The sequence below is a fragment of the Egicoccus sp. AB-alg6-2 genome (genome assembly GCF_041821025.1).
Classification (GTDB): domain Bacteria; phylum Actinomycetota; class Nitriliruptoria; order Nitriliruptorales; family Nitriliruptoraceae; genus Egicoccus.
In genome coordinates this window covers 57,672-115,065 of sequence record NZ_JBGUAY010000003.1, presented here as the reverse complement: position 1 = coordinate 115,065, position 57,394 = coordinate 57,672, and the positions used below count along the sequence as shown (strand labels likewise).

The 57,394-nt window shown below is 71.7% G+C and carries 57 protein-coding genes (2 of these 57 only partly in view); 51 read left to right on the top strand and 6 right to left on the bottom strand.

What is annotated here, in order from left to right; translation table 11 throughout:
* The 5 genes from ACERMF_RS05415 to thpD all read left to right on the top strand — a co-directional run.
* Positions 1-528: the 3' end of a D-alanine--D-alanine ligase family protein gene (locus tag ACERMF_RS05415; protein WP_373668012.1), read on the top strand. 546 nt of this gene lie to the left of the window's left edge; the window shows 528 of its 1,074 coding nt (coding positions 547-1,074); the start codon falls outside the window, past its left edge; it ends in the stop codon at positions 526-528.
* Positions 529-795: 267 nt separating this feature from the next.
* Positions 796-1,296, top strand: a complete 501-nt coding sequence (gene ectA, locus ACERMF_RS05410; RefSeq protein ID WP_373668011.1) for a diaminobutyrate acetyltransferase — start codon at positions 796-798, stop codon at positions 1,294-1,296.
* 110 nt (positions 1,297-1,406) lie between these two features.
* Positions 1,407-2,693, top strand: a complete 1,287-nt coding sequence (ectB, locus tag ACERMF_RS05405; RefSeq protein WP_373668010.1) for a diaminobutyrate--2-oxoglutarate transaminase — start codon at positions 1,407-1,409, stop codon at positions 2,691-2,693.
* A 15-nt stretch (positions 2,694-2,708) separates the two neighbouring features.
* A complete protein-coding gene (locus tag ACERMF_RS05400; protein WP_373668009.1) occupies positions 2,709-3,155 on the top strand; it encodes an ectoine synthase in 447 nt (148 codons plus the stop codon).
* On the top strand, positions 3,148-4,080 hold the full coding sequence (thpD, locus tag ACERMF_RS05395; RefSeq protein WP_373668008.1) for an ectoine hydroxylase: 933 nt from the start codon (positions 3,148-3,150) through the stop codon (positions 4,078-4,080). The genes ACERMF_RS05400 and thpD overlap by 8 nt, the downstream gene beginning before the upstream one ends.
* Here the strand turns inward: thpD and ACERMF_RS05390 are convergent.
* Complete coding sequence (locus ACERMF_RS05390; RefSeq protein ID WP_373668375.1) at positions 4,070-4,306, bottom strand: Lrp/AsnC ligand binding domain-containing protein; 237 nt, start codon at positions 4,304-4,306, stop codon at positions 4,070-4,072. The genes thpD and ACERMF_RS05390 overlap by 11 nt on opposite strands.
* Before the next feature lie 169 nt (positions 4,307-4,475).
* Entirely contained in the window at positions 4,476-4,682 is a 207-nt protein-coding gene (gene rpmB, locus ACERMF_RS05385) for a 50S ribosomal protein L28 (RefSeq protein ID WP_373668007.1), read from the bottom strand.
* 250 nt (positions 4,683-4,932) lie between these two features.
* Between rpmB and ACERMF_RS05380 the strand changes: the two genes are divergently transcribed.
* The 16 genes from ACERMF_RS05380 to ftsY all read left to right on the top strand — a co-directional run bounded on the left by ACERMF_RS05380 (position 4,933) and on the right by ftsY (position 25,777).
* Positions 4,933-6,537 (top strand): DAK2 domain-containing protein, encoded by a 1,605-nt coding sequence (locus tag ACERMF_RS05380; protein WP_373668006.1) that lies wholly within the window; start codon positions 4,933-4,935, stop codon positions 6,535-6,537.
* Positions 6,534-8,777 (top strand): ATP-dependent DNA helicase RecG, encoded by a 2,244-nt coding sequence (gene recG, locus ACERMF_RS05375; protein WP_373668005.1) that lies wholly within the window; start codon positions 6,534-6,536, stop codon positions 8,775-8,777. Before ACERMF_RS05380 ends, recG begins: the two co-directional genes overlap by 4 nt.
* A gap of 102 nt (positions 8,778-8,879) precedes the next feature.
* Entirely contained in the window at positions 8,880-10,856 is a 1,977-nt protein-coding gene (locus ACERMF_RS05370; RefSeq protein ID WP_373668004.1) for an acetoacetate--CoA ligase, read from the top strand.
* 353 nt (positions 10,857-11,209) lie between these two features.
* Positions 11,210-12,190, top strand: a complete 981-nt coding sequence (locus ACERMF_RS05365) for a transglycosylase family protein (RefSeq protein ID WP_373668003.1) — start codon at positions 11,210-11,212, stop codon at positions 12,188-12,190.
* Positions 12,191-12,315: 125 nt separating this feature from the next.
* A complete protein-coding gene (locus ACERMF_RS05360) occupies positions 12,316-14,457 on the top strand; it encodes a S9 family peptidase (RefSeq protein WP_373668002.1) in 2,142 nt (713 codons plus the stop codon).
* Positions 14,454-15,029, top strand: coding sequence for a 16S rRNA (guanine(966)-N(2))-methyltransferase RsmD (rsmD, locus tag ACERMF_RS05355; protein ID WP_373668374.1), 576 nt, complete (start codon positions 14,454-14,456; stop codon positions 15,027-15,029). The genes ACERMF_RS05360 and rsmD overlap by 4 nt, the downstream gene beginning before the upstream one ends.
* Positions 15,026-15,502 carry a pantetheine-phosphate adenylyltransferase gene (gene coaD / locus ACERMF_RS05350; RefSeq protein ID WP_373668001.1) on the top strand — a complete coding sequence of 159 codons (477 nt, stop codon included), beginning with the start codon at positions 15,026-15,028 and terminating at the stop codon, positions 15,500-15,502. The genes rsmD and coaD overlap by 4 nt, the downstream gene beginning before the upstream one ends.
* A 118-nt stretch (positions 15,503-15,620) precedes the next feature.
* Positions 15,621-16,136 (top strand): hypothetical protein, encoded by a 516-nt coding sequence (locus tag ACERMF_RS05345; protein ID WP_373668000.1) that lies wholly within the window; start codon positions 15,621-15,623, stop codon positions 16,134-16,136.
* 211 nt (positions 16,137-16,347) lie between these two features.
* On the top strand, positions 16,348-17,565 hold the full coding sequence (locus tag ACERMF_RS05340; protein ID WP_373667999.1) for an IS110 family transposase: 1,218 nt from the start codon (positions 16,348-16,350) through the stop codon (positions 17,563-17,565).
* A 224-nt stretch (positions 17,566-17,789) separates the two neighbouring features.
* On the top strand, positions 17,790-18,323 hold the full coding sequence (locus ACERMF_RS05335; RefSeq protein WP_373667998.1) for a DUF177 domain-containing protein: 534 nt from the start codon (positions 17,790-17,792) through the stop codon (positions 18,321-18,323).
* Between the two features lie 102 nt (positions 18,324-18,425).
* On the top strand, positions 18,426-18,605 hold the full coding sequence (gene rpmF, locus ACERMF_RS05330) for a 50S ribosomal protein L32 (protein ID WP_373667997.1): 180 nt from the start codon (positions 18,426-18,428) through the stop codon (positions 18,603-18,605).
* Positions 18,606-18,618: 13 nt separating this feature from the next.
* Positions 18,619-19,350 carry a ribonuclease III gene (rnc, locus tag ACERMF_RS05325; protein ID WP_373667996.1) on the top strand — a complete coding sequence of 244 codons (732 nt, stop codon included), beginning with the start codon at positions 18,619-18,621 and terminating at the stop codon, positions 19,348-19,350.
* Between the two features lie 66 nt (positions 19,351-19,416).
* On the top strand, positions 19,417-20,262 hold the full coding sequence (locus ACERMF_RS05320) for an Fpg/Nei family DNA glycosylase (RefSeq protein ID WP_373667995.1): 846 nt from the start codon (positions 19,417-19,419) through the stop codon (positions 20,260-20,262).
* A 262-nt stretch (positions 20,263-20,524) separates the two neighbouring features.
* Positions 20,525-20,719 carry a hypothetical protein gene (locus ACERMF_RS05315; protein WP_373667994.1) on the top strand — a complete coding sequence of 65 codons (195 nt, stop codon included), beginning with the start codon at positions 20,525-20,527 and terminating at the stop codon, positions 20,717-20,719.
* A 192-nt stretch (positions 20,720-20,911) separates the two neighbouring features.
* On the top strand, positions 20,912-24,553 hold the full coding sequence (gene smc, locus ACERMF_RS05310; RefSeq protein ID WP_373667993.1) for a chromosome segregation protein SMC: 3,642 nt from the start codon (positions 20,912-20,914) through the stop codon (positions 24,551-24,553).
* 66 nt (positions 24,554-24,619) lie between these two features.
* On the top strand, positions 24,620-25,777 hold the full coding sequence (gene ftsY, locus ACERMF_RS05305; RefSeq protein ID WP_373667992.1) for a signal recognition particle-docking protein FtsY: 1,158 nt from the start codon (positions 24,620-24,622) through the stop codon (positions 25,775-25,777).
* 114 nt (positions 25,778-25,891) lie between these two features.
* Here the strand turns inward: ftsY and ACERMF_RS05300 are convergent, their stop codons facing one another.
* The gene (locus tag ACERMF_RS05300; RefSeq protein ID WP_373667991.1) at positions 25,892-26,653 is read right to left on the bottom strand and encodes a hypothetical protein; all 762 of its coding nucleotides are present in this window, start codon (positions 26,651-26,653) and stop codon (positions 25,892-25,894) included.
* 141 nt (positions 26,654-26,794) lie between these two features.
* On the opposite strand from ACERMF_RS05300, the gene ACERMF_RS05295 reads away from it, so the two are divergent.
* Genes ACERMF_RS05295 through ACERMF_RS05285 form a run of 3 tightly spaced genes read left to right on the top strand, consistent with a single transcriptional unit; the run spans position 26,795 to position 29,822 of the window.
* Positions 26,795-28,555, top strand: coding sequence for a carbon starvation protein A (locus tag ACERMF_RS05295; RefSeq protein ID WP_373667990.1), 1,761 nt, complete (start codon positions 26,795-26,797; stop codon positions 28,553-28,555).
* On the top strand, positions 28,552-28,884 hold the full coding sequence (locus ACERMF_RS05290; RefSeq protein ID WP_373667989.1) for a cory-CC-star protein: 333 nt from the start codon (positions 28,552-28,554) through the stop codon (positions 28,882-28,884). Before ACERMF_RS05295 ends, ACERMF_RS05290 begins: the two co-directional genes overlap by 4 nt.
* On the top strand, positions 28,881-29,822 hold the full coding sequence (locus ACERMF_RS05285; RefSeq protein ID WP_373667988.1) for an ArsA family ATPase: 942 nt from the start codon (positions 28,881-28,883) through the stop codon (positions 29,820-29,822). The genes ACERMF_RS05290 and ACERMF_RS05285 overlap by 4 nt, the downstream gene beginning before the upstream one ends.
* On the opposite strand, the gene ACERMF_RS05280 is transcribed toward ACERMF_RS05285, so the two are convergent.
* Entirely contained in the window at positions 29,812-30,666 is an 855-nt protein-coding gene (locus tag ACERMF_RS05280) for a phytanoyl-CoA dioxygenase family protein (RefSeq protein ID WP_373667987.1), read from the bottom strand. The two genes, ACERMF_RS05285 and ACERMF_RS05280, sit on opposite strands and share 11 nt — an antisense overlap.
* A 100-nt stretch (positions 30,667-30,766) precedes the next feature.
* Here ACERMF_RS05280 and ffh point away from each other — a divergent pair, with 100 nt between their 5' ends.
* Positions 30,767-32,230, top strand: a complete 1,464-nt coding sequence (gene ffh / locus ACERMF_RS05275) for a signal recognition particle protein (RefSeq protein WP_373667986.1) — start codon at positions 30,767-30,769, stop codon at positions 32,228-32,230.
* Between the two features lie 6 nt (positions 32,231-32,236).
* Here the strand turns inward: ffh and ACERMF_RS05270 are convergent, their stop codons facing one another.
* Entirely contained in the window at positions 32,237-32,377 is a 141-nt protein-coding gene (locus ACERMF_RS05270) for a hypothetical protein (RefSeq protein WP_373667985.1), read from the bottom strand.
* Positions 32,378-32,638: 261 nt separating this feature from the next.
* Between ACERMF_RS05270 and rpsP the strand changes: the two genes are divergently transcribed.
* The 6 genes from rpsP (at position 32,639) to lepB (ending at position 36,164) form a co-directional block, all read left to right on the top strand.
* Positions 32,639-33,052, top strand: a complete 414-nt coding sequence (gene rpsP / locus ACERMF_RS05265) for a 30S ribosomal protein S16 (protein ID WP_373667983.1) — start codon at positions 32,639-32,641, stop codon at positions 33,050-33,052.
* Positions 33,049-33,285, top strand: a complete 237-nt coding sequence (locus tag ACERMF_RS05260) for a KH domain-containing protein (RefSeq protein WP_325234847.1) — start codon at positions 33,049-33,051, stop codon at positions 33,283-33,285. Before rpsP ends, ACERMF_RS05260 begins: the two co-directional genes overlap by 4 nt.
* Before the next feature lie 2 nt (positions 33,286-33,287).
* Entirely contained in the window at positions 33,288-33,830 is a 543-nt protein-coding gene (rimM, locus tag ACERMF_RS05255; protein WP_373667982.1) for a ribosome maturation factor RimM, read from the top strand.
* Positions 33,831-33,841: 11 nt separating this feature from the next.
* Positions 33,842-34,615 (top strand): tRNA (guanosine(37)-N1)-methyltransferase TrmD, encoded by a 774-nt coding sequence (gene trmD / locus ACERMF_RS05250; RefSeq protein ID WP_373668373.1) that lies wholly within the window; start codon positions 33,842-33,844, stop codon positions 34,613-34,615.
* A gap of 210 nt (positions 34,616-34,825) precedes the next feature.
* Positions 34,826-35,176 carry a 50S ribosomal protein L19 gene (gene rplS, locus ACERMF_RS05245; protein ID WP_373667981.1) on the top strand — a complete coding sequence of 117 codons (351 nt, stop codon included), beginning with the start codon at positions 34,826-34,828 and terminating at the stop codon, positions 35,174-35,176.
* Positions 35,177-35,351: 175 nt separating this feature from the next.
* Complete coding sequence (lepB, locus tag ACERMF_RS05240; RefSeq protein WP_373667980.1) at positions 35,352-36,164, top strand: signal peptidase I; 813 nt, start codon at positions 35,352-35,354, stop codon at positions 36,162-36,164.
* Here lepB and ACERMF_RS05235 read toward each other — a convergent pair.
* Entirely contained in the window at positions 36,161-36,853 is a 693-nt protein-coding gene (locus tag ACERMF_RS05235) for a ribonuclease HII (RefSeq protein ID WP_373667978.1), read from the bottom strand. The two genes, lepB and ACERMF_RS05235, sit on opposite strands and share 4 nt — an antisense overlap.
* Before the next feature lie 159 nt (positions 36,854-37,012).
* Here ACERMF_RS05235 and ACERMF_RS05230 point away from each other — a divergent pair, with 159 nt between their 5' ends.
* The 20 genes from ACERMF_RS05230 to ACERMF_RS05135 form a co-directional block, all read left to right on the top strand.
* Positions 37,013-37,321, top strand: a complete 309-nt coding sequence (locus ACERMF_RS05230) for a DUF2469 family protein (protein ID WP_373667977.1) — start codon at positions 37,013-37,015, stop codon at positions 37,319-37,321.
* A 206-nt stretch (positions 37,322-37,527) separates the two neighbouring features.
* Entirely contained in the window at positions 37,528-37,950 is a 423-nt protein-coding gene (locus ACERMF_RS05225) for a YraN family protein (RefSeq protein ID WP_373667976.1), read from the top strand.
* Positions 37,947-39,473, top strand: coding sequence for a YifB family Mg chelatase-like AAA ATPase (locus ACERMF_RS05220; protein WP_373667975.1), 1,527 nt, complete (start codon positions 37,947-37,949; stop codon positions 39,471-39,473). Before ACERMF_RS05225 ends, ACERMF_RS05220 begins: the two co-directional genes overlap by 4 nt.
* Positions 39,470-40,639: a DNA-processing protein DprA gene (locus tag ACERMF_RS05215; protein ID WP_373667974.1), complete on the top strand. Its 1,170-nt coding sequence runs from the start codon at positions 39,470-39,472 to the stop codon at positions 40,637-40,639. The genes ACERMF_RS05220 and ACERMF_RS05215 overlap by 4 nt, the downstream gene beginning before the upstream one ends.
* 141 nt (positions 40,640-40,780) lie before the next feature.
* Positions 40,781-41,959, top strand: coding sequence for an S-layer homology domain-containing protein (locus tag ACERMF_RS05210; protein ID WP_373667973.1), 1,179 nt, complete (start codon positions 40,781-40,783; stop codon positions 41,957-41,959).
* 165 nt (positions 41,960-42,124) lie between these two features.
* Positions 42,125-43,021, top strand: coding sequence for a site-specific tyrosine recombinase XerD (locus ACERMF_RS05205; RefSeq protein WP_373668372.1), 897 nt, complete (start codon positions 42,125-42,127; stop codon positions 43,019-43,021).
* The gene (gene whiG / locus ACERMF_RS05200; RefSeq protein ID WP_373667972.1) at positions 42,966-43,835 is read left to right on the top strand and encodes an RNA polymerase sigma factor WhiG; all 870 of its coding nucleotides are present in this window, start codon (positions 42,966-42,968) and stop codon (positions 43,833-43,835) included. The genes ACERMF_RS05205 and whiG overlap by 56 nt, the downstream gene beginning before the upstream one ends.
* A 98-nt stretch (positions 43,836-43,933) precedes the next feature.
* Entirely contained in the window at positions 43,934-45,487 is a 1,554-nt protein-coding gene (locus tag ACERMF_RS05195) for an alpha/beta fold hydrolase (RefSeq protein WP_373667971.1), read from the top strand.
* A 241-nt stretch (positions 45,488-45,728) separates the two neighbouring features.
* Positions 45,729-46,658: a 30S ribosomal protein S2 gene (gene rpsB, locus ACERMF_RS05190; protein ID WP_373667970.1), complete on the top strand. Its 930-nt coding sequence runs from the start codon at positions 45,729-45,731 to the stop codon at positions 46,656-46,658.
* A gap of 116 nt (positions 46,659-46,774) precedes the next feature.
* Complete coding sequence (locus ACERMF_RS05185) at positions 46,775-47,386, top strand: translation elongation factor Ts (RefSeq protein ID WP_373667969.1); 612 nt, start codon at positions 46,775-46,777, stop codon at positions 47,384-47,386.
* 411 nt (positions 47,387-47,797) lie between these two features.
* The gene (pyrH, locus tag ACERMF_RS05180) at positions 47,798-48,541 is read left to right on the top strand and encodes a UMP kinase (RefSeq protein WP_373667968.1); all 744 of its coding nucleotides are present in this window, start codon (positions 47,798-47,800) and stop codon (positions 48,539-48,541) included.
* Positions 48,542-48,625: 84 nt separating this feature from the next.
* Positions 48,626-49,186 carry a ribosome recycling factor gene (frr, locus tag ACERMF_RS05175; protein ID WP_373667967.1) on the top strand — a complete coding sequence of 187 codons (561 nt, stop codon included), beginning with the start codon at positions 48,626-48,628 and terminating at the stop codon, positions 49,184-49,186.
* Between the two features lie 4 nt (positions 49,187-49,190).
* Positions 49,191-50,084 carry a phosphatidate cytidylyltransferase gene (locus ACERMF_RS05170; protein ID WP_373667966.1) on the top strand — a complete coding sequence of 298 codons (894 nt, stop codon included), beginning with the start codon at positions 49,191-49,193 and terminating at the stop codon, positions 50,082-50,084.
* 237 nt (positions 50,085-50,321) lie between these two features.
* Positions 50,322-51,488 carry a 23S rRNA (adenine(2503)-C(2))-methyltransferase RlmN gene (gene rlmN, locus ACERMF_RS05165; RefSeq protein ID WP_373667965.1) on the top strand — a complete coding sequence of 389 codons (1,167 nt, stop codon included), beginning with the start codon at positions 50,322-50,324 and terminating at the stop codon, positions 51,486-51,488.
* Positions 51,485-52,702 carry a 1-deoxy-D-xylulose-5-phosphate reductoisomerase gene (gene dxr / locus ACERMF_RS05160; protein ID WP_373667964.1) on the top strand — a complete coding sequence of 406 codons (1,218 nt, stop codon included), beginning with the start codon at positions 51,485-51,487 and terminating at the stop codon, positions 52,700-52,702. Before rlmN ends, dxr begins: the two co-directional genes overlap by 4 nt.
* Positions 52,699-54,168 carry an RIP metalloprotease gene (locus tag ACERMF_RS05155; protein WP_373667963.1) on the top strand — a complete coding sequence of 490 codons (1,470 nt, stop codon included), beginning with the start codon at positions 52,699-52,701 and terminating at the stop codon, positions 54,166-54,168. The genes dxr and ACERMF_RS05155 overlap by 4 nt, the downstream gene beginning before the upstream one ends.
* Positions 54,169-54,266: 98 nt before the next feature.
* Positions 54,267-55,442, top strand: coding sequence for a flavodoxin-dependent (E)-4-hydroxy-3-methylbut-2-enyl-diphosphate synthase (gene ispG / locus ACERMF_RS05150; protein ID WP_373667962.1), 1,176 nt, complete (start codon positions 54,267-54,269; stop codon positions 55,440-55,442).
* Positions 55,443-55,613: 171 nt separating this feature from the next.
* Positions 55,614-56,084, top strand: coding sequence for a ribosome maturation factor RimP (gene rimP, locus ACERMF_RS05145; RefSeq protein ID WP_373667961.1), 471 nt, complete (start codon positions 55,614-55,616; stop codon positions 56,082-56,084).
* Between the two features lie 31 nt (positions 56,085-56,115).
* Positions 56,116-57,291: a transcription termination factor NusA gene (gene nusA, locus ACERMF_RS05140; RefSeq protein WP_373667960.1), complete on the top strand. Its 1,176-nt coding sequence runs from the start codon at positions 56,116-56,118 to the stop codon at positions 57,289-57,291.
* A protein-coding gene (locus ACERMF_RS05135; RefSeq protein ID WP_373667959.1) for a YlxR family protein crosses the window boundary here: on the top strand, positions 57,242-57,394 show its beginning. Its footprint extends 369 nt past the window's final position; the window shows 153 of its 522 coding nt (coding positions 1-153); its start codon is at positions 57,242-57,244; its stop codon lies off the right edge, out of view. Before nusA ends, ACERMF_RS05135 begins: the two co-directional genes overlap by 50 nt.

Here is a 57,394-nt window from a genome sequence, read left to right as displayed (position 1 = left end):
TATCCCTGGTTCGTCAAGCCGGCACGCCAGGGGTCCTCGATCGGCATCGGGCGCGTCGGGGAGCGCCACGAGCTCGGCGCCGCGCTCGTCGAGGCGTACGGCTACGACGACGTGGCGATCGTCGAGCAGGGCTTCGCCGCCCCCCGCGAGCTCGAGGTGGGCGTTCTCGGCAACGAGGACATCGCGGTGACGGCACCGGGCGAGATCCGGCCGTCCCACGACTTCTACGACTTCGAGGCGAAGTACCTCGTCGAGTCCGAACTGGTCGTGCCGGCCGAGGTCGCCGACGACGTCGCCGAGCGCATCGACCACCTCGCGCGCGAGGCGTACCGGGCGATCGGGTGTCGGGGCATGGCGCGGGTCGACTTCTTCCTCACCGAGGACGCGCAACTGCTCGTCAACGAGATCAACACCATCCCCGGCTTCACGCCGAACTCGATGTTCCCACGCCTGTGGGACGCCGAGGGTGTCCGCTACCCGGAACTGGTCGACCGCCTTCTCGACCTCGCGTTGGCCACCGACGCGTGACGAAGCGAACGCTACGCCCGCGCGAATAGTGGAGCCAGCGGGCAGATGCAAGCGCCGTGCCCGTCCGCGAGGTGGGGTCCTGGAGCTTGCGGGCCCCGGGGGGTACCCGCGTACGGTGGCCGCGTACCGAGGCGCCGGGCCTCCGCCCGCGACCGGTGCGACTGGCGAGAACACCTGGAGGTGAGTCCACGCTGGCGGGGTCAGCCCGACGGCCCCGGCCGGGACACGCGTGCGAAGCACGGCGTCGCGGTCAGACCAGCGGTTGTCATGGTCGACCTGATCACGTTCCGCGCTCCCGCAGCCGACGACGCTGCGGACCTGTGGCGATTGGCGCGTGACAGCGGTTCGCTGGACCTGAACTCCCCGTACGCCTACCTGCTGTGGTGCACCGACTTCGCCGACTCGACGGTCGTCGCGAGCGCGGGCACCGAGCCGATCGGGTTCGTCGGTGGTCACCGGCCGCCCAACGATCCCGACTGCGCGTTCGTCTGGCAGGTCGCGGTCGCGCCCAGCCAACGCGGGAGCGGCCTCGGCCGCCGCCTGCTGCTGGCCTTCCTGGCCCGGCCCGGCAACCGCGGCGCCACCTGGTTGACCGCCACGGTCACCCCCTCCAACGCCGCCTCGCTCGCCCTCTTCCGTGGCACCGCGCGCCACCTCGGCGTCCGCTGCGAGGAGCGCGAACGCTTCCCCGCCGAGGTGTTTCCCGCCGAGGTGGGCGCGCACGAGCCCGAGATCGCCCTCCGCATCGGGCCGCTGCCGCCGGACTGAGCGGCGCGTCGTCGTCGTCCGCCGGTCCGCCGGTGGTCGTGACGCGTGCAGGCACGAGCCGGGCGCCGACCACCGACTGCCCTCGACCACACCGACACCCAAGGAACCCCGTGAACGCGATCATCGATCAGCACGAGTCACAGGTCCGCTCCTACTGCCGCAACTGGCCCGCGACCTTCGAACGGGCCCGCGGTTCGCAGGTGTGGGACGTCGACGGGCGCCGCTACCTCGACTTCTTCTCCGGCGCCGGCGCCCTCAACTACGGCCACAACGATCCCGCCATGCAGCAGGCGGTCGTCGACTACCTGCTCGGCGACCACGTCGTCCATTCGCTGGACACCTACACGCCGGCGAAGGAACGGTTTCTCGCGCGCTTCAACGAGGTGGTCCTCGCGCCTCGCGGCATGGGCGACTGGAAGGTGCAGTTCCCGGGCCCGACGGGGACCAACGCCGTCGAAGCGGCCATGAAGCTGGCGCGCAAGGTGACCGGCCGTGACCGCGTCATCGGGTTCACCAACGCCTTCCACGGCATGACCGTCGGCTCGCTGGCGGTCTCGGGGAACGCGGGCAAGCGCGGCGGCGCCGGCATCATGCTGGGTGCCGGCACCAACCTGCCCTACGACGGCTACTTCGGCGCCGACGTCGACACCGTCGGCTACCTCGACTCGCTGCTGCGCGACAGCGGTAGCGGCCTCGACCTGCCGGCCGCCGTGATCGTCGAGACCGTCCAGGCCGAGGGTGGCCTCAACACGGCCTCCATGCAGTGGTTGCAGGACCTCGAGAAGGTCTGCCGCCGTCACGACGTGCTGCTGATCGTGGACGACATCCAGGCCGGCTGCGGCCGGACCGGCACGTTCTTCAGCTTCGAGCCGGCCGGCATCCAGCCCGACATCGTGACGCTGTCCAAGTCGCTGTCCGGCTTCGGGCTGCCACTGGCACTGACGATCTTCCGCGCCGAACTCGACGTGTGGGACCCGGGCGAACACAACGGCACCTTCCGTGGCCACAACCCGGCCTTCGTCACCGCGACCGAGGCCCTGCGGTTCTGGGAGGACGACCGGCTCGCCCGCGACGTCGAACGCAAGGCCGGCGTCATCGCGCAGACCCTGGACCGGCTCGCCGCGGCCCATCCGGTCCTGCAGGCGGAACGCCGGGGACGTGGCATGGTCCAGGGCCTCGCGTGCGCCGAGGGATTCGCCGCCGACATCTGTGCCGCGGCGTTCGCGCTCGGGCTGATCGTCGAGACCTCCGGTCCGCGCGACGAGGTCGTGAAGTTGCTGCCGGCGCTGACCATCAGCGACGAGGAGCTCGACGAGGGCCTCGAGTTGTTGGTCCGTGCCGTGGTCGATGCGGTCCCCGCCACCGCGGCCGTCCCGCTGGCCCCCCAGCCCGCCTGAACCGAAAGGCTTCCCATGATCGTCCGCAGCCTCGGTGACCTGGTCGGCACCGACCGCGACGTCACCGCCGAGACCTGGTCCAGTCGCCGCTTCCTGCTCGCGCAGGACGGCCTGGGCTACTCGCTCAACGACACCGTTCTGCACGCCGGCACCACGACCGAGATGCACTACCGCCACCACCGGGAATCCGTCTACTGCATCGCGGGCACCGGATCGCTGACCAATCTCGAGACGGGGGAGGAGCATGCGATCGCGCCCGGGACGCTCTACGTGCTGGACGGCCACGAGCGGCACTCGCTGCACGCCGAGACGGACCTGCGCATGGTGTGCGTGTTCACGCCGGCGCTGACCGGCCGCGAGGTGCACGGACCGGACGGCGCCTACCCGCCCGCGGAGGCGGTCGAGACCGCCCCGCCGACGTACGAAACCGACGACCAGACCAGGGGGGTCGTTCATGGCTAGGACCGAGACAACCCGCGACCGGACCGACGCACTGCGCGTGGATCACTACCCGACCCGGGTCAGCGACACGCCCCAACTGCTGGAGCGCTCCGAGCCCACCACCCGTGGCGGGGTCGACGACGGCCCGTTGGACCAGGCGGCGCTGGACGCCTTCGAGCAGAACGGTTACCTGGTTCTGCCGGAGGTGTTCTCCGCGGACGAGATCGCCGGATTCCGGGGCCGCCTCGACGAGCTCGCGGCCGACCCGGCCGTCCGCGCCGACGAACGCACCATCACCGAGCTCGAATCCGACCAGGTCCGCTCGATCTTCGAGGTCCACGCGTCCGATGCGCTGTTCGGGCGCCTGTCGGCCGACCCCCGGGTCGCCGACGTGGCGCGTCAGTTGCTCGGTTCGGAGGTCTACATCCACCAGAGCCGCGTGAACGTCAAACCGGGCTTCGTCGGCAAGGGCTTCTGGTGGCACTCCGACTTCGAGACCTGGCACGCCGAGGACGGCATGCCACGCATGCGGTGCCTGTCGGCGTCGGTCACCTTGACCGACAACTACCCGCACAACGGCCCGTTGATGGTCGTCCCCGGCTCCCACCGGACGTTCGTCACGACCGTCGGTGCCACGCCCGAGGACCACTACAAGGCGTCGCTGAAGAAGCAGGAGGTCGGCACACCCGACCACGACAGCCTGCACGAGCTCATCGTCGGCCAGGGCCGCGAAATCCGTCAGCTCACCGGACGGGCCGGGTCGGTGGTGTTCTTCGACTGCAACCTCATGCATGCCTCGTCGGAGAACCAGACGCCCTACCCGCGCAGCAACGTGTTCCTGGTCTACAACTCGGTCGACAACGGCGTCGAGGAACCGTTCGCCGCCCCGTCCCGGCGCCCCCAGTTCGTTGCCGCCACCACGTGGCAGCCCGTGCCTAGAGGTTGACGATCGGGCAGGTCAGCGTGCGCGTGATGCCGTCGATGCCCTGGATCCGCGAGACCACCATGCGGCCGAGTTCGTCGACGTTGCCGGCCGACGCCTTGACGATCACGTCGTAGGGGCCGGTGACGTCGGCAGCTTCGGTGACGCCGGGTAGTTCCGCGACGGCGCGCGCGACCGCCGCCGCCTTGCCCAGTTCGGTCTGGATGAGGATGTAGGCCGAGACGTCCACCACGCGCGCTCCCGTTTCGCTCGCACCGCTGACGCACCCTACCGGCCGGCGTCCTCGCGGGGCGGGGAAAACGGCGGGCCGCTCGGGGGCGGAACACGACGAAACGCCGCGTCGAGCACGTCGACGCGGCGTTCGTTGCGTTGGTGCGGGCGTCAGCCCCGCGTTGGCGTCAGCTGGGCGTCTTGACCGGCGGACGCGTGACCTTGCCGGCCTTGAGGCAGCCCGTGCAGACGTCGACCTTGACGGTGCGACCGCCCACGAACGCCTTCACCCGCTGGATGTTGGGGCTCCACCGCTTGCTCGAGCGACGGTGCGAGTGGCTGACCTGCTTGCCGAACCAGGGCTTCTTGCCGCAGTAGCTGCAGACGGAGGCCATGATGGAAGTCCTTCTCGATGCGCGGACCCGGAACGTGCGCCACGCAGGGGCGCGACCGGGATGAGTCCGGGGGACCGGAGAAGACCGTCCTCGTGCTCGGCGCGCTACGCGCCACACGCGAACGGTCTCGTGTCGACCCGACAGGGCGACCGCAGGAGCCTACCAGCCGGCCCTGGCACGCGCGAGCGTGACCCCGCACCCGTTAGCCTCGGTTCCCGTGCGTCTCGGACGACGGCGGGAAGGACGTGGCGTGGCGGAGCGCGGGGGAGCGCCCCTGGCCGCGGCGGAGCTGCCGGCACTGCTGGAGCGGGTGCACGCGGCACTCGCGGCACGGCGCGGCGCCATCGACGACCTCAACGTCTTCCCGGTGCCCGATGGCGACACCGGCACGAACATGACGCTGACGGTCCGCGCCGGGCTCGAGGCGTTGCGCACCGTCGCGGACGCGGCGGCCGATGCGCGGGCCGCGGCGGTGATCCGAGGCGCGGTACGCGGCGCCCGGGGGAACTCGGGCGTGATCCTCAGCCAGGTCGTCCGCGCGGTCGTCGAGGTCGTCAGCGGCGAGCGTGCCGTCGACGCGGAGGTGTACGCACGTGCCCTCCAGCGCGCCCGTGAGCTCGCCTACGAGGCGGTGGCCGACCCGGTCGAGGGCACCATCCTCACGGTCATCGGGTGCGCAGCCGACGAAGCCCGTGCCGCGGTCGCGGCCGGCGAGGACCTGGTCGCCACTTCGGCTCGCGTGGTGGCCGAGGCCCGGGCCGCCGTCGAACGCACCCGCGATCAGCTGCCGGTGCTGCGGCAGGCGGGTGTCGTCGATGCCGGCGCCCGGGGCTTCGAGGTGTTGCTCGCGGCCGTGCACGGCCATCTCACCGGCGAGGACCCGCCGGTCGTCGAGGAAGCCCCGCGGACGCGCATGGCCGAGGTGTGCGATGGGCCGCTCAGCCACCGGTTCGAGGTGCAGTACCTCCTCGACGCCGACGACGCCGACGCGGCGCCGCTGCGACGTCGGCTCGAGGTGCTCGGCGACTCGGTGGTGGTCGTGGCCGCCGGCGGCCTGCTCAACGTCCACGTCCACACCGATGACGTGGGCGCGGCCGTCGAGGAAGGACTGCGGTTCGGCACGCCGAGCGACATCGAGGTGACCCACTTCGCGGATCAGATCGCGGCGAACCGGGCGGCGCGCCCGCCGCAGACCGTCGGTGCCGTCGCCGTGCTCCACGGCGACGGGCTGACCGCACTCGCGGAACAGGCCGGAGCCGCCGTCGTCTCGGGCCGATCGGGGGCGTTGCCCTCGGTCGCCGACCTGCTCAACGCCGTCGGTTCGGTCGTCGCGGAGCGCATCCTGCTGTTGCCCGGGCACCGCAACGGGATCGCGGCGGCCCAGCAGGCGGTCGCCGTGTCGTCGGCCGAGGGCGGACGCCCCCTGGACGTCGTCGCGGCCGCTTCGTCGCCGCCTGCGGTGCTGGCCGCCCTCGCCGTGCTGGATCCGCAGGCGCCGGCACACCGGGTGCTGGCCGACGTCACCGCGGCCGCCGAGGCCGTGCGTGCCGGCGAGGTGGTCGCGGCGGTCCGCGACGCCGAGACCCCCGTGGGGCGCGTACGGCGGGGGCAGCTGCTGGCGGTCGTCGAGGGCCGGGTCGTGCGCGCCTGCGAGGACGCCGTGCTCGCGCTCGAGGCCGTCTGCTCCTCGCTGGGCGTCGCCGACGCGGAACTGGTCACCCTGCTCGTCGGTGCCGAGGTGGACGAGATCAGCCGTGACGGCGCCGTCGGTGTGGTGCACGAGCTCGCCGGCGGCGAGGTCGAGGTGGTGGACGCCGGCCAGCGGCCCGCGCTCTTCTGGGTCGGCGTCGAGTGAGTCCGCTCCGCTCCCTCGAGGACCGCGTCGACGCGCTCGACGGCGTGGGGCCGAAGGCCCGCGACGCGCTGGCCGAGGCGTTCGGCATCATCACCATCCGCGATCTGCTCGAGCACTACCCGCGCCGCTACCAGGACGCCGGCGAGGTGCTCGACCTGTCCGAGGTGCGCACCGACGAACCGGCCACGCTGATCGGCGAGGTACTGGGCTGGAACCGCCGTCGCGTGCCCAAGCGCGGGCAGCGACGACCGTTGGACATCGCCGAGGGGCAGGTGCGCCAGGCCAGCGGCCGGGTCTTCGTGGTGACGTTCTTCAACCAGTCCTGGCGCGCCAATCAGCTCGCGCCTGGCACCGTGGCCGCCTTCAGCGGCAAGGTGAAGCGTTTCCGCAACGACCTGCAACTGGCCAGCCCCGACGTCGAGGTCATCGGCCGGGTCGCCGCAGGGATCGACCCCGACGCCGCGGCCGAGCGCCTGCGTCATCAGCGCCTCCTTGCGGTCTATCCGGCCACGGAGGCGTGGCCTTCGTTCAAGCTGGCCAACCTGGTCGAAGCCGCCCTCGAGCAGCTGCCCGAGTTGCCGGACTGGCTGCCCGAGTCGCTGCTCGACGAGCTCGACCTGCTGAGCTTCGATGCCGCGTTGCGTGGCATCCACCTGCCACCCGATCACGAGACCCGGCGGGCGGCGCGACGGCGACTGGTGTTCGACGAACTGTTCACCCTGCAGCTCGGTGTGCAGCGCCGACGGGCACAGCTCGAGGCCGAGGTCATGGGGCTCGACAACGCCCCGGTGCCCGACGGGCGCGCCCAGGCGTTCCTCGACGCGCTGCCGTTTCCACCGACCGGCGCGCAGCAGCGCGCCTTCGTCGAGCTCGCCCAGGACCTGGGCGGCCGGCGACCGATGCACCGCCTGCTGCAGGGCGACGTCGGCTCGGGCAAGACCGTGGTGGCGGTCTGGACCCTGCTCAATGCGGTGGACCACGGCCGCCAGGCCGCGTTCATGGTCCCGACCGAGGTGCTGGCCGAGCAGCACTTCCGCACGCTCACCACGTTGTTGGCCCCATTGGGCGTCAACGTCCTCGACGGTGTGCGGGTCGAGCTGCTGACCTCGTCCACGCCGACCAAGGTCAGGCGGCGGCTGCTGTCGGAGCTGATGACCGGTGAGCTCGACATCCTCGTCGGGACGCACGCGCTCTTGGAAGAGGGGGTGAGGTTCGCCGACCTCGGCGTCGTGGTCATCGATGAACAGCACCGCTTCGGCGTCGCTCAACGGGTCCGGCTCAAGGAGAAGGCGGGCGGCCCGCGCCTGGATCCCGATGCGCCCGAGATCATGCCGGACGTGCTGGTCATGACCGCGACCCCGATCCCACGCTCGCTCGCGCTCACCTGGTACGGCGACCTCGACGTGACCGTGCTCGACGAACTGCCGCCCGGGCGTGAGCCGATCACCACCCAGCTCATCACCCCGGACCAGGTGGGGCGCCGCGACAAGCTGTACGCGTTCATCCGCGACGAAGCCGCCGCCGGCCGCCGCGCCTACGTCGTGTGCCCACTGGTGGAGGAGGGGGAGCTCCCGGCCAGGAACGTGACCTCCGAGCACGCGCGGCTGGCCGCCGACGTCTTCCCCGACCTGACCGTCGAGCTCATCCACGGCCGCATGCGGCCCGACGCCAAGGATGCGGCGATGACCCGCTTCCGGACCGGCGAGGCCCAGGTCCTGGTGGCCACCACGGTGATCGAGGTCGGCGTCGACGTGCCCGAGGCGACCATCATGGTGATCGAGGACGCCGAGCGGTTCGGCATCAGTCAGCTGCACCAGCTGCGCGGCCGGGTCGGTCGGGGAGGCGGCACCAGCTACTGCGTGCTGTTCGCCGGCTGGTCCGGCGGTGAGCTGCCGGACGGCACCCTCGAGCGTCTGCAGGCCGTCGCCGCCACCACCGATGGCTTCGCGCTCGCCGAGAAGGACCTCGAACTGCGGGGGACCGGCATGTTGTTCGGCCGTACCCAGTCGGGCGCGAAGTCCGACATCAAGCTGGCGAACCTGCGCACCGACCAGCCGCTGATCGAGGAGACACGCCGGCGTGCCCGCGCGATCGTGGCGGCCGATCCCGACCTCGAGACGCCCGAGCACCGGCCGTTGCGGGCCGAGGTGGCCCGCCGGTTCGAAGGGCGCGGTGTCGAGGTGGTCGAGGTCGACGCGTCGGACGAACTCGGGGCGTTCGCGGCGCTCGAGACCGGCTGACGCGCGGGGACGACGACCACGAAGCACCGTCGCGCCGGCGGGGCCGGGTCGCGGAACCGCCCGCACTAGCGTTGGCGTGGAGCGCCTGGGAGGAGGGCAAGCGTGGGCGAGGTCGAACTCGGGACGTTGCTGTGGGAGCCGTCGGCGGACGCGCGCGACCGCACCAACCTCGGCCGCTTCGTGCAGTGGGTCGAGCGGACCCGCGGGCTCGAGCTGCCCACCTACGACGACGTCTGGCGCTGGTCGGTCGACGACCTCGAGGACTTCTGGGCCGCGATCGTGGCGTGGTTCGACCTGCCCCTCGCCGCGCCCTACGAGCGGATCCTCGCCGACGACCGCATGCCCGGCGCCATCTGGCTGCCCGGCGCCCGCCTGAACTACGCCGAGCAGGTGCTGCGCTGGCGGGGTGACCGGCCCGCCGTCGTCGCCCGGTCGCAGACCCGCGACGACGTGGTCCTGACCCGCGAGGGGCTCCGCGACCAGGTCGCACGAGCGACCGCCGGGCTCCGCGCCCTGGGCGTCGGCACCGGTGACCGGGTCGTCGGCTACCTGCCCAACCTGCCCGAGACCATCGTGGCCTTCCTCGCCTGCGCCTCGATCGGCGCCATCTGGTCCTCGTGCGCCCCCGAGTTCGGGGTCAAGGCCGTCGTGGACCGCGTCCGCCAGATCGAGCCGAAGGTCCTGTTCGCCGTCGACGGCTACCGCTACGGCGACCGTGTCGTGTCGCGCGTCGACGAGGTGGCGGCGATCCGCGACGCCCTGCCGAGCCTGCGGGCCACCGTCGTGCTGCCCTACCTCGAGACCGAGCCGGACGTGGACGCCTTCCCGGGCGCGCGGTCCTGGGCGACCTTCATGGACACCGTTGCCGAGGAGCCGGTGACGCAGGCGGTGCCCTTCGACCACCCGCTGTACGTGCTCTACAGCTCGGGGACGACGGGGCTGCCCAAGCCCATCGTGCACGGCCACGGCGGCATTCTGCTCGAGCACGTCAAGATCCTGGGGCTGCATCACGATCTCGACGAGACATCGGTGTTCACGTGGTTCACCACCACGGGCTGGATGATGTGGAACTACCTCGTCTCCGGACTCGCGGTCGGTGCCACCGTCGTCCTCTTCGACGGGGATCCGGCCCACCCGGACCCGTCGACGTTGTGGCGGTTGGCCGCCGAGACCGGCGTCGACGTGTTCGGCGTCGGAGCCCCGTTCCTGATGGCCTGCCGCAAGACCGGGCTGCGCCCGGGTGAGCGGTTCGACCTGACGCACCTGCGGCAGATCGGATCCACGGGCTCGCCGCTGCCGCCCGAGGGCTTCGGGTGGGTGCGCGACGCCGTCGGCGCGCATGTCCAGGTCGTCTCCGCCTCCGGTGGGACCGACGTCTGCACGGCGTTCGTCGCCGCCGCGCCGCTCCTGCCCGTCCACGCCGGCGAGATCCCGTGCCGCTGCCTCGGTGCGCGCGTGGAGGCGTTCGATCCCGATGGGCGGCCCGTGATCGGTCAGCGCGGTGAACTGGTCATCACCCGGCCCATGCCGTCGATGCCGGTCGGGTTCTGGGGCGACCCGGACGGTCGGCGCTACCGCGAGGCCTACTTCGACGACTTCCCGGGGGTCTGGCGTCACGGGGACTGGCTCGAGATCACCGAGCGGGGGACGTGCATCATCACGGGGCGCTCCGACGCGACGCTCAACCGCGGCGGGGTACGCATGGGCACGGCCGAGTTCTATGCCGTGGTCGAGGACGTCGAGGGCGTGGCGGACTCCCTCGTCGTCCACCTCGACGCCCGTGCCGGTCGCCCGGACCGGCTGGTGCTGTTCGTCGTGACCACGCCAGGCACCGAACTCGACGACGAACTGCGGGCGCGGCTGACCGCGGCGATCCGTGCGGGCCTGTCACCACGTCACGTCCCCGACGAGGTCCACGCCGTGCCTGCGGTGCCGCGCACCATCTCGGGCAAGAAGATGGAGGTGCCGGTCAAGCGGTTGCTCGAGGGCGAGCCGTTGGAGCAGGTCGCCAACCCCGGCGCGATGGCCAACCCGTCGAGCCTCGACGCGTACGCGTCGGCACCCACGCGCACGCACTGAACCAGAATCGTGCGCACGGCGCGCGGATGACGGTTGGTATCCGGGAGCGGCTGCTTGCCCGTTCGTACGGGGCCCGAATGGTGGCTTCGACCGGCCTAGTCCCGGTCCGGATGTGTGCGACCAGACGGGCGTACGGGGCCGATCGTGCAGATGGTGGGGTTGCCGACGCGACGAACGCACAAACGCACAAGCGCCTGCCGGATCCGCACCCCCGGCGGGCGAGGCGGTTGCGTTCGCCGCGCCGCCGGTCCACGGTTTGCCGCCGCGCCGCCGGGACGAGCACCAGCGTCCCGGGCCCGTAGCGCCGCTCGCGCCGACCCAACGCTCGGCTTCCCCGACCCGGAGATCGCTCCGTGCTGCTTCGCTGCGCCCGCTTCACCTTCACCCTCGCCCTGGCTGCCGCCCTGGTTGCCACGACCGCCTTCACCGCGACACCGTCGGCCGAGGCCGCGGAGTTCTCCGACACCAGCGGTCGCGGCTACGCCGACGCCGTCGACGCGCTCGCCCAGCGCGGGATCGTCCAGGGTGACCGCAACGGTCACTTCAATCCCGAGCACGAGCTGACCCGCGGGCAGATGGCCAGCATCCTCGCGGCCGCGCTGGAGTTGCCCGCCCCGGCGGACACGCCGTTCACCGACGCCGTCGACCACCCCCACGCCGACGGCATCGCCGCACTCGAGGCGGCCGGCGTCGTCAACGGCTGTGACACGGCGCGCTTCTGCCCCGACGAGCCGATCAGTCGTGCGGCACTGGCGACGATGCTCGCGAACGGCTTCGAGGTCCCCGCGACCGACGCGCGTCACTTCGACGATGGTGGCGGCGTCCACGAGGAAGCGATCCACGCCCTCGCCGAAGCCGGAATCGCCGCCGGCTGCACCGCACCCGTCAGTGGCTTCTGCCCGACCGGCCAGGTGCTCCGCTGGCAGGTCGCCTACTTCGTGGCCCGCGCACTCGACCTGGTCGACCGCGTCGAGATCGCCCCGCTGGCCGAGCGTCAGCAGCTCGAGCGCGAACGGCAGGAGCGGCTCGCCGCCGAGCGCGCCGCCCAGCAGAAGGCCGAGGAGGAGGCCCGCATCCAGGCCGCGCGCAACGAGCGCGACGCCATGTGGGACCGTCTCGCCCAGTGCGAGTCCGGCGGCAACTGGAGCATCAACACCGGCAACGGCTACTACGGCGGCCTGCAGTTCACGCTGTCGTCGTGGCGTGCGGTCGGTGGCAGCGGCTACCCGCACCACCACAGCCGTGCGGAACAGATCAACCGTGGTGAGCGCCTGCTCGCGATCCAGGGTTGGGGCGCATGGCCGGCCTGCTCCCGCAAGCTCGGCTACCGCTGACATCCGGTGACACCCATGACGGCGGCGGCGCGTACAGCGCCGCCGCCGTCGTGTGTGCACCGGGAACCGGCGGCGGAGCAATTACGCTCACGCGCCCCTGCCGTCGTCCCCGAGGTGTCCGCCGCGTGTCCGAGTCGTCCGCGCCACCCGTCGCCGAACGCCGCCCGTACCAGCACCAGCGGCATGGCCAGGTCATCGACGACCCCTGGTACTGGTTGCGCGACCGCGAGGACCCGGCGGTGCGCGCGCACCTCGAGGCCGAGAACGCCTGGACCGACGCGCACCTCGCCCCGCTGCAACCCCTGATCGAGCAGCTGTTCGGGGAGATCAAGAGTCGGGTGCAGGAGACCGACGCGTCGACACCGAGCCTCGACGGCGGGTGGTTGTACTACCGGCGCACGGTGGAGGGTCAGCAGTACGGCATCCACTGCCGCCGTCCGGCGCCGGTCGGCGTCGACGACGTCCGGGCGCTGCCCGACGAACTGCGGCGGCCCGTCGATCCCGAGGCGCCACCCGCGGACGAGGTCGTCCTGCTCGACGAGAACGTCGAGGCGGCCGAACACGACTTCTTCCGGCTCGGCGGCTATGCCGTCAGCCCCGACCATCGCCTGGCTGCCGAACTGGTCGACACCGACGGCTCCGAACGGTTCACGATCCGCGTCCGCGACCTGAGCACCGGGGAGCTGTTGCCCGACCGCATCGTGGGGGCGGCGTACTCGCTGGCCTGGTTCGGTGACGGCGAAACGTTCCTCTACACCGTCCCCGACGAGGCCTGGCGACCCCATCAGGTCCGCCGTCACCGGCTCGGAACCGACCCCGCGACCGACGAGGTGGTCCACCGCGAGGACGACGAGCGGTTCTGGTGCGGGGTCGGACGGATGCGCTCGGAGCAGTACCTGGCCATCTCGGTCGGCAGCAAGGTCACCAGCGAGTGGTACCTGCTGGATGCCGACGACCCGCAGGCGGCGCCACAGCTGGTCGCGGCCCGCGAGCACGGCGTCGAGTACGACCTCGACCACCGTGGCGAGGACTTGCTGATCGTCACCAACGCCGACGGCGCCGAGGACTTCAAGCTCGTCACCGCGCCCGTCTCCACGCCGGGCCGTGCGCACTGGCGCGACCTCGTCGGCCATCGTCCCGGCGTGCGCCTCGAGGGCGTCGACGCCTTCGCGACGCATCTGGTCCTGCACGAGCGCACCGAGGCGCGGACGCAAGTGCGTGTCGTCGACCCCGCCACGGGCCAGGGCGGGGTGCTCGCGATGGACGAGGAGGTCTACACCGCCGGCACCGGTCCCAACCCGAGCTTCGACACGCGCGTGCTGCGGCTGGTCTACACCTCGCTCACCACGCCGACACAGGTGATCGACGTCGACCTCGACACGGGCGCGCGCACGGTGCTGAAGCAGCAGCCGGTGCGTGGCGGCTATGACCGCGAGCAGTACGTGTCCTGGCGCGAATGGGCGACGGCGAGCGACGGGACGCGGGTCCCGATCAGCTGCGTACGTCGTGTGGACACGGCGCTCGACGGGACGGCGCCGTGCCTGTTGTACGGCTACGGCTCGTACGAGATCTCGATCGATCCGAGCTTCTCGCCGGTGCGGCTGTCGCTGCTCGACCGCGGCTTCGTGTTCGCGATCGCGCACGTCCGCGGCGGGGGTGAGATGGGACGCCGCTGGTACGAGGACGGCAAGTTCCTCGCCAAGCCCAACACCTTCTCGGACTTCGTCGCGTGCGCCGACCACCTCGTCGAACAGTCGATCACCGCCCGTGACCGGCTGGCCGTGCGTGGCGGCTCAGCCGGCGGGCTGCTGATCGGCGCGGCGCTCAACCTGCGTCCCGACGTCGCCGCTGCGGCCGTCGCCGAGGTGCCCTTCGTCGACGTCGTGAACACCATGTCGGATGCGTCGATCCCGCTGACCGTCATCGAGTACGACGAGTGGGGCAATCCCGAGGACCCCGACTATCACGAGGTCATGCGCAGCTACTCGCCCTACGACAACGTCCGGGCGGCCGACTACCCCGCGATGTTCGTCACGGCCGGGCTCAACGATCCGCGGGTGCAGTACTGGGAGCCGGCGAAGTGGGTCGCCAAGCTCCGTGCGACGGCGACCGGCGGCGGCCCGATCCTGCTGCGCACCGAGCTGGGCGCGGGTCATGCCGGGCGTTCCGGGCGCTACGACGCCTGGCGTGACGAGGCACGCACGCTCGCGTTCGTGATCGACCGGGTCCAGCCCGACGCCAGGCCGCTGTCCGGCGCGCCGGCCTGATGCGCATCGTCGCGGGAGCTGCCCGCGGTCGGCGCCTGGTCGCGCCGAAGGGCTTCGACGTGCGCCCCACGACCGACCGGGTGAAGGAGGCGCTGTTCTCGTCGCTGCAGCCGCTGCTGCCGGGTGCCAGGGTGCTGGATCTGTACGCCGGTTCCGGAGGGCTCGGTCTCGAGGCGCTGTCGCGCGGCGCGGCCGCCGTGACCTTCGTGGAGCGGGCCCAGCCCGCCGTCGGCGCCCTCCGGCGCAACATCGACACCGTCGACCTGCCCGGGACCGAGGTCGTCGTGATGGACGCGGCCAAAGCGCTCGCGTCACCACTGCCCGGGTCGCCGTTCGACCTCGTCCTCGCCGACCCGCCGTACCGCCTCCCCGCCGCCGAACTGGGTGCCGTCCTCGAGGCACTCGTCGCCCAGCTGGCGCCCGGAGCGGCCGTCGTCATCGAACGCGCCGCCCGCGACGGCAACCCGCCGTGGCCCGATGCGCTGCTGCCGGGATCGCCCCGCCGCTACGGTGACACCGCGCTCCATCGCGCCGAACTGCCCCGCCCGAGCGAGTCCAGGAGTGACCCATGACGGTGTCGGTGGTCGTGCCCGGCAGCTTCGATCCCGTCACCCTCGGTCATCTCGACATCGTCCGGCGCGCGTGCGCACGCTTCGACCGCGTCGTGGTCGCCGTCCTCGAGAATCCCAACAAGCAGGGCCTGTTCAGCGTCGACGAACGGCTCGAGCTCATCCGCGCCGTCGCCGGCGACGTTCCCAACCTCGAGGTCGACCGTTTCGAAGGCCTCCTGGTCGACTTCTGCAACGCCCGGGGCATCGGCATCATCTGCAAGGGCCTGCGGGCGGTGAGCGACTTCGAGTACGAACTGCAGATGGCCCAGATGAACCATCGGATCGGCGGGGTCGAGACGGTGTTCATGTCGACCTCCCCGGAGCACTCGTACCTGTCGAGTTCGCTGGTGAAAGAGGTGGCGCGCTTCGGCGGGCCGCTGGACGGGACCGTTCCGCCGGCCGTCGCGGACGCCCTGCGCGAACGGCTGGGATGAGCGGTCGGAACCGGCCGGGACGACGCACGTGCGCAGCTGCCGGCGCGCGGCAGCTGGTGGCGGGACCGATCATGGATGACGCTACGCTCCGCCGCACCCGAGATGTGCAAGGCGTCTGATGTCCGACCACCACGGCGTGCCCCTCGACGTCGAGGCCAAGCTCCACCAGCTCGAGCGGCTGGTGGCCGAGGCCAAGGCCGTGCCGCTGTCGGCCTCGATCATGCTCAACCGGGCGGAGCTCGACGGTCTGGTCGCGGACGTGCGCGACGCCCTGCCGGACGAGCTGACCCAGGCCCGATGGGTGGTCAAGGAACGCGACGAGATCATCGAGCGGGCCAGGACCGACGCCGAACACATCGTCGAGGACGCCCGCGCCGAGGCCTCCCGGCTCGTCGCGCACCAGGACGTCGTCCGCTCGGCGTCGCGCGAGGCCGAACGCATCGTCGAGGACGCCCGCGAGCAGGCCCGGCAGATGCGGCTCGAGGCCGAGGACTACGTCGACGCCAAGCTGGCGAACTTCGAGGTCGTCCTGCAGAAGACGCTGACCGCCGTCGAGAAGGGGCGCCAGAAGCTGCGCGGCCGACTCGACACCGACCAGCTCGCCGAGGACCTCGACGCCGACATCGTCGACTAATGGGGTTCGACCGTCCGCTGTTTCGTGCAGGATGGTCCCGAGCCGCCAGCCGGTCAGCACTGTACGAGACAGAATCTCGAGTTCTAGCCCTAGATCGTGCACCGGCTGGTGGGTGAGGTTGACCTTGGATGGCTGGTGGGATGACGTGCTGCGAGCACTGAACCATTAGGACGCTGGTGGTCGCCTCGGGCTCACGACGATCGGGAGGACGATGGGTGAGGTGTACGTAGGGCACGACTGGGCAGAGGACCACCACGACGTACAGGTCCAAGACGACCAGGGCCGTGTGCTGGCCAAGGCTCGGCTGGCGGACGGGGTCGAGGGCGTCGCAAGTTTCCATGCGCTGCTGGCCGACCATGTCGAGGACCCCGCCGACGTGGTTGTGGCGACCGAGACCGACCGGGGCCTGTTTGTCGGGGCGCTGGTCGCGGCGGGCTACCAGGTGATCGCGGTCAACCCGAAGTCGACCTCGCGCTACCGCGAGCGGCACTCGACCTCGGGCGCGAAGTCCGACCCTGGCGACGCGAAGGTGCTGGCCGATCTGGCCCGCACCGATCGGCACAACCACCGTCCGGTGGCTGGCGACAGCGAGCTGGCCGAAGCGGTCAAGATGCTCACCAGGGCACACCAGAGTCTGGTGTGGACCCGCCAGCGGCAGACCAACCAGCTGCGCTCGACCCTGCGCGAGTTCTACCCCGCCGCGCTCGAAGCGTTCGACAGTCTGAGCTCACCCGATGCGCTCGCGGTCCTGTCCATCGCTCCCTGTCCTGAACAGGGCCGACGGCTGTCGCGATCCAAGATCGCCGCGGCGCTGCGCCGCGCAGGCCGGCAACGAAACATCGAGCGCCGAACGCTGGAGATCCAGACCGCGCTACGCAGCGAGCAGTTGCAGGCGCCGCCGCTGGTCGCGGACGCGATGAGCACGATCGTGGCCGCATCGGTCGCGGTCATCAGCCAGTTGCAGACCCAGATCGCCGGTCTCGAACACGAACTGGCCCAACGTTTTGAGATGCACCCGGACGCCAGGATCATCCGTTCCCTGCCAGGACTGGGGATGATCCTCGGTGCCCGGGTGCTCGCAGAGTTCGGAGATGACCCGAACCGCTACGACACCGCCAAGTCTCGCAAGAACTACGCCGGCACGTCACCGATCACCAAAGCCTCGGGCAAACACCGGGTCGTGCTCGCCCGCTACGCCCGCAACAAGCACCTCGCCGACGCCTGCTACCTGTCGGCATTCGCCGCCCTCACCGCAAGTCCCGGCGCACGGACCTTCTACGACCAACGACGCGCCGCCGGTGACACCCACCACCGCGCCCTACGCGCCCTCGGCAACCGGCTCGTGGGCATCCTCCACGGCTGCCTACGACACCACACCCTCTACGACGAACACACCGCCTGGGCCCACCGGCTCACCCTTGCCGCTTGACACTTGCACCCGTGGGATATCTAGGGCGGTCCGACCCGGCGGACCGGTCCGGAACTCGTGTGGTACCGTGGACGTTCGCGTCCACGCCGCCCAGCACCTGCTGGGCGTTCGTCGCGCCGGGGTTGTCGTCCCACGTGTCCGGTGTCCGCACCCGTTCCGGGACCGCACCACACACCGGCGCGTGCCCGGCGTATCCGTTCGAATCCGTTCGAGGTCCCACCACCGTGCGCGTTCCCGTCACCGAGCTCGTCGACAACCCGGGTGCCACCCGGGAGCTGTCGCGTGCCGTGCCCGTCGAGGAGTTCGGCAAGGACTCCTGGGGGCCCGCCGAGGGCGCCTTCCGCGGGGACGTCGAGCTCGACCTCGACCTCGACGCCGTCGTCGAGGGGATCCTCGTACGTGGTGGCATCGGTGTCGACCTCGAGCTGCCGTGCGCACGCTGCCTGGTACCCCAGGCCGTCCACGTCGACAGCGACGTCGCCGAGTTGTTCGTCGACCCCACCAAGCGTGAGGACGACGACGACGAGGATCCCGGTTACGAGCTCGTCGACGACCGCACCGCCATCGACCTGTCGGTGATGGTGCGCGACGCCCTGCTCGTCGACCTGCCGGTGCGGGTGCTCTGCCGCGAGGACTGCCAGGGGTTGTGCGAGGAATGCGGGACCGACCGCAACCTCACCGACTGCGGGCACCGTCCCGACGCCGTCCCCGATCCCCGCTGGGCCAAGCTCGGCGACCTCGATCTGCCGACCGAGTAGCCTCCCTCGTTGAACCGACGTGTCGCGTGTCGACCACCACACGCCGCCCCCGACCGACCGACACCCGCCGACGTGCGGGTCGAGAACCACCAGGAGAGTCCGATGGCCGTCCCGAAGCGGAAGATGTCGCGCTCGCGTACGCGCCACCGCAAGGCCCAGTGGCTGCGCACGACCGCCCCGACCAACGCCAGCTGCAAGCGCTGCAAGGCGCCGGTCCGCCCCCACACCGTGTGTGGCACCTGCGGCACGTACGGCGGCCGGACGGTGCTCGACGTCGAGTAGCCCCGGAGCCCGCGTGAGCACACCTCTCGAGTTCGCGCCCGCCGCGGAACTCGCTGCGCTCCTCGGCGTCCACTTCGACGAGCCGGCCCTGCTCGAGCAGGCGCTGGTCCATCGTTCGTGGGCGTTCGAGAACGGCCACGCCGAGCCCAACGAGCGGCTCGAGTTCCTCGGTGACGCCGTGCTCGCGCTCGTCGTGACCGACGAGATCTACCACGCCCATCCCGAGGAGCAGGAAGGGCGGCTCGCCAAGGTGCGCTCCGCCGCGGTCAAGACCGAGTCGCTGGCCTCGATCGCCCGCGACCTCGGCCTCGGACGTTTCATTCGGCTCGGGCGCGGCGAAGCGATCTCCGGCGGTGCCGACAAGGACTCGATCCTGGCCGACACGCTCGAGGCCGTGCTCGGCGCCACCTACCTCGACGGCGGGTTCGCCACCGCCTACGACCTCGTCGAACGCCTCTTCGCGCGACGCCTGCTCGACCTCGCCGGACGCGACGCCGCCCTGGACTACAAGACCAGCCTGCAGGAGTTGTCCGCCGCCCGGTTCGAGCAACTGCCGCGTTACGAGCTGCACGACACCGGCCCGGACCACGACAAGACCTTTTCCGCCACCGTCCTCGTCGCCGGTGAAGTGGTCGGCTCCGGGACCGGTCGGAGCAAGAAGCAGGCCGAGCAGACGGCCGCCCGCGAGGCCTACCGGCGGCTGGCGGCCCGCGCCGTGGCCGACGGCCACGACGCCGTCCGCTAGTTTCTGGCCGACCCCGGGCAGCGCGTCACGCGCCCGGCCCCGGGGCGCCGAGAAGGGAGGACCCCGGTGCTTGAACTGCCCGAGGTCGAGGTGTTGCGCAAGGACCTCGAGAAAGAGGTCGTCGGCAAGAAGGTCAAGGACGTCATCGTCGAGACCGCCGCGCTCGTGACGCCGTTCCACAGCAAGCGTCCCGACTTCGTCAAGGCCCTCGTCGGTCGCAAGGTCGAGGCGGCCCGGCGTCGTGGGCGCGTGCTGTTCCTCGACCTCGACGACGAACGCACCTGGATCATCGATCCCGGCGACTCGGGGTATCTGCACCGCGAGACCGCCAACGAGGCGCCCGGCGGCGACACCCATCTCGCCGTCAGCTTCACGGTGGGAGGGGCCATCCACCTCTCGGAACCCGGCGCCGACGTCAGCGCCCGGACCGGTGTGGTCGCCACCGCGGAGGCGCTCGAGGTCGCCGAGGTCGCGCCGGATGCGCTGGACCCGCTCGACGACAACCCGACCTGGATGGAGTTCGGCCGTTTCCTGCAGGCCGCCGACCAGCCGCTCAAGCTGCTGCTGACCGATCCGAGCGTCATCGCGGGCATCGGGCCGATCTACAGCGACGAGATCCTGTGGGAGGCCGGCCTCCGCCACGACCGGTCCTCGGCGTCGTTGTCGACCCAGGAGGTCCGCCGCCTGTACCGCGCCATGCAGGAGGTCCTGCAGGCCGCGATGAAGGCCGCGGGCTCGGGCCTCGACGAGTCCGACGCCGAGACCAGCGTCGACGACGACGGCGAGGCCGCCGAACACCTGCACGTCTTCGGTCGCGAGGGACTGCCGTGCCACCGCTGCCGGCAGCCGATCGCACGCACCCGCATCAAGAAGGGGATCTACACCTTCCACTGCCCCCAGTGCATGATCTGAATCCTCTGCCGCCGGTTCCTGGCCGGCGGAGTCGCGAACCGGTCGCTGGCCGTCGTGAACCGTCACCGACGGCGAAACCCGATCTCGCTGCCGCCGTTCCTGGCCGGTGGTGCAACGGGCGGGCCCTTTTCGTGCGGTGAGGGATGCGGTATCATCGGGCCCACTGACGGCCCATTGTGGCCTGCGCGTACGAGTTGCGGCATCGACCAGCCGCCTCGACGTCGCACCCCGCCACGAACCGTGTGCACCCGGAGGATGAGGCATGGGCAAGGCACTGCTCGGCACCCATGCGTCCCCGTCCAGCCTGCGGCTTCTCGACGAGGTCCGCGTCCTGCGTCAGCGGGTCGCCGACCTCGAACGGGCACTGGCCGAGGCCGAGGCGGTCCGCGACGCGACGGTGTCGGAGTTCGCGGTCGAAGCCGTCGAGCTCGACCAGCGCGAGCCGGCACGTACCTGAGGCGACGACGTCACGCGTTCGTGCCGCGCTCGACCGTCGTGCCTCACCCGCGCCACGGCCGCTGACGGCTAGGCTCCCGCTCTCGTCGCCGCGCACGTCGTTGCCGGCGCTTCCCCAAGAACGCGCTCACCGGCGCCCGCCGACGGTGAGCCGCAGCCGACCGGCGCCGTGCGCGCGTCCGACGGAGGAAGCGTGTTTCTCAGGTCCCTGACCCTGCGCGGCTTCAAGTCGTTCGCGGACAAGACCGTGCTCGAGGTCGAGCCCGGCATCACCGTCATCGTCGGTCCCAACGGCTCGGGCAAGTCCAACGTGGTCGACGCGCTCGCATGGGTGCTCGGTACCCACTCCGCGAAGAAGGTCCGCGGCGGGTCGATGTCCGACGTCATCTTCGCCGGTTCGCCGACGCGGTCGCGGGCCAACCAGGCGCGTGTCGAGATCGTGATCGACAACGCCGACGGCCGGTTGGGTGGCGCCGGCCTCGGCACGGCCGCCAGCGCCGCGCAGTTCAGCGAGGTCCGCGTCGCCCGCACCATCCATGCCGACGGCGACAGCGGCTACCAGATCAACGGCCAGGAGGTCCGTGCCCTCGACGTCCAGGAGCTGTTGTCGGACACCGGACTGGGCCGCGAGCTGCACACCATCGTCGGGCAGGGACAGCTCGACGAGATCCTCAACGCCAAGCCCGAGGAGCGACGCCGCTACATCGAGGAAGCCGCTGGCATCCTCAAACACCGCCGCCGTCGCGAACGTGCCCTGCGCAAGCTCGAACAGGTCGACGGGCACATCGACAAGCTCAAGACCGTCCTGCGCGAGTTGCGACGCCAGCTGCGCCCGCTCGAACGGCAGGCGGAGGCGGCGGACCGCTACGCCCAGCTGCAGGCGGAGCTCCGGGACGTGAAGTTGCGGCTGGCCGCCCGTGAGCTCGACCGTTTCACCCGGCTCTCGGAGAGCGAGGGCCGTGACGACGACGAGACGTCGGCGCAGCTGCGGGAGGCCGAGGACGACCTCGCTCGCCACCGTGAGCAGCAGGCCGAGCTCGAGGCCGAACTGGCCCGCCTCGGGCCCGCGGCGGAGCAGGCACAGCGGACCTACTACCGGCTGACGTCGCTGCAGGAGCGCCTGAAGGGCACCATCGATCTCGTCGAGGCAAAGCGGCGCCACCTGGTGGAGTACACCGAGGAGCCGCTCGCCGGCCGCCCACCCGCCGAGCTGCGCGCCCAGGCCGACCGGGTCGAAGCCGACCACCACGCGCGCGGCGAGGAACGCGACGCCGACCGCCACCGGCTCGAGGAGGCCAGCGCCGCGCGCCGTGAGGCCGAGCAGGCCCGCCGCGCCCACGAACAGACCGTGCAGGCCGAACGTCGGCGTCGGGCCGAACAACGGGAACGGGTACTGCGCTGGGAGGGCGAGGTCTCGGCGCTGCGTGGCGCCGTCGCCACCGCCGAGGCCGAACTCGCCCGGGTCGCTTCGACGCTCGAGAGCCTGGACGCCCGCGTGGCCGAGGCCGAGCACGAGGTCACCCAGGTCCAGGACGAGATCCAGCAGCTCGACGTCAGCGAGGTCGAACTGACCGCGACCCTCGAGGCCGCCGAGTCCGCGGTGGCACAGGCCGAGGCCGTCGTCGACGACCTCGCCACGCAGATGCGCGAGCTCGACGCCCAGCGATCGTCGCAGGCGGCACGTGCCGAGGCGCTGCGTGCCGCCCTCGCCGAGACCGGCGGCGGTAGCGCGGCACTGCTCGCGGCCGACCTCGACGGGGTACTCGGCCAGGTCGCCGACCACGTCCGCGTCGAGGGCGGGAACGACGCCGCCTTGGCCGCGGCGCTCGGGCCACTCGGGGAGGCCGTGGTCGTCCGGTCCGTCGACGTTGCCCGCCACGCCGTCGCCTGGCTGCGCGACGCGACGCCGGGCCCGGCCACCGTCCTCGCCGCACGGGGGGGCGCCGTCGCGGGGACGACCGATCCCGACCTTCGCGCCCGGCTGGACGCGGCCGGTGCCGTCGCCGTCGCCGAGCTGCTGACCCCGGCGTCCGGCGTCGAGGAGGCACCCGCGGTCGTCGCCTCGCTCCAGAAGGTGCTGGCCGGGACGTGGGTGGTCCCGGACTGGGAACGTGCCGTCGCCCTGCACGCCGACGCACCCGATCTCACCTTCGTGACCCCCGACGGCGACGTCGCGGGACCGTTCGGTTTCCGTGGCGGCGCGTCCCCCGAGCGCTCCGCCGTGCTGACCGCCACGGCCGCTGACGACGCCGAGCGCGAGGCCGCCCGACTCGGCGCCCGTCTGGATGCGTTGCGCGAGGAGCGGACGTCGGCCGACGCCGCCCTTCGTGACGCGCGCGGGCAGCTGGCCGCCGCAACCGACCGCATCAACGAGTCCGACGCGGCGATCACCGGCGCGGCCGAACGACTCGCGCGGCTCAACAAGGAGCTCAACACCCTCTCGAGCCAGCGGGGGATCGTCGCCGGTCAACGCGACGAGCTCGCCGCGGTGCTCGAACGCGACCGGGCGTCACTGTCCGAGCTCAACAGCCGCGGACCCGACGTCCCTGCCGACGACGACGTCGACGAAGGACCCGACGAGACCGCGCTCGAGCTCGACGAACAGGTCGAGCGCGCACGCGAACGGGAGCTCGAGGCGCGGGTGCGACTCGAACGCACCACCGAGCAGGTCCGTCACCTCGAGCTGCAGGCCCACGCGTTGCGCCAGGAGGCCGAGGAGGTCGAGGCCGCCCTCGCCGACGCGGCCCGCCGCCGCGAGGCGCGCCGGCAGGGCATCGTGCGCTGCGGGGAGCTGGCGCTGGTCGCTCGCGACGCCGCCGAGGCCCTGGCGCGCGCCATCGCGGCTGCCGCGACCGACCGCGACGACGTGCAGGCGGAACTGTCGCGCGTCCGAGGCGGGTTGGCAGGGGTCCGGGACGCGGTCGGGCAGGCCACCGGCGCACGCGACGAGCTCAAGGAGCGCCGCCACGCCGCCGAGTTGCGCCGTGCCGACGTCGCCAACCGGTTGCAGCAGGTCGTCGACCGCCTTCGCAGCGAGTTCTCGCTCGCCCCCGACGAGGTTCGCGCCGAGCACCCGGATGCGGGCAACTACGACGAGGCGGCGCTCACCGAGCGCGAGGACGTGCTCGTGCGCAAGCTCGGGCTGCTCGGTCGCGTCAACCCCCTGGCCCTCGAGGAGTTCAAGGCACTGGAGGAACGGCACGCGTTCCTGTCGGACCAGATCGACGACCTGCGCCGGTCGAAACGCGATCTCGAGGAGGTCGTCGTCGCCGTCGACGACCGGATCCGCGAGGTCTTCCGGCAGGCCTACGACGACATCGCGCGCGAGTTCGAGCTCACCTTCGCCACGGTGTTCCCCGGTGGCCATGGTCGCCTCGTCCTGACCGACCCCGACGACCTGCTGCTGACCGGCATCGAGGTGGAGGCGCGGCCGCCGGGCAAGAAGGTGACCCGCCTCTCGCTGCTCTCCGGTGGGGAGCGTTCGCTGACCGTCCTGGCGTTCGTCTTCGCGATCTTCCGCGCCCGTCCCAGCCCGTTCTACGTGCTCGACGAGGTGGACGCCGCCCTCGACGACGTCAACCTCCAGCGACTCCTGCGGGTCGTGCGCAGCTTCCGTGGCCACGCCCAGATCATCATGGTCACCCACCAGAAGCGCTCGATGGAGATCGCCGACGTCCTGTACGGCGTCACGATGGGGCCCGACGCCGTCACGAAGGTGGTCGCCGAGCGGCTGCGGACGCCGGCGGCCGTCGCCGCGCTCGAGGACCGCGCCAGCGATGCCCCGACCGAGGCCGTGGTCGATGCCGAAGCGGTCGAGGAGCCGGTCCGCGGCTGACCGACGTGGCGGAACGGCAGGTAGCGTGGACGGTCACCGCCCCTCGAGCCCGCCAGGAAGTCGTCGATGGAATTCCTCACCGAGTCACCGGAACTGCTGTTCGTCCTCGCCGCGGTCGCGGCGGGGCTCTTCGGTGGCCTCGGTGTGGCGCGCCGTCGCAAGGACGACACCGCCCCGGACACCACCGACGAGCGGCCGGCCCCGACCAAGAAGCGCGACACCCTCGAGCTCCCGGTCGAGGACGACACGGACACGGCCGCGCCAGAGGTCGTCGTTCCCGACACCCCCGCCGAACTCGTCGAGGCGCCGACGCTCACGCCGCGTGAGCGGTTCCGGCAGCGACTCAGCCGCACCCGCAACGTCCTCGGCGCCTCGGTCGCCGACCTGTTCGGCCGCGGGGTCACCGACGAAGCCTGGGAAGGCCTCGAGGAAGCGTTGATCACGGCCGATGTCGGGGTGACCGCGACGATGGAGATCGTCGAGGACCTCAAGCGCCGCAGCCGTGAGGAGGGTGCGACCAGCGCCGAGGCGGTCGTCGAGCTGCTCAAGCAGGAGCTTCGCGACGCGCTCGGCACCGCCGACCGTTCCCTCGGTCGCGCCACCGACGACGGCCCGACCGTCTGGCTGGTTACCGGCGTCAACGGCACCGGCAAGACCACCACCATCGGGAAGCTGGCCGCGATCGAACAGCGCGGGGAGCGTCGCGTCGTGCTGGCCGCCGCCGACACCTTCCGCGCAGCGGCCGCCGACCAGCTCGGCATCTGGGCCGACCGCACCGGCGCCCACCTGGTCCGCAAGGAGGAGGGCGCCGACCCGGCCGCCGTCGCCTTCGAGGGCTACGCCGCAGCGGCCGAGCGCCAGGTCGACCTGTTGATCGTCGACACCGCCGGCCGGTTGCACAACAAGCGCGAACTGATGGACGAGCTCGGCAAGGTCAAGCGGGTGCTGGAGAAGCAGGCCGGCCCGCTCGAGGAGACGCTGCTGGTGCTGGACGCGACCACCGGCCAGAACGGGATCAGCCAGGCGCGGGCGTTCCTCGAGGCGGTGGAGGTCACCGGGATCGCGCTGACCAAGCTCGACGGCTCGTCCAAGGGCGGCATCGTGGTCGCCGTCCAACGCGAGCTCGGTCTCCCGGTCAAGCTGGTCGGGCTCGGGGAGGAGATCGACGATCTCGCCCCCTTCGACCCCGACCTGTTCGTGGACGGCCTCTTCGACCGGCTCTGACTTGTCTGCCGGGCGTTCCTCGGCTCGGGTCGCTGGAGCCCGGGATGGTCTCCGGAGCCGAACCGTCACTCCCGGCGGCCGGGGGTTCCCGAGCTCCGGCGCAACGCAACACAGCTAGGGGCCGGTGGCGTCACGGATCCCGGCGCGGCAGGCCTTCTCGAACGCGACCTGGTCGCGCCACCGCCGCCAGACGCCGAGTGGTTCGAGGTGCTGGGGGCGCTCGGCGAACTCCTCGGTGACCAGCGCGCCGTCGCGGATCTCGCCGCGCCACCGTCGCCACCAGGGCTGGTCGAGTCCAGGAAGGTCGGCGCCGTGCTGGAGGATCACCACCGGCCCGTCCGGCAACGGCGAGCGGATGCCCGCCGCCTCGCCGTCGCCCTCGAGGTCGACGGTGGTGGCCATGCCGGCCCCACCGGGGGCACTCAACGCCAGCGCGTCGCGGAACGGATGCGTCTGGATCTCCTCCAGACGGGTGGCGCGGATCAGCACCCGCGGGAGGTACCACGGGTGCTCACTGCGCAGCAGCATGCTGTCGGCGAACCGTCGTGCCGGGGGATGCTTCGCCAACTCCTGGGGCAGCAGTTGCTCCTGGAACTCCTGCCCGCGCGGGTCCTCGTGGACGCTGACGTGGGCCCACGCGCTGACCGGCGTGTTGCCGCCGCCCAGCACCGGCGAGGTCACCGACAGCAGGACCGCCTGCGCACGCGCCAGGGCCTGGCCCACCTCGACCCGGTCGTAGGTCAGGGCGACGGCCGGATGGTCGCGCTGGGTCAGCGGCACGACGGTCGCCGCATCGAGCCGCCCGTGCTCGTCGATCCACGCGATCTCGGCGAACGGCGCCGCCCGCCATGCAGATACCAGTTGGTGTCTGGACATTTCGTGTCACACCTAGTTGACGGGGTGCCCGACGCTAGGGCAGGGTCCCCCTACATCGCCGCAATGCATCAGCACGGTGGGGGGTCCGGCGCGCGGGAGCGCAGGACTCGGTGCAGCGGCACTAGGTCCGGGAGGCATGTCGTGCCCGCACTCGTGGTGCTCCTCGTCGTCATGGGAATGTTCTACCTGGGATGGCGGTACTACTCGCTGTATCTGTCCGAGAAGGTGTACGCGCTCAACGACGCCAACGTCACGCCGGCGCACACGCTCAACGACGGCGTGGACTACGTCCCGACCAACAAGCACGTCCTGTTCGGCCACCACTTCACCTCGGTCGCGGGAGCCGCACCGATCGTCGGACCGGCCATCGCGGTCTTCTGGGGCTGGTTGCCGGCGCTGATCTGGGTCGTGCTCGGCACCATCTTCGCGGCGGGCGTCCACGACTTCGGCTCGCTGGTGGTGTCGGTGCGCAACCGCGCCCAGAACATCGGCACGCTGACCAAGTCGGTGCTCAACCCGCGGTCGCGCACCCTGTTCCTGGTCATCATCTTCTTCCTGCTCACGCTCGTGAACGCCGTGTTCGCGGTCGTGATCGGCAACCTGTTCGTCGCCAACCCCGGGGCCGTCATCCCGATCGTGGCCGAGATCCCGCTGGCCATCGGCATCGGCGCCTACATCTACCGCACCAAGACCAGCGCCCTGATTCCCTCGATCGTCGGCGTGGTCGCGCTGTACGCGCTGATCCTGGTCGGGCGTCAGTTCCCCATCGAACTCGACGGCGCCGCCGAGATGCTGGGCATGGGCCCGCGGACCCTGTGGATCCTGCTGCTGTTCCTGTACGCGTTCGTCGCCTCCCGCATCCCGGTGTGGATCCTGCTCCAGCCGCGCGACTACATCAACAGCCACCAGCTGTTCATCGCGCTGGGCGTGATCTTCCTGGGCCTGATCATCGGGCTGGACCGGATCGCCGCGCCCGCGATCAACACCGCGGTACCGGACGGCTCGCCGTCGTTCTTCCCGTTCCTGTTCGTGACCGTGGCGTGCGGCGCCATCTCGGGCTTCCACTCCCTCGTGGCGTCCGGCACGACCTCCAAGCAGTTGGACAAGGAGTCCGACGCCCGCCACGTCGGCTACCTCGGCGCGGTCGGCGAGGGCTCGCTGGCGATGGGCGCCATCCTGGCCACCACGGCAGGCATCACGGCGGTCGGGTTGAACTGGGAGGAGCTCTACGTCGACTTCGGGGCGGCCGGTGCCGGCGCGGTCGGCAACTTCGTCGCCGGGATCGCGGGTTTCGCCAGCCACCTCGGGGTGCCCGAGGACCTGGGCCGCATCTTCGCGGCCGTGGTCGTGATCTCGTTCGCCGCCACCACGATGGACACCGGTGTCCGACTGCAGCGCTACATCCTGCAGGAGATCGGGGACATGGTGGGTACGACCGCGGATGGTCGGGAGCGCGGTGGAGCGGGCGGCGCCTTCCGCCGGGTGACGCACAACCTCACCGCCGTCACGGCGCTGGCCGTGATCGTGCCCCTGGGGCTCGCGCTGATGCCCGGCCGCGGGGACGCCGAGGCCCAGGGCTTCGCCTTCGGCCGGCTGTGGACGTTGTTCGGGACCACCAACCAGCTCACCGCCGGACTCGCGCTGGCCGTCATCGCGGTCTACGTCACCAAGCAGGGGCGCAGTGCCGTGGCGCAGTTGGTACCCCTGAGCTTCCTGCTCGTGATGACCGTGTGGGCGCTGATCGTCAACCTGATCGACTTCGTCGAACGTGGCGACTGGCTGCTCGCGCCGCTCGACGCGATCATCCTGGTCCTGGCCGGGTGGCTCATCGTCGAGGCGTTCCTCGGCATGAAGAAGGCCCGCGAGGACCGCGCCACGATCGATGAGACCATCTCCTCGTGACCCCAGCCGTACCCCACCGGGCACCCTCGGCCGCTGCGGCGGTCCGGGCGGTGCCCGGTGGGCGTGGTGGCCGGTTCCGGCGGGCGCTGCGGCGGCTGGCCGACGGCCACGACCAGCTGTTCCTGTCGAAGTGGCGGTCGGGGCTGCAGCGCGAGGCGAGGCGCCAGGAGGACGACTTCCTCGCGTTGCTGCTGCTGTCCAGTTACGGCATCGACGACCCCGCCGCCTTCCACACGCTGCCGTTGACCGCCGAGATGGTCGAGGCGTTCCACCGCTGGCACCAGCGCGAGGGGCACGACCGGTTTCCGACGACCGGTGTCTGCTGTTGAGCGCGGCGCGACCGATCTGCTTCGTCGGTGGCAAGGGTGGCGTGGGCAAGACGACCGTGTCGGCGGCGCTCGCCGCGGCCATGGCGGCCGCCGGGCAGCGCACGCTGCTGGTGTCGACCGATCCGGCGCACTCCACCGGTGATCTGCTCGGTCGTCCGCTCGGCGGCGACCCGGTCGGGGTGGCGGACGACCTCGAGGCGGTCGAGATCGACCCGCAGGCCGCCGCCGATGCCTATGTCGAGGCCGTCCGCCACGACGTGCACCGGGCGGTCAGCCCCGAGGTGCGAGCGACCGTCGACCGCCATCTCGACCTCGCGAGCCGGGCCGCCGGCACGTTGGAGTCTGCACTGCTCGATCGTCTGGCGGACCTGCTCGATGGCGCGGGCACGCGGTGGGACCGCATCGTCGTCGACACCGCGCCGACGGGGCACACCCTGCGCCTGCTCGCGATGCCCGAACTGCTTGCCGGCTGGGTCCAGGGCCTGGTTCGTCAACGGGAGAAAGCCCGCGGCGTCGACCGGATGCTGCGCAATCTCGCGGGGGACGAGACGCCCGCCGACGATCCCGTGCTCGAGCGCCTCCAGGCCCAGCGCCACCGCCTGGTCCGCCTCCGCGAACTGCTGCACGAGCGCGCACGGGTCCACCTCGTCCTCATTCCCGAGCGGCTCCCGATCGAGGAGACCGACCGCACCCTGCTCGCGCTCGACGACGCCGGACTGAGCGTGGGCACCCTGGTCGTCAATCGCGTGTTGCCCGAACACGCCGACGGCGACTTCCTCGCCCAACGGCGGGCACAGCAGCGCGACTACCTCGACGAGATCGACCGTCGCTTCGCCGATCGCGACCGGCTCCAGGTGGCCCAACTGCCACGCGACGTCGCCGATCCCGACAGCCTGGCCGAGGTGCAGCGTCAGGTCGCGGCACTGGTCACCCGCTGACGCCGAGCCGCTTCCGCCGCCAGAGCACCGGGAAGCGTGGGTGGTCCAGGGGTGCGCCGGCCGGCAGCTCGTCGTGCAGTCCCTCGAACTCCGGTGAGGTGCGCCACCGCCGCGGCGCGTGTCGGACGTCGTCGCCGACGTAGCGCACCGAGAAGGCGCGTCGGCGGCTGGGGCCCTCGACGCCGCCGGCCGCGTGCAGCGTGAGCATGCTGAAGAACACCGCGTCGCCGGGCTCGAGCGGCCAGCCCAGGATCCGATGGGCGGCAGGATCGCGTGCGAGGTCGCCGTCGACGTCGGGCAGGTCGGCGAGGCTGCCCTCGGGAAACCACTTGGCCTGTTCGCTCAGGAAGGTCCGGGGCATCAACCACGGTCCACGGTGGGAGCCGGCGACGAACGTGAGCGTCGAGCCACGGTCCACCGGGTCGAGCACCAGCCACATCGAGCAGGTCTGCGTCCCGTCGATGTTGTAGTAGGGCTGGTCCTGGTGCCACGGCGTGCGTTGCCGTGTTCCCGGCTCCTTCACCAGCATGTGGTCGTGGTGGAGCCGGACCTCCTGCGCCCCCATCAGGTGCCCGGCGATGGCGGCGCCACGCGAGTGGCGGACGAAGGCGCCGTACTCGGGGATGCGATCCCAGTTGCAGAAGTCCTCGACGAAGCGGCCGGTGTCGTCATCGGGGCTGGCGACGCCGAACAGCGGACCCGGTTCGGCGAGGTTGCGCTCGATGCCGGCGCGCAGCGACGCCACCTCGTCGGGCGTCGCCACACCGCGGACGGCCACGGCGCCGTCGGCACGGAAGTCCTCGATCGTCGCCTCGTCGAGATGGAGGCCGTCGATGTCAGGCACGCGGTCTGCTTTCGCTCAGGGAGGCCCCGGGAGGGTGGAGCGCGACCGCTACCCTCGGCGCCCGAAGACCCGCCACCAATCCTGCCAGACGAGGCCGCCCGTGTTCGACGCGCTGTCCACCAAGCTCGAAGCCGCCCTCGACCGCGTGCGCGGCCGCGGCCGGCTCGACGAGGCCACGGTCGACGCGACCCTGAAGGAGATCCGGCTCGCGCTGCTCGAGGCGGACGTCAACTTCAAGGTCGTCAAAGGCATCGTCGAACGGCTGCGGGAGCGGCTGGTCGGCGAAGAGGTGTCGAAGGCGCTCAACCCGGCGCAGCAGGTCATCAAGGCGGTCAGCGACGAGCTCGAGCGCGCCCTGGGCGGCGCGTCTGCCGGTCTCGAGCTCAAGGGCAAGCCGGCCGTCATCCTGCTCGCCGGCCTGCAGGGATCGGGAAAGACCACCGCCGCCGGCAAGCTGGCGGCACTGCTGAAGTCGAAGGGCCGCCACCCCATGCTGGTGGCCTGCGACCTGCAGCGTCCCGCCGCGGTGCAACAGCTCAAGATCAACGCCGACCGCGTCGGCGTCCACGTCTACGCCCCCGTCACCTCCGGCGACCCCGTGCCGGTCGCGCGGGACTCCATCGCCAAGGCGCGCGAGACCGGCTGTGACGTCGTCATCGTCGACACCGCCGGTCGTCTGCACGTCGACGAGGAGTTGATGGGCCAGGCCGCCGCGATCCGCGAGGCGGTCCAGCCCGACGAGACGCTGTTCGTCATCGACGCGATGATCGGTCAGGAGGCGGTCAACGTCGCCAAGGCGTTCCTCGACAGTGTCGGGTTCGACGGCGTCATCCTGTCCAAGCTCGACGGCGACGCCCGCGGCGGTGCCGCCCTGTCGGTGCGCGAGGTCACGGGCAAGCCGATCAAGTTCGCCTCCATCGGCGAGAAGATGGAGGACTTCGAGGCCTTCCACCCCGACCGCATGGCGTCGCGCATCCTCGGCATGGGCGACGTGATGACGCTCATCGAGAAGGCGGAGGCCACCTACTCGGAGCACGAGGCGGCACAGGCCGAACAGGCGCTGCTGTCGGGCGAGTTCACCCTCGAGGACTTCCTGCAGCAGATGCAGATGCTCAAGCGCATGGGGCCGCTGCAGGGGCTGCTCGGGATGATGCCGGGGATGGGCAAGCAGCTGAAGGACGTCGACGTCGACGACCGCCAGGTGGCCCGCATCGAGGCGATCATCCAGTCCATGACCCCCAAGGAGCGGCGCGAGCCGAAGCTCCTCAACGGTCGCCGGCGCAAGCGGATCGCGGCCGGCTCCGGCACCTCGGTCCAGGAGGTCAACCGGCTCGTCAAACAGTTCGCCGAGGTGCAGAAGCTCATGAAGTCGGCGTCGAAGATGGCCGGCATGCAGGGGATGAAGCCCAAGGGGGTCAAGGGCGCGAAGGCCCAGGCCGCGGCGCTCAAGCAGCTGCAATCGGGAGGTGGGCTGCCCGGCGGGATGCCCGGGCTCGGTGGTGGCGGCGGCATGGGTGGCTTCGCGGGACTGCAACCGTCCCCCAAGAAGGGCAAGCGCCGCTGACCGGCGTCAGGGGCCGTTGATGCGGTCGCGCGCGCGACCTTCGTCCTCCCGCCGGTGTCGGCGGTTGAGCCACAGGCCGCCCACGAGCATGCCGGCCATGAGCAGGCCGAGCAGCACGACCAGGACGGCCACGATCCCGAGCGCCATGCGTGGCCTCCCATGTCGGGTCGACGGGCCCGTCCGTCGACAGCGCACCGTAGCGGTGGGGTCGCCACCCGGGCCGGTGCTGCGGTAGCCTCTGCACCGTGCGCGCGACTCGAACCCTTGGTTCCTGTCGCGCCCGATCTCGAAGGCGATCTCCGCCCCGCCGCCCGCACGCACACGACGCGTCGGTCCGCGAGGGTCCGGATCGTCCCCCGACCGCCGGAGCGCCGACGCGCGCCCGGCCACACCGACAGGAACCGTTCCATGGCCGTCAAGCTCCGCCTGCGCCGCGAAGGCACCACCAAGCGTCCGTTCTACCGCGTCGTCGCGGCCGACTCGCGCTCGCCGCGCGACGGCCGCTTCATCGAGATCATCGGGCAGTACCGCCCCCTCGAGGACCCCTCGGGCATCGACATCGACAACGAGCGCGCCCTGCACTGGCTGCGCAACGGTGCCCAGCCGACCGAGGCCGTCGAACAGCTGCTGCGGATCTCGGGCGCCTGGGAGGAGTTCAAGCCGGGCGACGAGCGCAAGCGCGACCGGACGGCCGCGGCCAGCGAGCCCAAGCTGTCGAAGAAGGCCCGGGCCAAGGCCGCCGAGGCCGCCGAAGCCGCGGCCGAGGCTGCTGCCTCCTCTGCTGCCGACGCGCCCGAGGAGGCCACGGAGGGCGGCGAGTGAGGGCCGAACGGGTCCTCGAGTTCGTCGCCAAGCAGCTGGTGGACTATCCCGACGACGTGCGGATCGAGGTGGACGAGGACGACCGTGAGGTCGTGCTCGAGCTGCACGTCCACGAGGACGACCTCGGCAAGGTCATCGGCAAGCGTGGTCGCACCGCCAAGGCCCTGCGCAGCCTCGTGAAGGCCGCCGGCTCCCTCGACGACGAGAACGTCACCGTCGAGATCGTCGACTAGGTATGGCCGACCTCGTGGTCGTCGGGCGCGTGATCAAGGCCCACGGCATCCGCGGTGAGGTCGTCGTCGACGTGCTCTCCGACGTGCCGGGTCGCTTCGACGGTGGGCAGACCGTCGTGCTCGCCGGTGAACCGCGCACGATCGCCAGCAGCCGCCCCCACCAGGGGCGGCTGCTCGTGCGTTTCGAGGGGGTCGCCGACCGCACCGCCGCCGAGCTGCTGCGCGGCTCGCAGCTGCAGGCGCCGGCCGCCGACGTCTCCGACGAGGAGACCTACTACGCCCACGAACTCGTCGGCATGGCGGTGGTGAGCGACGACGGCGCGGATCTCGGCACCGTCCAGGCGCTGATCGAACTGCCCGAGGCGGCCGGCTACGACCTGCTCGAGGTGGTCCGCGGCGACGGCACGACCTGGCTGTTGCCCGCGGTCGACGACTACGTGGAGGTCGACGACGGGCCCGACGGCACCGAATGTCTCCGGCTGGTCGATCCGCCCGAAGGCCTGGTCCACGGCGAGGCCGACGTCGCCCGGCCGGACGACGCGTGAACGACCCGGTCCTGCGCATCGACATCCTGTCCATCTTCCCCGAGTGGTTCGCGGGGCCGTTGACCACGTCGCTGCTGGCCAAGGCCGCGGCAAGAGGCACCCTCGACCTGCGGGTGCATGACCTTCGCGAGGCGACGCGCGACCGCCACCGCACCGTGGACGCGACGCCCTACGGCGGTGGCGCCGGCATGGTCATGCGCGCCGACGTGTGGGTCAACGCGGCCGAGGCGGTCTGGAACGATCTGCCGCTGGCGACGACCGCAGGCGCGACCGAACCGCCACCCGACGCCGTGTACGTCGCCGGCGGAGCGCGCCCCCGCACGCTGCTGCTGACACCGCGGGGTCGCCCCCTGACACAGGCGTACGCACGGGAACTGGCCGACGAGTCGCGTCTGGTGCTGTGCTGCGGACGCTACGAGGGCATCGACGAACGCGTGCACGACCTCGTCGCCACCGACGAGGTCTCCATCGGCGACTACGTGCTCTTCGGCGGCGAGGTCGCGGCAGCCGTCGTCATCGAGGCGGTCACCCGGCTGGTGCCCGGCGTGGTCGGCAACGAGGCGTCGCCCCGGGACGAGTCGTTCACCTCGGGGCTGCTCGAGTACCCGCACTACACCCGACCGGCGCAGTTGCGGGGGCGGGGAGTGCCCGACGTGTTGACCTCGGGTGACCACGGCGCCGTGGAGCGCTGGCGCACCGAGCAGGCCCGGGCGCTGACCCGTGCCCGGCGTCCTGACCTGCTCGCCGACGAGGGACCCCCGACCGGCGGGCACGCGGCGGGTTGACCGATCGCGGACAGGGACCGTATCCTCGCGCTTCGCAGCGCATGCTGGCTCGTCCGACCGCGCTCGCGGACGCCCCGACGCATCGTCGACCTCCGTCGCGTCACCGCCGGGAGCGACCTCTCCACCACCGACCGGTGGCTGCCACCGGGTCTCGGATCGGTGCCAACGCCAGCGTGCCGCGCCACCCACCACACCGACGGGAAACAAGCCATGAACAAGGTCGACGTCGTCGAGAAGTCGCGTCTGCGCGACGATGTGCCCGACTTCGCGCCCGGGGACACCGTGAAGGTCCACGTCCGCGTCGTCGAGGGCACCCGCTCCCGGATCCAGGTCTTCGAGGGCGTCGTGATCGCCCGCAAGAACGGCGGCCTGCGCGAGACCTTCTCGGTCCGCAAGATCTCGTTCGGCGTCGGCGTCGAGCGCACCTTCCCGGTCCACAGCCCGGTCATCGAGAAGATCGAGGTGACCCGACGGGGCAAGGTCCGGCGCGCCAAGCTGTACTACCTGCGCGACCGGGTCGGCAAGAAGGCCCGCATCAAGGAGAAGCGCGAGGCCATCTGAGCCCTCCGCGTCCCTGCGCCACGAGCCCGGCTCGTACCACCACTTCGACGAGGGTGCCGCTTCGCGCGGCACCCTCGTCGTGTGTCCTCGTCTCGTAGGTCGTCGTCTGCGGTGCGCGCAGCGGAGGGGTCGGCCCGCCGGGTCGTGCCGCTGCCGGCGGTAGGCTTGCCGCTTCATGGCTGACCGCGACTCCTTTCCCGCCGACGGCGCCCCGGACGACACCTCGGAGAACCTCTTCGGCGGTCGGGGGCCCGACGTGCCCGTGCCCGCCCCCGGTGGCTCGTCGGACGCCGCGCACACGTCTGCGGCGGCCAGCGACGACACCAGGCACGGCACCGGCGGCGGCAGTGGGTCGTTCTTCCGCGAGCTGCCGGTGCTGCTGTTGATCGCCTTCGTGCTCGCCTTCCTCCTGCGCACGTTCGTGCTGCAGGTGTTCTACATCCCCTCCACCTCCATGGCGCCGACCCTGCAGATCGACGACCGCATGGTCGTCGAGAAGCTCACCTATCTCGCCCGTGAGCCCCGACGCGGCGAAATCGTGGTCTTCGAGGGCGTGAACTTCGAGGATCCGGCGCTCGACCGCAGCACCGGCGCCCGGGTCGTGCGCGGCGTCGGACAGTTCCTCGGAGTCGTGCCCGCCAACGCCCGTGACTTCGTGAAGCGTGTCATCGGCGTTCCCGGCGACGAGATCGTGATCGAGGAGGGGCAGGTCTACGTCAACGGGCAGGCGCTCGACGAGCCCTACGTGGTCTATCCCGACCTGTCGGACTACGGCCCGGTCTCGGTTCCCGAGGACCATCTGTTCTTCCTCGGGGACAACCGCCCGAACTCGTCGGACTCCCGCCGGTCGCTGGGCATGGTGCCGGCCGACCACGTGGTGGGCCGTGCCGTGGTGATCATCTGGCCCGCGGACCATGCCGGGCGCCTGACGGGCGTCCACCACGACGTCGCCGCCACCGCTCCGGAGGCCGCCGAGCCCGCGGGTTAGAACAGGCGGAGCTGGTTGCGGCCGGCGATCGGCGCCCAACTGTGGCGGTGGAGGTCGCACGGCCCGTGTCGTCGCAGCGCGGCGACATGGTCGGGCGAGGGGTAGCCCTTGTTGGACGTGAACCCGTACGCCGGATGCCCGGGATCGAGGTCCGCCATCAGCGCGTCGCGGGTGACCTTCGCCACGATCGACGCCGCCGCGATCGACACCGACCGACCGTCGCCGCGGACCAGGCGCTCGTTGCGGGTGCCGTAGCCGGCCAGGAAGTCCCAGTTGCCGTCGAGCAGCAGCACGTCGGGACGGAGCGGGAGCGCGTCGACCGCGCGGCGGGCCGCCCGGCGCCGGGCCTCGCTCAGTCCGAGGCGGTCGATCTCGTCGTTGCCCGCGTGTCCGACGCCGATGCCGAGGGCGAAGCCACGCAGCCGATCCGCGAGCCGCTCACGTTCCGCGGGGGACAGCACCTTGGAGTCACGGAGCTTGTAGATGCGCCGGTCCCTCGGCAGGACGACGGCCGCATAGGTGACCGGACCGGCCCATGCCCCGCAGCCGACCTCGTCGACCCCGGCCACGACGACGCCCGCGTCCCAGTGTGGGCGTTCGAACCGCACGCCCGGTACCGCGACCCGGCGTTTGCGCCGGGCTCGCGACGGCGAGGCGTCGGTGGGCGGAGTGGTGGTGGTCGTGGACACGCCGGGACCGTACCCAAGTGCCTCCCACCGCCCGGCGCGGACGCGTGTCCCCGGGCGCACCGTGGGCGCCCCGGGCCGCACCGGGAGCGGCCGGTACGCTGCCGCCGGGCGACGCCAACCGACGCCGCGGCCACCGGCACCCCTGTTCCTGGGAGTCCCATGAACCCCGACGACCTCGACGCCTACGAGACCGACCTCGAGCTGTCGCTGTACCGCGAGTACCGCGACGTCGTCCGCATGTTCACCTACGTGGTCGAGACCGAGCGCCGGTTCTACCTCTGCAACGAGGTCGACGTCGTGCCGCACGAGGGCCGCGACCTGTGGTTCGAGCTGCGCCTCAGGGACGCCTGGGTGTGGGACATGTACCGCCCCGCCCGGTTCATCAAGGAGGTCCGGGTGCTGACCTTCCGTGACGTCAACGTCGAGGAACTGGTCCACGACGAGGCCGACGTCCCGGCCTTCGACTGACACGCATCGGGCGGACATGGGTTTCAACGCGACGCGTCGGTACCGCGACGGCAAGAACAACGACATCTGGCTGCTCGTGGTGGCCGGGGTCGTCGTCGGCGGCGCCCTGCTGTGGGCCTTCGGGGTGTTCTGATCCGTCCGGGTTTTCCCCAGGTCCTCGCGAACTCCTCGGCGGCTGGTGGCGGCCACGCTCGTAGCGTCTGGCCATGGACACCAACGGACACTGCACGCGCCCCCTGCCACGCACCGAGTTCGACGGCGGAACGCGAACCATCGGCCGGCTCGGTGAGGACCTCGCTGCCCACCACCTGCAGGTCGACGACGGACTCGAGGTGGTGGCGCGCAACTGGCGTCTGACCACCGGCGAACTGCGCGGTGAGCTCGACGTCGTCGCGGTGGACCGGCACTCGGGCACCGTCGTGATCTGCGAGGTGAAGACCCGTCGCGACGCGCAGCGGTTCGGCGGCGCGCTCGAGGCCGTCTCACCACGCAAGCGCGCGAAGCTGCGGGCCCTGGCCGGTGCCTTCCTCAGGCAGAGCGCGCTCGGGCTGCCGCACGCCCGGCTGGACCTGATCGCCATCGACCTCGGGCGTCGCCCCGTGCTCCACCACGTCCGGGACGCGCTGTGAGTGGTCCGCACGGCGTCCTGGCCGTCGCCCACGCGCTCGCGCTGGTCGGATTACGGGCACGAACGGTCCGGGTCGAGTGTGCCCTCGCGCCCGGGATCCCGGGCCTGCGCCTGGTCGGACTGCCCGACGCGGCCGTTCGCGAAGCGGGGGACCGGGTGCGGACCGCGTTCGCCCGCTGCCGGCTCGACTGGCCCAAGGAGCGCATCGTCGTCAACCTGGCCCCGGCCGATCTTCCCAAGGGCGGGAGCGGGTTCGACCTGGCCATCGCGGCGGCGGTACTCGTCGCCACACGCCAGGCGCCCGAGTCGGCGCTCGAGGGGATGTGGGCGTTCGGCGAACTCGGGCTCGACGGCAACGTCCGTGCCGTTCCGGGCGTGCTGGCGGCCGCGGCCGGCGCCCGCGCCGCCGGCGCCGAACGCTTGGTGGTGGGCGACCCCGCCGCACCCGAGGCGGCCCTGGTCGAGGGGCTGCGCGTGGTCGCGGTGCGCGACCTGGCCGAACTCGCCGCCGTCCTGAGGGGCGAGCAGTCGATGCGAGCGGCCGTGGCGGCACCGTGCGACCTCGGCCCGGCGGGGCCGGACCTGCGCGACGTCCGCGGCCAGGCCGTTGCGCGGCGGGCCGTCGAGCTCGCGGCCGCGGGAGGGCACCACCTGCTCCTGGCCGGTCCGCCCGGCTGCGGCAAGACCATGCTCGCCCGCCGCCTGCACGGCCTGCTGCCACCACTGACGCTGCCGCACGCCCTCGAGGTGGCATCGATCGCGTCGCTGGCGGGGGAGCGGGCGGCCGACGATCCCCTCAGCCTGCAGCCGCCGCTTCGCGAACCGCACCACTCCGTGTCGGCAGCCGGGCTGATCGGTGGCGGCAGCGGCATCCCCCGCCCTGGCGAGCTGTCACTCGCGCACCGTGGCCTGCTCCTGCTCGACGAACTGCTCGAGACGCCGCGCTGGGTCCTGGACGCACTGCGGCAGCCGCTCGAGCGCGGGGAGGTGGTGATCACCCGCGCCCGGGCGGCCGTGCGTTATCCGGCCTCCGTGCTGCTGGTGGCCGCCACCAACCCGTGTCCCTGCGGCTACCTCGGCAGCTCGGCCCGAGCCTGCACCTGCCGGCCGGACCGGATCGAGCGGTACCGGTCGCGGCTGTCGGGGCCGCTGCTCGACCGTCTCGACCTGCAGGTCGAGTTGCGCCCGGTCGAACGCGAGCAACTGTCGGGGCCCGCCGACGGCGAGGACACCGCCACCGTCGCGGCCCGGGTGCTGGCCGCCCGGCAGGTGGCCATGCGGCGCTGGGGCGGGATCCGGCTCAATCGTGATGCTCCCGGCGAGGCGCTGCGGGCGACCAGTGACGCCGCCGCCCTGCGGACGCTGGCCCGCACGGTCGAGGAGCTGGGGCTGTCGGCACGCACCTTCGAGCGCGCGCTGCGGGTCGCACGCACCATCGCCGACCTCGACGGGGCCGCGACCGTGACGGTCGAACACGTCGAGGAAGCGGTTGCCTACCGCCTGGTCGAGGCGGTGAGCGTGTGACGGGCGCCCGCAACGATGCGGTCGGCGCCTTCGCGACGGTGGCTGCCGAAGGCACCGACCCGGCGGACGTCCTGGCCGTCGTGTGCTGGGCGCTGCGTCCGCGCCACAGCTTCGACGCACTGCGCCGCCAGGCCCGGGACCGCGAACCGACGGACCCGGACACCTCGCCGTCCCGGGCCGTGGCGGCGGCCGCCGGCGGCCCCGCGACGGACCTGCTCGCGCCTGCCGCCGACGTCGCGGCCGTGTGGCGGCGACTCGGGGTCCGGGTCGCCCTCGTCGGCGACCCCGCCTACCCGCGGCGGCTCGCCGACGGCTGGCCGCACACCGATGCACCGACACTGCTGGCCTGGCGTGGCACGCCGCCCGGTGACGGGCCTGCGGTGGCGATCGTCGGCGCCCGGCGTGCCAGCGGCTACGGCAGCGGGGTCGCCGCCTGGCTCGCCGAAGCCGCGGCGCGGGCCGGGGCCCGCGTCGTCTCGGGCGGGGCGACCGGCGTCGACGCCGCGGCCCACGAGGCGTCCCTCGAGGAACCCGGCGGCACGACGGTCGTGCTCGGCTGCGGGCATGCCGTGGACTACCCCCGCCCACACGCCAGGCCCGGCGGCCTCTTCGACCGCGTGGTCGACCATGGCGGCACGATCGTCGCCGAACTGCTGCCGCACCAGGCGGTGCATCCCGGCACGGTCCGCGCGCGCAACCGCATCGTCGCCGGCCTCGCCGACGTCGTGGTCGTCGTGGAGGGGGGTGAGCACTCCGGTGCGTTGCTGACGGCCAGTGCGGCCGCCGACCTGGGGCGCGGCGTGCTCGCGGTACCGGGAGACGTGCGGGCCGGCGGTTCGGCGGCGCCGCACCGCCTCCTCGGCGAAGGTGCCGCTCCCTGTACGTCCCCGGCCGACCTGCTGCAGTGCCTCGGTGCGGAGCGTCCACACGTCGAGGACCGCGACGCCGCGGCACCCGTCGATCCGGTCAGCATGCTCCCGGCGGCCGTCCACGACGTGCTCGCCCGCAGCTGGCCGCGACCGGTGCGGGTCGACGTCCTCGCCGACCGTTGTGGACTCGCCCCCGGGCGCCTCCTCGCCGCCCTGACCCGGGCGCGGGTCGCCGGCCTGGTCGCGGAGTCCGCCGACGGCGTGCGTCTGCGGCGCCCGCCCGCCGGGGACGTCTGACCGCAGGCGCGAAATGCCCGGTCTTCGCGGCGTCGCCGGCCAGAATGAGCATGCCGCGCATCGATGCTGCAGTTTTCGGGCCACCGGCCGATGACATCGAGGGACCTCCGCCCGCCGTGCCGGGCCGACCGAGGATGATGCATGTCGCGACGTACCCGCCCGCTCGCCGTTGCGCTCGCCCTCGTGGCGGTCTCCTCGTTCGCGACCGCCGCCCACGCTGACACCTCCGATCCGGTGTCCCCGACGCCGGTACCGGCCGAGCCCGTACCCGGCCCGCCCTACGACGCGGTCATCGACCTGACGTTCCCCGTGGACGGGCCGGTCAGCCTCGGCGACTCCTACCACGACCCGCGCGGCGGGGGCACCCGGTGGCACAAGGCGGCCGACCTCGGCGGCGCCAACGCGTACGGGCTGCCCATCCATGCCGCCTACGGGGGCACCGTCACCTGGATCACCGGCCTCGACGGTGCGGCACCCCACGCCACCGCGGGCTACGCCATCACCGTCAGTGGCGACGACGGCCGTCGCTACAGCTACATGCACCTCGGCCGGCAGGACGGCCCGCCCACCGAGGCGTACGCGCACGGCATCGTCCGCGGCACGCGGGTGCAGCGCGGTCAACGGATCGGCTTCCTCGGCTACTCCGGCAACGCGTCGCCGTCCTGGCCGCACCTGCACTTCGAGATCGAGGACCCTCGCGTCACCGATCCCTACGGCACGCACCGCATGAATCCCTACCCCAGCCTCGTGGCCGCACGCGAGCGGGGTGACCTGCCGCTGGACGGCCGGCGGTTCCTCGACGTCCCCGCCACCCTCGCCCACCACGACGCCATCGTCTGGCTCGCGGACTCCGGCATCACCAGCGGCTGCGGCGCCCGCCGGTACTGCCCGGCGGACCAGGTGACCCGCGGGCAGCTGGCACGCTTCCTCGCCTCCGCACTCGCCCTGCCCCCCGCCGCGAACCCGACCCCCTTCGTCGACGTGCCGTCGACCCACACGCACGCCGATGCGATCGCACGTGTGCACGCCGCCGGCATCGCCAGGGGCGCGGCCGACGGCAGCTACGGTCCCAACCGGGCCGTGACCCGCGAACAGATGGCGAGCCTGCTCACGGCCGCCCGCGGGGACGCCCTCACCTCCGCGTCGGCCACGCCCTTCAGCGACGTCGACCCGGCCTCCGTGCACGCGCCGGCGATCTCGGCGCTGCACCATGCCGGGATCGTCCTCGGCTCGAACGGCGCGTTCCGTCCCGCCGAACCGGTCACCCGGGCGCAGATGGCCAGCTTCCTGCAGCGCTCGTTCTCCGTGCCGGCTGCCTGAGGCCGAGCGTCACGGCCGGCGTCCGTCGCAGGAGCTTGACACTGCGTGGCCTGACCACCACGCTTCGCCTCGATGACCAGGTCGCGATCCGACGTCGAGCCCGCGCCACCACCGGCAGAGGGTGAACCCGACGACCTGTCACCCGCCTGGCGCGCCGCGGTCGAGATGTTCGTGGACCACCTCGAGCTCGAGCGCGGCCGGGGCGAGCACACCGTTGATGCCTACCGACGCGACGCGCGCGACCTCGCGCGAACCTGCACGGGGTGGGGCCTCCGGCATCCGGGCGAGGTCGAGCTGCTGACGCTGCGGCGCTACCTCGCGACGTCCAGCGAACGCGGCTACGCCCGCTCGACGATCGCGCGTCGTGCCAGCGTCGTGCGAAGCCTGTTCGCCCTGCTCAAGCGTCGTGACGTGATCGCGGTGGACCCCGCCTCGTTGCTCGCGTCCCCGAAGCAGGGCCGCCACCTGCCCCGCGTGCTCCGCACGGACGAGGTGGATCGCCTCCTCGACGCGCCCGACCCGGGAACGCCGGTCGGGCTGCGTGACCGCGCCCTGCTCGAGCTGCTCTATGCGAGCGGTGCCCGCGTCGGCGAGGCGTGCGGCCTGGACGTCGGCGCGGTCGACCTGCCCCAGGCCCAGGTCCGCCTGTACGGCAAGGGTGACAAGGAACGCATCGCCCCGATCGGCGAACCGGCGGTCGACGCCCTCCGTGCCTATCTCGCCACGGCCCGCCCCGCCCTGGCGGGCGAGCGCGCCGAGGATGCGTTGCTGCTCAACGGTCGCGGTGGCCGGCTCGGAACCCGGGACGCACGCAGCGCTGTCGAACGGGCGGCGACCGCGGCCGGTGTCGGCCACGTCACGCCGCACACGCTGCGACATTCGTTCGCCACGCACCTGCTCGAGAGCGGCGCCGACATCCGCGTGGTGCAGGAGTTGCTCGGCCATGCCTCACTGGCCACGACCCAGCGCTACACCCACCTCTCCCGTGGCCGGTTGCGTGAGGTCCATGCCATGGCCCACCCCCGTGCCCGAACGGGCCGATCTTCACGCGACGGTCAGTAGGATGGGCGGCCAGCCGGGGAAGGCTCGCACGATGGGGACGGGGCGTGGGGTCGACGGCGACGTGCAGGCGCTGTGGGAGCGCTATCGCGAAGCGCCGGATCCAGGCATCCGCGAACGGCTGATCCTGCACTACTCGCCGTTGGTGAAGTACGTCGCCGGGCGTGTCGCGGTCGGTATGCCGGCCAGCGTCGACCATGCCGACCTCGTCTCGTACGGCATCTTCGGGTTGCTCGATGCGATCGAGAAGTTCGACGTCACGAAGGGCTTCAAGTTCGAGACCTACGCGATCACGCGTATCCGCGGCGCCATCATCGACGAGTTGCGTTCGGTGGACTGGGTGCCGCGGTCGGTGCGGTCGAAGGCGCGTCGCATCGAGACGGCCATGCAGGCGCTGGAGTCGGAGCTGCACCGCAGCCCCTCGGAGGAGGAGTTGGCCGCACACCTCGAGATCAGTGTCGAGGAGCTGCAGCAGACCCTGCTGCGCATCTCGATGACCTCGGTCGCGGCGCTCGACGAGGCGCTCGACGTCGGGGAGGGCGATCGCATCTCGCTGGTCGACACCCTGCAGGACCTCTCGGCGGCCCAGCCGGAGGATTCCTACGAGGACGTCGAGACCAAGCAACTGCTTCGCCAGGCGATCACCCGGCTGAGCAACCGCGAGCAGACCGTGCTCGGCCTGTACTACTTCGAGGGCATGACGCTCGCGCAGGTCGGTGACGTGCTCGGCGTGACCGAGTCGCGGGTGTGCCAGATCCACACCAAGGCGGTGCTCTCGCTGCGCACGAAGCTGTTGGACCGCAGCGGCCACAACTGAGCATCCACAGCGCCGGCGGCGATGCGGGCGTGGGCGGGGGCTGAGGGGCGTAGGGTGCGGACGTTGCTGACCGGCGGGGGCGGGAAAGCGCATACGACATGCCGCGTCGTGCCGGGCGTGCTGCGCTCGCCGCCCTGTTGCTCATCGCCTCCGCCCTCGTGCCTGCCGAGGGAGCGGCCGCCGAACCGGTGCACTACCGCCCACCGGTCGACCTCGAGGTGGTGCGTGGCTTCGCGGCACCGGTGCACGAGTTCGGTGCCGGGCACCGCGGTGTGGACCTGGCGGCCGCACCAGGCGACGTGGTCGTCAGTGCCGGCGACGGCGTGGTCGCCCACGCCGGCGACGTCGCTGGCACCACCTGGGTCACGGTGGCCCACCCGGACGGCGTGACGACCTCCTACGGACCGCTGACCGCCATCGCGGTCAGGTCGGGCCAGGAGGTGACCGGCGGTCAGCGGCTCGGCGTGGTGGCTGCTGGCGGGCACGGCCCCGCAGGCGACGATCACGGCCTGCACTGGGGCGCCCGTCGCGGCGGCGTCTACGTCGATCCCCTGACCCTGCTCGGGCCGGCCAAGCTGCCGTCACTGGTCGGACCCGGCGGGTGGGAGTTCCGCGACTTCGACGTCACCCCCTACGAGCCCTGGGCGGGCAGCCGCTTCGGCGGTCTGGAACCGCGTGGCAGTCCGGTCGCCGATCGCCCCGGCTTCGCGGTGCCGCCCAACGCCAACCATCTCGTCTCGGTGGGTGGCCTCAACTCGGCGACCGGCACGCGACTGATCGACCCGGACCACCTCGGCTACGGCGACGACAGCGCCACCCGATTCTCCTACGCCGGGCTCGACGAGCGCGGCCGACCGAAGCCCTACGGCCCGGCCGACACCTGGGGCGGCGTCGATCTCGCCGCCCGTCGCCTGGCTGAGCACCTGCGGGCACAGCAGCGCCGCCAGCCACACCGGCCCGTCGACCTGGTCGGACATTCCCAGGGCGGCGTCGTCATCCTGCACTACCTGGCCAACTACCACGATCCCCACGATCCGACGCTGCCGGGGATCGGCAGCGTCGTCACGATCGCGTCCCCACACCGCGGCTCGGACCTCGCCAGCCTCGGCCGTGCCGCGCGTGAGCACACCGTCCTCGGTACCGCCCTCGCCGGCGGCCTCCACCTCGCCGACCGCCAGGGGCGCCGCGTCGCCGGCATGGTGGGGACGCCACTGGACGAGTTGCGGGTCGGTTCCGACCTGCTCGGCGGACTTGCGCAGGACTGGCAGGCGACCGTCGACGCCGGTGTCGCCGGGCCCTTGTCCACCGGAACCCGTGTGCTCACGGTCGGCGGGACGGTCGATCCCGTTGTCGGGGCGCATCGGGCACGATCGCCGAGCGACGGAGAAGCCGAAGTCGTCCAGCCACACCGGGTGCTGCCCGGCCACCACTCCGGCGTGCTCGACACGCAGGCCGTCCGCGAGGTGACCTACCGCTTCCTGGCGGGCGACGAGGTTCCGGAGAGCCCGGGGCACCTGCCGATCCTCAACGGGTGGGCAACGGGCACACTCCTGCAGGTCGCGGGCCACGGTCTGCAGCTGCACGATGCCGTCGGCCTGGCGCGACGCGTGCTTGGCAATCGCGCGACGCCACCGACCGTGCCGGGTCGCTGAGCTGCGCCGGTGGACGCCTCCGGTCCGCAGCGGGTACGCTCTGCGCGTGCGGGTCCACCTCGCGGTGGATCCGCCGTTTCGTTTGTTCCCGAGAATCCACACGCTCGCCGACGGGCGACCCCGGTGCCCCTGCTTCGACAGGGGTGGGTCGAGATCCGTTCGCCGCCGTGGCGCCCACGCGCCGACGTCGGTCCCGGACGACGCGAGCGGAGGCCGAACCGAATCCGAGAGAGGACTCTTCGTGGCCGTCGTCACCATGCGCCAGCTGCTCGAGGCCGGTGTCCACTTCGGACACCAGACCCGGCGCTGGAACCCCAAGATGCGTCGCTTCATCTACGGCGAGCGCAGCGGCATCTACGTCATCGACCTGCGCCAGACCGTTGGCTACATCGAGCGGGCCTACACCTTCACGCGCGACCTCGTCGCCAAGGGTGGGACCGTGATGTTCGTGGGCACCAAGAAGCAGGCCCAGGAAACCATCGAGTGGCAGGCCAACCGCGTCGGCATGCCCTACGTCACGGAACGCTGGATGGGCGGCATGCTCACCAACTTCCAGACCATCAAGGGCCGTGTCGCCCGGCTCAAGGAACTCGAGGCCATGGAGTCCTCGGGCACCTTCGAACTGCTGCCCAAGAAGGAGGTCCTGCAGCTCAACCGTGAGCACGAGAAGCTGCAGACCAACCTCGGCGGCATCCGCGAGATGGGCAAGCTGCCCGACGCCATCTGGGTCGTGGACACCGTCATCGAAGAGATCGCGGTCAAGGAGGCCAACCGCCTCAAGATCCCGGTCATCGGCATCCTCGACACCAACTGCGACCCCGACATGGTCCAGTACCCGATCCCGGGCAACGACGACGCGATCCGCAGCTCGGCGCTGCTGACCCGCATCATCGCCGACGCCTGCGCCGACGGGCTGCTGCTCCGCGCATCACGCTCGCCCGACGAGGAACTGCGCGTGCAGGCCATGCAGGCGGCCGCGTCCGCCGGTGGTGGACTCGACGTCTCCGAGCCCAAGGCCGAGTGGGAGATCGAGCTCGAGCGTCAGCAGGCACAGGAGCAGGCGACCAAGGCCAGCGGCGGCGATGCCCCGGCCGAAGCGCCTGCCGAGGCGGCCCCCGCCGATGCCGCCCCGTCGGAGGCTGCCGCCGCCGACGCGCCGTCCGAGGCCTGAGCCGAACCTGCCGGTGACCGCATCCGTTTCGGGTGCGGACACCGGCGCGTCGAAGACCCGTTCCCATTCCGGTCCGCCCCGCCCGGCGCGACCGACGCTCCACGAGGAGGATCACCGTGGCCGTGACCGCTGCTGACGTCAAGAAGCTGCGTGAACTGACCAACGCGCCGATGATGGCCTGCAAGAAGGCGCTCGACGACGCCGACGGCGACTTCGACAAGGCCGCCGAACTGGTGCGCGAGCGCACCGGTGCGAAGATGGACGCCCGCGCCGCCGAGCGCACCGCGTCCGAGGGCTTCGTCCACGCCTACCTGCACACCCCGACCCCCGGCATGCCGCCGAAGGTCGGCGTGATGCTGCAGTTGTCGTGCGAGACCGACTTCGTGGCCAAGAACGAGCAGTTCCAGAAGCTGGCGAAGGACCTCGCGATGCACATCGCGGCGGTCAAGCCGATGGTGGTCCGCGAGGACCAGGTGGACCCGGCCCTCCTCGAGAAGGAGAAGGAGTTCGCCCGTAAGGAAGCCATCGAGCAGGGCAAGCCCGAGAACATCATCGACCGCATCGTCGAGGGCAAGGTCAAGAAGGTCTACGAGGACTGGGTCCTGCTCAACCAGCCCTTCGTGCTCGACCCCGACAAGACCGTCGCGCAGAAGATCATCGACGTCCAGGGCATCCTGGGCGAGAAGATCGAGGTCGCCCGCTTCGCCCGCTACGAAGTCGGCGCCTGACCGCTCGCACCACCTGGGCGCGCGTGCCCGCCTCGTCGCGCGCCACGGCACGACCACGACGCCCCCGGCCCCGGCCGGGGGCGTCGCCGTCCTCGACCGACGCATCTTTCGTCTCGGGACACGAAAGTGAACCGGAGCGGCCAGCCGGCGGGGCGCGGGCGGGTCCACGTTCGTGCCGGGAACCGAAAGTGAACCGGGGCGGCCAAGCGGAGGAGAGCGGGCGGGTCCACGTTCGTGCCGGGAACCGAAAGGTGAACCGGGGCGGTCAGCCGGCGGGGCGCGGGCGGGTCCACGTTCGTGCCGGTGCACGAATGTGGGGGATGCGGGTGGGGGCGCGCGGGGGTGAGGGGGCATCGGCGGGGGTCGCTAGGCTCTCGCCCCGGCCGAGTACCGCCCCACCGGGAGCCCTTCGTGACCAGCCGCACCCCCTTCCGCCGCGTGCTCCTGAAGCTGTCCGGTGAGGCGTTCTCCGACCCCGAGGTCAAGGGCGGTATCGACCCGACGATCGTGCGGCAGGTCGCGCGCGAGATCGCCGAACTGCAGGCGTCGGACGGCACCGAGATCGGCATCGTCGTCGGCGGTGGGAACATCTTCCGCGGCAACTCGCCCTCGGCGACCGGCATGGACCGCTCGCAGGCCGACCACATGGGCATGCTCGCCACGGTGATCAACGCCCTCGCGTTGCAGGACGCCCTGGAAAAGGAAGGCGTCGACACCCGCGTGCAGACCGCGATCGCCATGCAGGAGGTCGCCGAGCCCTACATCCGTCGCCGCGCGGTCCGCCACCTCGAGAAGGGGCTGGTCGTGATCTTCGCCGCGGGCCTCGGTGCGCCGTATTTCACGACCGACACCACCGCCGCTCAGCGCGCACTCGAGATCGATGCCGAGGCGATCCTGAAGGGCACCGGGGTCGACGGCGTCTACGACAGCGACCCGAAGCGCAACCCCGACGCCACCCGCTACGAGGAGATCGACTTCCTGTCGGTGCTCAACCAGGGTCTCGGGGTCATGGACGCCACGGCCATCTCGCTGTGCATGGACAACGGCCTGCCCATCGTGGTGTTCGAACTGCTGCGTGAGGGCAACATCCGCCGCGTCGTGCGGGGCGAGGCCGTCGGCACGTTGGTCACCGCCGACAAGAACCTCGCGGACTGACCGGTCGCCGCCGCCGGCGTCGCCGACGCACCCGCCTACGCTACCCAGGGCACCACGCCCGGATTCGACATGAGGGGAACAGCCATGAGCCTCGACGACGTCGCCATCGACGCCGAGCACCGGATGGACCAGGCGGTCGAGAAGGTGAGCCAGGACTTCGGGTCGATCCGCACCGGCCGTGCGAATCCGCAGCTGCTGAACAAGATCGTGGTCGACTACTACGGGGCGCCGACCCCGCTGCAGCAGCTGGCCAACTTCGCCGTCCCCGAACCCCGGATCCTGCTGGTCAACCCGTTCGACAAGGGCTCGGTCAACCAGATCGAGAAGGCCATTCGCGAGTCCGACCTCGGACTGAACCCGTCGACCGACGGTGGCACCATCCGCTGCGTCTTCCCCGAGCTCACCGAGGAGCGGCGCAAGGACTTCATCAAGATGGCCAAGGCGGCGGCCGAGGATGGCAAGGTCGCCATCCGCAACGTCCGGCGCAGTGCCCGCGACCAGATGCAGAAGCTCGAGGACGACGGCGAGGTCGGCAAGGACGAGCACGACCGCTACGCCAAGCAGCTCGAGGACCTGACGGCGAAGCACGTCGCCAAGATCGACAAGTTGCTGGAACAGAAGGAAAAGGACCTGCTCGAGGTCTGAGGACGTGTCCGACGCCGGCGATCCGGCCCGCGACCAGGCTCCGGTCACCGACGGTGGCGTGGTCGGCGGTGCCTCCGGAAGCCGGCGCATGGTCGGCGGCCGCAACCTGCCGCTGGCCATCGCGGTCGGGGTGGTGCTCGCCGGCGTCTTCATCGGTTCGGTGGTCTGGCACCCGATGGCGTTCGCCGTCCTCATCGCGCTGCTGACGGTGATCGCCTACGTCGAGGCAGGTCGCGTCCTGCGGACCATCGGGCTGCGTCTCGAGGTCGCGGTGGCGGTCGTCGCCACCCTCGTCATGCTCTTTGGCGCCTACCAGGCCCGTCACGCCGGGCAGGCCGTCGGTGTGGCGGTCCTGGTGCTCGGCGGCATCCTGTCGCAGCTCAGCGACGGGCACCGCAGCGACGTGGTGCGCACGCTGGCCATCACGACGCTGTTCGGCCTGTGGGTCGGGTTCCTGGCCTCCTTCGGGGTCCTGCTGATCAACCGCCCGTCCGCCGGCCCGCTCGCGGTGTTCGCCGTGATCCTGGCGGCCGTCCTGACCGACGTCGGCGGCTACGGGTTCGGGGTCGCCTTCGGCCGGCACAAGATCGCCCCCTCCGTGAGCCCCAACAAGACCTGGGAGGGTTTCACCGGCGGACTCCTGCTGGCCGTCGTGGCACTGGCGCTCCTCCTGCCCCGCTTCGGCGACACGTTCAGCCCGGCCACCGCGGCGGCCCTGGCCCTCGCCTGCGGTGTCGCCTCCTTCGTGGGCGACCTCACCGAGTCGATGTTCAAGCGCGATCTCGGGATCAAGGACCTCGGTGACGTGCTGCCCGGCCACGGCGGCGTCCTCGACCGCGTCGACGGGATCCTGCTCGCGCTGCCGGTCGGCTACTACGTGGTCGAACTCCTCGTCTGACTTCTGGCCGCCGGTTCCTGCTGCCGGTCGCGCGCCTCGGCGCTTGGCGCATCGGAACGGTCACCGGCGGCCAGCGGTCACCGGCGTCCGGCGCCTGGCGTGGTCACCGGCGTCCGGCGCCTGGCGTGGTCACCAGCGGCGCGCCGGCCACGACGGGCTGTCGTACCCTTGCCGGTCGGCACACACGTCGCCGCCCCGCGACGCCAGCCGCTCGTGCCACCCGTGAGGTGTTCCCGCTTGTCTTCCCAGCCCGCCGCGGTCGTCGACCCGTACGCGCTCTCGCGCGACGAGTTGACCGCCCTGATGGCCGAACTGGACCAGCCCAGGTACCGGGCCGACCAGTTGCACGCGTGGCTGGTCCGCGGGGTCGACGATCCCGCGGAGATGACCGACCTGCCGGCCGCCCTGCGTGCTGCCCTCGCCGAACGCTTCGCGCCGGCCCGTCCCGAACTCGTCGCCCACCGGGTCGCCGACGACGGGCACACCCACAAGCTGCTGCTGCGCTACCCGGACGGCGAGGCGATCGAGACCGTCCTGATGCTGTACCCGAAGCGGGCAACGGTCTGCATCTCGACCCAGGCCGGTTGCGCGATGGGGTGCCCGTTCTGTGCGACGGGTCAGGCCGGATTCCGCCGCCAGCTGACGGCCGGCGAGGTGGTCCGCCAGGTGGTGGTCGCCGACGCGGCCCTCCGAAGCGGCGACATCGGCAGCGCGCACCTTCCCGACGGTGCCCCCGACCACATCACCAACGTCGTGTTCATGGGTATGGGCGAGCCGCTGGCGAACCTGCCGGCCACGCTCGCCACGGTGCGCTGGCTGCACGACCCGGAGGGCTTCAACCTCTCGGCCAGGGGCATCACCGTCTCCACGGTGGGGCTGGTCCCAGGGATCCGCAAGCTCGCCGATCTCGGGCTGCCGCTGACGCTCGCCGTCAGCCTCCACGCGGCGACGGACACGCTGCGCGATGAACTCGTCCCGATCAACGTCAGCCACCCTCTGGCCGAGCTCGAGGCCGTCGTCCGCGAGTACCGCGAGCGCACCAATCGTCGCGTCAGCATCGAGTGGTGCCTCATCGGCGACGTCAACGACGACGACGAACAGGCCGACGAGCTCGCCAAGATCGCACGGCGGCTGCGCGCGCACGTCAACGTCATCCCGATGAACCCCACGCCGGGGGTGCGTTGGAAGGAACCGTCGAAGCGCCGGACCCGCGCCTTCGTCGAACGGGTCCAGCGGGGCGGGGTCGAGATCACGCTGCGGGACACGCGTGGCCGCGACGCCGACGCCGCGTGCGGGCAGCTGCTGGCCAGCTACACGCTCGGTGCCGGGACCCGGCTGCCGGCCGCCATCGGTGCGGCCGAGCGGGTCGAGTTGCTCCAGGTCGATCCCGGGGTGCAGCGATGAGGCGCCGCCGGCTGGTGCTGCTCGGCGCGACGGGTTCCATCGGGACCCAGGCGCTCGAGGTGGTACGCGCCCACCCGGACCGATTCGAGGTGGTCGGGCTCGCCGCGGGACGGGACGGCGGCGCCCTCGCGGCACAGGCGGCGCAATTCGGGGTGGCCACGGTCGCGCTGGGCGATCGCGCCGCGGCCGCCGAGCTGCGCTCGCAGCGCCCAGACCTCGAGGTGCTCGACGGCACCGACGGCGTCGTCGAGCTGGCACGGATGGACGCCGACCTGGTCCTCAACGGCATCACGGGGGCGGTCGGGCTCGAACCGACGCTCGCGGCCCTGCAGCGCGGTACGCCCGTCGCCCTGGCCAACAAGGAGAGCCTGATCGTCGGTGGGGACCTCGTGGTTGCCGCCGCCGAGGCCGCCGGAGGCCGCGAGTCCCACCTGATCCCGGTCGACTCGGAGCACTCGGCCCTGGCGCAGTGCCTGCGCGGCGGGCGACGCGACGAGGTGGGCCGGCTGGTGCTGACCGCCAGCGGGGGCCCCTTCCGTGGCCGCTCGGCGGCCGAGCTGGTCGAGGTCGGCGTCGACGAGGCGTTGGCGCACCCGACGTGGGCGATGGGACCGGTCGTCACCTGCAACTCGGCAACGCTGATGAACAAGGGCCTCGAGCTGATCGAGGCCCACGAGCTGTTCGACGTGCCGTGGGACCGGCTGGACGTCGTCGTGCACCCGCAGTCCGTCGTGCACTCCATGGTCGAGTTCGTCGACGGCTCGACGATCGCCCAGCTCTCGCCGCCCGACATGCGCCTGCCGATCCAGCTCGCCATGGCCTGGCCGCGACGTCTGCCGCACGCGTTCGTGGCCTGCGACTGGACCCAGATGTCGCAGCTGACGTTCGAGCCGGTGGACCGCGCGACGTTTCGGGCGCTGGACCTCGCCGAATTCGCCGGGCGCCGACGCGGCACCTGGCCGGCCGTGCTCAACGCGGCCAACGAGGTCGCGGTCGCCCAGTTCTTCGACGGGCGACTGGGCTTCCTCGACATCGCCGAGGTGGTCGAGCGCACCCTCGCGGCGTGGGAGTCCGAACATCCTGGCAACCCGCGCGACCTCTCGGACGTCCTAGCTGCCGACGCCTGGGCGCGACGCCATGCCGCCGAGGCACTGACGGGGGCGCCCGGCGCCGGCGCCGTCACCACCGCGCGCGTCAACGGAGGGGTCGAATGAGCGGGACCACCGCCATCGTGGTGTTCGTCGTCAGCATCGTCGTGGCGATCATGATCCACGAGCTGGGCCATTTCCTCACGGCCCGCTGGTTCGGCATGCGGGCCGACCGCTATTTCCTCGGCTTCGGCCCGACGCTGTGGTCGACGCACCGCGGCGAGACCGAGTACGGGGTCAAGGCGTTCCCGCTCGGCGGTTTCGTGCGTATCAAGGGCATGTCGCCGCTCGACGAGCGGCTGCCGCCGGTCGGCGACCAGGTCTTCGAGGCCCACGCCGTCGCGCAGGACCGCGCCCGCGAGCAGGAGCTCGTGCCCGCGGGTGGCTCCAGCGTCGGCGAGGCGATCCCGTCCGCGACGTGGCACCGGCTCGAGGAGGAACTGCGGCTTCGCGGGGCCAACCGCGAACTCACCGAACGCATCGTGCAGCGCACCCGCCTCAACGTCGGGCGCAGCGACGAACTGCGGCACGCACGCACGGTCTTCAACGAGGTCGTCGCCGGTGAGGTGCCCGACACCGGCCGGGTCGGCGACCTGCACCACCGCATCACCCGGGGCGACCGGGGGCGCTTCTTCGCCGACCGGCCGGCCTGGCAGCGGGCCATCGTGCTGGTCGCCGGCTCGGTGATGCACTTCGTCATCGCCATCACCGTCCTGCTCGGCATGTTCCTGTTCCTGCCGATGCCGACCGGCGAGATCGGAACGACGGTCGAGGTCGTGTTCGAGGACGGGCCGGCGGCCGAAGCCGGCCTCCAGCCCGGGGACCGGGTCCTGGCCGTCGCCGGCGTGCGCTCGGACGACTTCACGCAACTGCGCGAGGTCATCCGCGAACGTCCGGAACAGCCGACGGAGTTCGTGGTCGAGCGCGACGGTGAGCAGCGGACCCTCACCGTCACCCCGGTGACCGCCACCGACGAGGAGACCGGCGAGCGCATCGGACAGGTCGGCTTCTACCCGGGCGAGATCTACGAGCGCTACACCGTCAGTCGTGCCATCGAGGAGACCTTCGTCGGCCCGGTCGGCTTCGTCACCATCTTCGTGGGCTCGTTCGTCGCCCTCGGACGGGTCTTCTCGCCGAGCGGCCTGGCGGACATGCTGGCCCAGGCGTCGGGAACCGAGGAGCGGGCCGTCGACGGCGCCGTCTCGCTGGTGGGGGCCGCGTCACTGGCCGGCCAGACCAGCGGCACCGCCTCGGGTCTGCTGACCCTGCTGCTGCTGATCGTCTCGATCAACATCTTCATCGGCATCTTCAACCTCGCCCCGCTGCCTCCGCTCGACGGCGGCCATCTCGCGGTGCTCGCCATCGAGCGCTCCGTCAACGCCGTACGCGGCCTGCGGGGCAGGGCGCAAGACTTCACCGTCGATCCCCGCGCGGTCGCGGCGGTCGCGATCCCGGTGCTGGCGATCCTCGGCACGGTGTTCATCGCCCTGCTCTGGCTCGACATCACCAACCCGATCCGCCTGCCGGGCTGAGCCGGAACGCCATCTGGGCCGATCCGCCGGTCCGAACCCGTGGCGACGGCCGCCGGTACCGTGGCGGGCCCGAGTCCGATGCGACACGAAAGACGCTCGTGACGACCCAGTTGCCCCTCGTTCCAAGCGGACCGACGCCCGCGGCCACCCGCGCTTCTGGCCCCTCGGGACCGAAGCGGCGTGCCAGCCGCAAGATCCCGCTCGGCCCGATCGAGGTCGGGGGCGACGCGCCGGTCAGCGTGCAGACCATGACGGTGACGCCGACGCACGAGGCCGATCTGACGCTGCAGGCGATCGCGGCGGCACAGGCCGCCGGCGCGGACGTCGTCCGGGTCGCCGTGCCTCGCAAGGAGGACGCCGAGGCGCTGGCCCGCATCGCCGAACACGCCCGCATCCCCGTGATCGCCGACATCCACTTCCAGTGGAAGTACGCCGTCATGGCGATCGAGGCCGGATGCGCCGGCGTGCGCATCAACCCGGGCAACATCAAAAAGCACGACAAGGTGGCGCTGCTCGGACGGCTCGCCAACGAGGCCGGCGTGGCGATCCGCATCGGCGTGAACGGCGGATCGCTCGAGGACGCCATCCTCGAGGAGTTCGGCGGTCCCACGCCCGAGGCGATGGTCGCGTCCGCGCTCCGCGAGGTCCGCCTGCTCGAGGACGTCGACTTCTACAACACCAAGATCTCGGTCAAGCACTCCGACCCGTGGACGATGATCCAGACCTACCGCCTCCTCGCCGAGCGATGCGACTACCCGCTCCACCTCGGCGTCACCGAGGCCGGCCCGCTCAAGTCGGGGTCGATCAAGTCCGCCGTCGGCATCGGTGCGCTGCTCGCCGAGGGCATCGGCGACACGATCCGGGTGTCGCTGTCGGCCGACCCGGTCGAGGAGGTCAAGGCCGGCATCGCGATCCTCGAGTCCCTGCACCTGCGCGAGCGCGGCCTCGACGTAGTGTCGTGCCCGTCGTGTGGTCGTGCCCAGGTGGACGTGTGGACCCTGGCCGAGAACGTCCAGAAGGGCCTCGAGGGCATCGTCGACGTGCCGCTGCGCGTGGCGGTCATGGGCTGCGTCGTCAACGGCCCGGGCGAGGCGCGCGAAGCCGACCTCGGCGTGGCGGCCGGCAACGGCAAGGGCGAGATCATCCAGAAGGGCGAGCGCATCGCGACGGTCCGCGAGGAGGACATCGTCGAGGCGCTGGTCCATTACGCCACCGAGATGGCCGAGGAGATCCGCGCCGAACGCGGCTCGGGGGCGCCTACCGTGACCGCCTGAGTCCCGGGCCAGCCGTGGCAGTGGCATGCCCGAAGTGGTACGTTCGACGACCAACCAGAAGCGTCACACGCGCGGTCGGCCCCTACGGGCCGGCCGTCTTCGTGAGGCGCCCCCGTTGGACGCCGACGGTGTCCGCCCGGGGCCGGGACGAGTGCATGGAAAGGTGGTGACATGGCCGGGACCGACGACGCGCACGTACCGCGACGCATCCAGGAACTGGCCTCGCCACTGGCCGACGAGCTCGAGGTCGAGCTCGTCGACGTCGAGGTCAAGGGCCAGGGCGCTCGCCGTCTCGTTCGTCTGATCGCCGACGCCGAGGGCGGTCTCGACGTGGACGTCATCGCCACGCTCTCGCGGCGGGTCGGCGCGGCGCTCGACGAAGCGGACGTGATCCCCTCGAGCTACACCCTCGAGGTCACCTCGCCGGGTGTCGACCGGCCGCTGCGCCAGCCCCGTGACTTCGCGCGCAACGTCGGACGAGAGGTCCGCGTGATCCGTCGCGAGGACATCGAGGGGGCACGCGAGGCCACCGGCACCGTCGTCACGGTGGACGCGTCCGGCGTGACGCTCGACGCCGATGGTGCCGAGGTCGTCGTCGCGTTCGACGACATCGACCATGGCAAGGTGGTACTTCCGTGGTGACGACGGGGACGAGCTGTGAGGAGGTAGGTCAATGAAGATCGACATCGACGCCCTGCGCCAGATCGAGCGCGAGAAGGGCATCGACTTCCTCACGGTGGTCGAGGCGTTCGAGACCGCCATGGCCTCGGCCTACAAGCGGTCCAACAACTCGACCGCGGACGAGGCGCGCGTGACCGTCGACCGGACCACCGGCGACGTCACGCTGTTCGCCCAGGAACTCGACGACGAGGGCAACATCGTCTCCGAGTGGCGCGAGGAGCCCAAGGACTTCGGCCGTATCGTGGCCCAGACCGCCAAGCAGGTCCTGCTGCAGCGTCTGCGCGAGGCGGAGCGCGAGGTCACCTACGGCGAGTTCGTCGGCCGCGAGGGCGACATCGTGTCGGGTCAGATCAGCCAGCAGGGCAACGTGACGCTGATCGAGCTCGGTCGCACCGAGGCGCTGCTGCCCTACGCCGAGCAGATCCCAAACGAGCGACTCGACCACGGCGCGCACACCCGCGCGGTCGTGATCGAGGTGCGCAAGCAGGCCCGTGGTGCGCAGATCGTTGCGTCACGCACCCACCCGGCCCTGGTGGTCGGCCTGTTCGCCCTCGAGGTGCCCGAGATCGAGGAAGGCATCGTCGAGATCAAGGGCATCGCCCGCGAGGCGGGACACCGCACCAAGGTCGCGGTGATGAGCAACGACCCCAACGTCGACGCGGTGGGTGCGTGCGTCGGCCCCGGCGGTCAACGGGCGCGTGCGGTCCAGAAGGAGCTGCACGCCGACGAACTCGAGCGCATCGACATCGTGCGGTGGGCCGACGAGCCCGAGGACGTGGTCGCCAACGCGCTCTCGCCGGCCAAGGTGAGCAACGTCTACCTGTATCCCGACGACGGCACGGCGATGGTCATCGTGCCCGACTACCAGCTGTCACTGGCCATCGGCCGCGAGGGGCAGAACGCCCGCCTCGCCGCCCGCTTGACCGGCTGGCGGATCGACATCAAGTCCGAGACCCAGTTCGCCGAGGAGCAGCGCGCCTTCCAGGAGGCGTTCGAGCAGGGGCTCATCGACGAATACGGCAACCCGCTCTCCGCCGAGGGCGAGGCGGCCATCGAAGCGGCGGTCCAGACCGCCGAGGCCGCCCGTCAGACGGCGCTCGAGGAGGGCGACGAGTCCGGTGCCGCGGGCGACGCCGCACCGGCAGACACCGAAGAGACCGGCGCCTAGTTCCCGGGCCCGCGCGCGGTGCCGCCTGCGGCGGATCCGCGACCCCGGGCGACACGCCGCGGTGGCTCGAACGAGTGACCGGGCACGCCGAACCAACCAGGAG

Excerpts from the sequence above, each read along its gene's own strand:
- ACERMF_RS05225 (WP_373667976.1), top strand. The coding sequence starts at position 37,528 with ATGGACACCAACGGACACTGCACGCGCCCCCTGCCACGCACCGAGTTC.
- ACERMF_RS05270 (WP_373667985.1), bottom strand. The coding sequence starts at position 32,377 with ATGGCGCTCGGGATCGTGGCCGTCCTGGTCGTGCTGCTCGGCCTGCTC.
- lepB (WP_373667980.1), top strand. The coding sequence starts at position 35,352 with ATGGCTGACCGCGACTCCTTTCCCGCCGACGGCGCCCCGGACGACACC.
- rpsP (WP_373667983.1), top strand. The coding sequence starts at position 32,639 with ATGGCCGTCAAGCTCCGCCTGCGCCGCGAAGGCACCACCAAGCGTCCG.
- nusA (WP_373667960.1), top strand. The coding sequence starts at position 56,116 with ATGAAGATCGACATCGACGCCCTGCGCCAGATCGAGCGCGAGAAGGGC.
- ectA (WP_373668011.1), top strand. The coding sequence starts at position 796 with ATGGTCGACCTGATCACGTTCCGCGCTCCCGCAGCCGACGACGCTGCG.
- rimM (WP_373667982.1), top strand. The coding sequence starts at position 33,288 with ATGGCCGACCTCGTGGTCGTCGGGCGCGTGATCAAGGCCCACGGCATC.
- coaD (WP_373668001.1), top strand. The coding sequence starts at position 15,026 with ATGACGGTGTCGGTGGTCGTGCCCGGCAGCTTCGATCCCGTCACCCTC.
- ACERMF_RS05315 (WP_373667994.1), top strand. The coding sequence starts at position 20,525 with ATGGGCAAGGCACTGCTCGGCACCCATGCGTCCCCGTCCAGCCTGCGG.
- ACERMF_RS05155 (WP_373667963.1), top strand. The coding sequence starts at position 52,699 with ATGAGCGGGACCACCGCCATCGTGGTGTTCGTCGTCAGCATCGTCGTG.
- dxr (WP_373667964.1), top strand. The coding sequence starts at position 51,485 with ATGAGGCGCCGCCGGCTGGTGCTGCTCGGCGCGACGGGTTCCATCGGG.
- ACERMF_RS05205 (WP_373668372.1), top strand. The coding sequence starts at position 42,125 with ATGTTCGTGGACCACCTCGAGCTCGAGCGCGGCCGGGGCGAGCACACC.
- ACERMF_RS05230 (WP_373667977.1), top strand. The coding sequence starts at position 37,013 with ATGAACCCCGACGACCTCGACGCCTACGAGACCGACCTCGAGCTGTCG.
- rplS (WP_373667981.1), top strand. The coding sequence starts at position 34,826 with ATGAACAAGGTCGACGTCGTCGAGAAGTCGCGTCTGCGCGACGATGTG.
- ftsY (WP_373667992.1), top strand. The coding sequence starts at position 24,620 with ATGGAATTCCTCACCGAGTCACCGGAACTGCTGTTCGTCCTCGCCGCG.
- rpmB (WP_373668007.1), bottom strand. The coding sequence starts at position 4,682 with ATGGCCTCCGTCTGCAGCTACTGCGGCAAGAAGCCCTGGTTCGGCAAG.
- rpmF (WP_373667997.1), top strand. The coding sequence starts at position 18,426 with ATGGCCGTCCCGAAGCGGAAGATGTCGCGCTCGCGTACGCGCCACCGC.
- whiG (WP_373667972.1), top strand. The coding sequence starts at position 42,966 with ATGCCATGGCCCACCCCCGTGCCCGAACGGGCCGATCTTCACGCGACG.
- ACERMF_RS05300 (WP_373667991.1), bottom strand. The coding sequence starts at position 26,653 with ATGTCCAGACACCAACTGGTATCTGCATGGCGGGCGGCGCCGTTCGCC.
- thpD (WP_373668008.1), top strand. The coding sequence starts at position 3,148 with ATGGCTAGGACCGAGACAACCCGCGACCGGACCGACGCACTGCGCGTG.
- ACERMF_RS05340 (WP_373667999.1), top strand. The coding sequence starts at position 16,348 with ATGGGTGAGGTGTACGTAGGGCACGACTGGGCAGAGGACCACCACGAC.
- frr (WP_373667967.1), top strand. The coding sequence starts at position 48,626 with ATGAGCCTCGACGACGTCGCCATCGACGCCGAGCACCGGATGGACCAG.
- rimP (WP_373667961.1), top strand. The coding sequence starts at position 55,614 with ATGGCCGGGACCGACGACGCGCACGTACCGCGACGCATCCAGGAACTG.
- ACERMF_RS05210 (WP_373667973.1), top strand. The coding sequence starts at position 40,781 with ATGTCGCGACGTACCCGCCCGCTCGCCGTTGCGCTCGCCCTCGTGGCG.
- ACERMF_RS05345 (WP_373668000.1), top strand. The coding sequence starts at position 15,621 with ATGTCCGACCACCACGGCGTGCCCCTCGACGTCGAGGCCAAGCTCCAC.
- ACERMF_RS05195 (WP_373667971.1), top strand. The coding sequence starts at position 43,934 with ATGCCGCGTCGTGCCGGGCGTGCTGCGCTCGCCGCCCTGTTGCTCATC.
- ACERMF_RS05400 (WP_373668009.1), top strand. The coding sequence starts at position 2,709 with ATGATCGTCCGCAGCCTCGGTGACCTGGTCGGCACCGACCGCGACGTC.